This is a genomic window from Bradyrhizobium sp. 27S5, assembly GCF_037217225.1.
In the GTDB taxonomy this organism is placed as follows: domain Bacteria; phylum Pseudomonadota; class Alphaproteobacteria; order Rhizobiales; family Xanthobacteraceae; genus Bradyrhizobium; species Bradyrhizobium septentrionale.
In genome coordinates, this window is record NZ_CP147714.1 from 9,065,840 (window position 1) to 9,122,411 (window position 56,572).

Consider the following 56,572-nt stretch of genomic DNA (forward strand, 5'->3'; position numbering starts at 1 on the left):
AAAGAACTGGCCGGGCTCCAAAATGCCGACCACGGCTTCCTTGCCTTGCTCGGATATGACAACAACCTTGACCCGGCCTTTCTGGATATAAAAAACCGTATCTGCCACGTCGCCCTGCGCAAAGACGATCTCATCCTTGCGAAACACGAGGATGGTCTTCCCTTCGCCTACCTTGGCGAGAAACTCCTTAGGATCAAATATTGCGTGGTTGGTATTTTCTCGCATGTCCCGTTTCGTCCCAGCGCGGTGGGAGCTTACCATTCAGCCGCCGACGTTCGAAATAAAAGTGCCGCACAATGGCAGCTTTTCGCAGCCAGGATGGGAGCACCCGGCTGCCGATAAGCTGATGGAACGGTCAGCAGGCGAAGCCCGAGCCGGACCCAACAGGTCGCAAACACCGACTAGAGTGGCGGCTAGATCGCAACTGCAAAACTTCCAGTCGTCTCGCATTCCGGGCACTGGAAGGTGCGGACTTCATGGTAACCGGTATGAGCTCCCACGTCTGCGGAGATCAGCGGGCGCGTGGGTAGCGGATCGGCATCCAATATTGGCGCATGGCCTCGACGACCGCTGGAATATCGGCGTAGGCGTTACGCAGAAAGTCGGCAGTCTCGCGGCCGCTTCGGGGGGATCCGAGCATCGGCTGCCCCTGATCGTCGCGACAGTGCAACAGAATGGGCAGAAGCAGGCCGTGATTGACATTGCTGGTGTCCAGCATCGGCGCCCACGCCGACAGCCTGAGCCGCATCGCGGCATGGAAACCCTGGCACCAGGGACGCGGATCGACGTCGCCATTGGGGTTGCGCCGGTGTATCGGCTCGAACCGATCGGGGGCAGTCGAGAGGGTGTTGCTGATGTCGTTGTGGCGCAGCGCAACGGCGGAGATCGCGGCGAACTCCGGCGTGCCGCCATGGTTGAACGCGTCGGCATCGATCGCGAGCAGCGGGCAGATCCAATCGAGCGGGCTCATCGAGACCGGTCCGGCTACGATCGCGGCAGCATAGCCGTCGAGCATGGGAATGCTAGTGGCGGCAGGATGGCGATCGATGCGAGCCTGGAGCCATCGCTCGAGGTCCGCAAGCGGCATCGCGGCTGACGGCATCGACGATGCTGCTTTATGGCGACGTGGGCTCATGCCGCTGCCTGCGGTGTGCGCCGGCGCGCCGCCTTCCAGTTCCAGGCGAGCAGCTCGTGCAGCTGATGGCTCTTGGTTCGCCCGGACACGATGCGCTCCAGCACATCGGCCAGGTAGGCCTGCGGGTCGAGCTCATGGAGTTTTGCCGTGTTCACGAGCGACGCCAGGATCGCCCAGCTCTCGGCGCCGCCTTCGCTGCCGCTGAACAATGAGTTGCGTCTTCCCATCGCAATCGGGCGCATGGAACGCTCGACTGTGTTGCTGTCAACCTCGACACGGCCGTCGCGGAGAAACAGCGTCAACCCGTCCCAGTGATTGAGTGCGTAGTTGATGGCCTCCGCCAGCTTCGATTGGGAGAAGAGCTGGCCGACCATTGTGGTCAGGCGCGTCCTGAGCGCCTCCATCAATGGAGCGGACCTGGTGCGGCGGGTGGCCAGCCGCTGCTCGGCATTGCTGCCGCGGATCTCTGCTTCGATGGCATAGACCGCCTGCAGGCGCTCGATCACTTCGCGAGCGAACGGCGACTGGGTCGTCTTATACACGTCGACGAATTTGCGTCGGGCGTGGGCGAGACAAAAGGCGAGCTGGATCGCGTCGCCATGATCGCGGGCGAGCGCTTTGTAGGCTGCATAACCGTCGACCTGCAGAATGCCGGAAAAGCCCGTCAACTGTCTGGCGATCTCCGCCGTGCCGCGGCCGTCGGCGAACACGTAGGCCACCGCCGGCGGCGAGGGGCCGCCCCATGGCCGGTCATCCATCGCATGCGCCAAGAACTGGCAGATGCGCGGGCGATGTCGTCCGGGATCGAGCACCGGCATCGGCGTCTCGTCGCAGAACAGGCGCGGCGCAGCCTGGATGGTGCGCAGCTGGAGCTCATAGAGGCTCCTGAGCCACCAGGCCGCTCGCTTCACCCAGCCGGCGAGCGTCGCCCGGTCGAGATGGACACCCTGGCCGGCCAGAATTTGCACCTGTCGGTAAAGCGGCAGATACCAGGCGAACTTCGAGACTACCACGTGGCTCACGAGTGCCGTCGAGGCCATGCCGCTCTCGATTAGGCGCGGCAGCACCTTCGCCTGGATCACACCATCGGTGCAGCGGCGGCAGCCGTACTTGGGACGGACCGTCCGCAACACCCGCAGGATCGCCGGGATGATGTCCAGCACCTCGCTGACGTCCTCGCCGATCTTGTGAAGCTGGCCCTGACAACACGGGCATGCGGTCGCCTCCGGCTCCAGCACCTGCTCGCAGCGCGGCAGGTGCTTGGGCAGCGCGCCGATGTTGCGGCGCGCCTTCTTCCGCAGTGGTTTGCCGGGCGGCTTTGCCGCGGCTGCATCGTCGTTGGCAGCTGCAGGCGGCGTGACGCCGGTCTCAAGGTCGCCAAGCTCAAGTGCGAGCTGCTCGGCCACGAGCGCGGCAAGCCGCTCCGAGCGCTTCCCGAAGATCATGTCCTTGAACGTCTGCATTGCTACGCGCAGCTTCTCGTTCTCAGCGTCAAGCGCGAGCACCATCTCGGTCAGAGCTGCTGGATCGGCCGGAAGAGCGTCGGGGCGAATCGCCATGATCAGACGATACATCCGTGTGACCCACGCTCCAGCGAAATCCTCACTTCTCAGCCGACAATGACCGGCTGCTTCACAGGCTTGGGCGACACACGCGTCCACTCGAGGCCGTCGAGTAGCATCGCAAGCTGCGTCGCACTGAGATGCACAACGCCGTCGCGGATCGGTGGCCAGGTGAAACGCCCCTGGTGCAACCACTTCGTTACCAACACCATGCCGCTGCCGTCCCACGCCAGAAGCTTCACTCTGTCCATGCGCTTGCTGCGGAACACGAAGACGTCGCCGCAATATGGGTTCGCGCGCAGTGCTTCGCTCACCAGCGCCGACAGCGTATGCACCGACTTACGAAAGTCGACCGGCTGGGCCGCCAGCACCACCTTGAGGTCTGACCGTAGCGCAATCACCGGATCCCTCGAAGCGCCGATAGCACCATCGAAAGCGTCGCCAGCTCCACGCCCGGCTCGACGCGGATGCGCGCCCCGTTCACCTCGATCTCGACCGCTCCACAGACCTTGGCCGGCGGCGCGGCAATCTCCAAGGGCTTCATCTTACCCGGCGAAATACACTCGGACTCGCCAGCCCTCCCGCCATCGCTCTCGGCGCCAATTTGGATAGGCACGAAGTTCTGGGCTTTGCCGGCCATCGCCGCCGCTACCTGGCGTCGCCACACCGTGAGCAGTCCGCGGGAAACACCATTGCGCCGCGCCACCTCGGAGATGTTCGTCCCCTCCTCAAAGCTCTCCGCCGCGATCCGGGCCTTCTCCTCGCGCGTCCACCGTCGCCGCCGGCGCTCCCCAGTGATCACCTCAACGCGGCGATAAGAGTCACCTTCCTGCCTGGCATCAAGCATGGCATTTGCCATCGCTTCACCTCCACCCATCAGCTCATCCCAGGCTGTATCCCAAGCGAACCGCGCCATGACGAGGTGGAGGCCTCATGCCGGTTACACTTCATGACCGGGTTGAGCAGGTTCGATGCAAGCCAACCGCATAGGCTTGCCACACCTGGAGCACGGAAGAATTCCGATCTCCGCGCGGCTGTATAGCGGATTTGGCTGGACAGATGACATCATGCTTTCCCCTGCATTAGGCGGGAGCATTACCGATCTCTCTGTCGCCGATAACTGCCTATTCGGACGGCGATGGACCCAGTCTAGCCCGATACGCCAATGCGGGGCTGTTCAATATTGCTCACATCGGAAAAGTTAAACGAAGGCGCAGGAAATCAACTCCAACTCGCATATGAAATAAATCCAGTATCGCAGGAACCTCTTATCGCCTGGCTCTATTTGCACCCTGTCTCTAACCGGGAGGTAGACAAATGACGAAAGTTCTTTTGGCGACGGTTGCTGTTATCGCATTCACTGCGCCTTCATTCGCGCAGCAGGACAAAACTACCGGTCAAGCGCCACCATCAGGCGCTTCCTCGTTCTACGTGGCTCAAGACACCGCGACGATGAAGTGTCAAGTTGTCAATGTCCAGCCTGCCGCTGGCGGCAACATGAAGGCCATCGGTACGGCACATCCGACACAGGCGTCAGCACAAGCAGCCTTGATGGCTGATAAGACTTGCAAGGAATGAAGTGACGGCGCGAGTACAGGGGTGGGTCTATTGGTTCCACAAAACTACTGACCCGCCCCGCTAACTACGTTGCTCGACAGATGCATTTTCGGACTTGTGCGCGCAATTGCGAGGTCCGGGTGAGACCGATGAGCCGACATCATCAGACCGCTCCCGCAGGTCCGAAGAGGGCCAAGAGGCGACATGGCATCGCATCAATAAATGAAAGAGGCCGCCAACTTAGGCGGCCTCAATGCACGATGAAGGCACCCGTAAGCATCACCGCGATAAGCAGTGTGCCGCCGAAAATAGCAATGCCAAGACTGACGCGTGCTTGTATTGAATATGAATCGAAATGGGGTTGTTCGATCATGCCACGCTCCCTTGTCTCTGGGCGGGGAGCGCGAACGCTCTCAGACACCGGCAGACGCCGTTACAGGACGGTGATGGCCGAAGGTTGGAACAGCCGACGTTCCAAGGCTGGTCAATTTAGACCACCCTCGAAAAGAAATTAACGATTTGGGCGCGACTGCCGCCGCAACGGCTTTTCCGGTATTATGGCGCAAACGCCACAAGGCTGAATAAGAACGGCCCCAGCAACCCTTAGGGAAAGCGCCTGTGCATGGCTGGCTGCTGGAGCCGTCTACCGGCCCGATTGGTGCGTGCGGGCCAGAGCTGATTTACTGCCCGTACATTGCGATGCCGATGACAACGAGTGGACTCAGCCCCAACAATACAATGCAAATACTTCCAAGGAGACTGTCACTGCCCATGACACAACCTCCACGCCGTAGCTGAAATCCTAATCTGCCGGAACAAAATCGTGATCGATTAAAAAGACGGCCTCAGGGCGGTACACGCCGAGGCCGGGAGGTATCCCGTGTCTAAACCTAACCGCTCTAGCTGACATCAGCCTTACAGGCCACTCAAACAAGAAGCCGCCCCGTTGGAGGCGGCTTCGGATCGTAGGCGCGAGTTAGTACTTAAACTCCGGCATGGCCTTCAATTCATCCTTAGTGGCGTTAAGCACTGCGTGATCGGGGTACCAACTCTTACTGGCGCTGGTGGTGGTGGTTGTCGTGGTCGTAGTTGCGGCACCGGTGGTGGTTCGCGTGGTGCTGTCTGGAGCGGAAGTCGCTGCAGGAGCATTCGCTGGGGCGGACGTTGTCGACGCAGTTGTCGAGGTCGCCGGTTGATCAACCCACTTCAACTTATCGAAGGCGACTGCCACATAGTGCTCGCCCAGGCCGAGAAAGCCGCCAACACCTAGAACGACATTGGCCACCTTGCCTGACCTATCCAAGATCACCTCTTTGATATCGCCGATCTTCTCGTTTGCTTCATTGTACACATTCACGCCGGCGAGCTTAGACGCCCGCCATTCACCCACCTTGTGCGTGGTGGCAGTGGTAGTCGAATCCACCTGGTTCGTGGCTTGCGCCGACGCCGCGCCGGTCATCGACGCAATAGCCAGGAATGCGATTGCAAGGCATTTCGAAATCATGATGTTCCTCCATAGTTTAGGGAAACAACAGGGCGAGGAAAGTTTGGTTCCAGAGACGGAACAGGAAATCATTTCCGTCCTGGCAGGTCTCTGGGAAGCGGCTGACCCTGTCCCGTGCCACAATCGCCTCGACTCAAGGAGGCGCGGCTGCGGACACGGGCGGTGGATCCCGTTAGACCGGACACCCGCCCGTTCTGCACAAACCGGAGGAGCAGAGACCACCGTTCGGGCGTGACTGGCTTCAGTGACGAATCGGTGCGGACGCGGTCTAACTTCTTAGCGAGGGGCTTGGAACACTTGCCGCTTTTTCCCGTTTTCACGCAACCAACAGCTAACTGTTCGTGACATGCACGACTTTGAGGATACATCTTCTCCGAAAACTATCCAGCTGATGTCGCTTGCCATCAGAATGCAGTCAATTCGCCTCCGGAGCCTGTGAGTGCACATGTCATCCGTCGGTTGGCTGAAAACAATCCTTCGACTAACGCACGAAGGCGAGAGCGATCCTCGCGCTCTGCAGAGGCTAGCTCTGGTCGAGCTTTTAATTACTCCGGAGAGCTAATGCTCTAAAGCAGTTACTATGCACCATCTTTGGGACAAGGTAAGGAACGAGATCGCCGACGACCGCCGTCGAACGATAATCTTAAGCCACGATCGCTTCTTTTCTCGCATGGATTCTCAGGGCGTTGCTCAGAGCGACCTTTGGCTGACCCCCGCGGCCGGTGACGAACGTTGTTTGCTCGAACTGTTCGAATGGAGACACGGGATATGCCAAGGCGCTGGTTTGCGGCGTTGTTCTTCAGCCTAATTCCAGCGGTCGCCTGTGCGGGCAGCATGGAATGGCGAAATTACGTTGTTCCAAGCACAGGGGCTCATGTGGATATTCCGGTGAATATTTTTACCGAGGATGTGGGTCAACCTGAGGGCGGAATCGGCCGGCGGTTCTTCACATCGGATCACCGTGCAGATTTGACGGTGCAGTCGCTGCCTAATCCGGACCATGACACACCTGCCATCTTTCTGAAGAAGAGGAGGCCCCCTGCAGACATCCAGTACAAGCGAGTAACGCCTCGCTTCTTTGCCGTGTCTAGCGTTCGCAACGGGCGTACCTGGTATAATCGCTGTAATCTTGCGAAGGAATACATGAACTGCGTTCTGATTAATTACCCCGCCGCGGAAGAGCGTCAGTGGGACGCAGTGGTAACGCGGATCAGCCTTTCACTGGCAAACTAGCACCGCAGTAAATGCTGATCTGTTGATGTCCGAGTTGATGTAGGGGTCTCTGTTATCATCCGATAGCAAGGGTACTCTTGAGGCGCGCAGGTAGCCAAGGAGCGATAGGGCTGGTTTCAGACTTTGCGGTGGTAGCAGCGGACTTCTCGGGCCGTGCCGAATGGGCATCCCTTTGAACAAGCCATTCCCGCGCAGATCGCTGCTTCTGTGACTCAGCTTCTTAATGCTACCCCTCGAATGTCCTTCATGGTGCCACCTAACGCGGACACCGTACAAACGCCGCTGCGGATAGCCAAGTCCACCGAGAAGAATTAGTCGCTAGTTGCCGAAGAATCCGGCCGTCTTAGGTTGTTCATCGCCGCCGAAGGCCATGATAGGTGCCTGCTCTTGCGGGTGTGCATCCTGTTGCAGCTGATCTCGACGCTGCTTCGCGAGGCGAACGGCCTCCCGTTTCGCTCTGCGCTCTGCCAGGCGCCGATGTTGATCACGCTCAGCTAGAATCGCCTTGTGCTTCTCAGCGCGCCCGGTAGCATTATCCTTCTCACCTCGCGCTGACGCATCCGTAGCGGGAATGATGTGGGCCTGAGGCTGCTGCTGTGGCACAGCCACCGGAACCGCGATCGTGGGCGGCAAAGCCGATTCAGATGATGCGGGTAGGATAACTCTTGCAGGTGGCAGCCGATCGGCAGCCGTCGCTCTCGTTTGCTGCGTTGGTTCTGTGACTGTCTTTGCCATCATCAACCCGCCGCCAAACCCTGTACCAATGAGCAGGATGGTCGCTCCCACCCCAGCGAAAAAAATGCGCGTGTTTGGCATCGTCAGGTCTCCAAAGACTGACGAACGAACGCGTGAATGTGTGTTTAGTTGCTGTGGGGAAAATCAGGTAGCTGCCATCAAGCAACTCAGTGCCTCGTCGCGAGGCTAGCTTCAGCCGCTTTTTGACGCAAACGGCATTTGAAGCGAGGGCGCTGCGCTTCGAAATCTCGCCTTTGCGGGTGGCTTGAAGACGAAGTTATCGAACATGCTGGTTTTTTGCATGTTGCCCATCGGCGACACAGTGCGCCTCGCGGCGGAGGTCTAAGTGCAGTGCGGAGGCCCGTTCGACGCGACTGTCGGCGCCCTGCTTGCGAAGGCCGTCAAACGTAAACGCTGGTTTACCTTTTAAGCGAAGCACCAACTCGGTTATTCAGCCGCGACGAGAGGCTATTCCATCATCGGTTCGATTTTTAATTCATGGTCTGCTAGATGGAGGCATTTCGCTTGCTCGATGGCCGATCGGCCGAACCATCTAGTGTTTATCATAGTGAGTAATGCGAACCAAAAAGTACGTCACTTCTTTCTGGATTTCACTGAGCGCCCTCTTCACTACGTCTCCTACAACATCTTTCAGTTTTTTCAGGTATTTCTGCTCTTCATTATTTTCTCCCCTCAACCTCCAGCGCAACGAGCTGTGGCGGAACAGTATGAGCAAGTTTGGGATGTCGCCACGGCTTATAAAGTCCTTCCACAACGCATCGTGCAGGCGGTCGAAGAGACGGGGCATGTGCTCGTTGAACGTATAGTGGTAGGCCCTGACGAGCTGACTTCTATCGGAATCCGTGAGTGCCATTCCGCTCTTAAGCGTTGCCTCTGCCAAATCGACTGCCGCACGCGCCCGATTGTAGTGATCTGAAGTGCGTTTGGAATTGATGAGCGGGGCAAGAATACTACGGATCTCTTCCGGCGTCTTATTGCCATGCTGTGCTCGACTTATTGCGATATTCCCTGCGACCACAGTGGCGTCTTCTCGCCGCGCCCGCTCTTCAAGAGCCTCGAGCTTCTCCATCCGTCGCGGATCGCTTAAGTCAAGTTCGATCAGCGTAGCTTCTGCTTGCATTGCAGAATGTGAGTGTGGGTCAATTTCAATGACTTGTTTAGCCACCTCTCGCGCATCCAACACATCGCCAGCTCTTTCGTGACAAAAAGTTAGGTCTACCAGTATCCTTTGACGCTTCGCTGCGGGGAAATCGTGTTCAAGGATGCCCTCCAGCACGCTCTTCGCTTTTTCATGGTCGCCGCACATCCTCAGAGCACCACCGTACTCCGCAGAAAGTTGCGCGGTCTGGTCATCAAAATCTCCACTCGGGATGAGCGATAGCATATCTCCCGCCAACTCGGCGGCACTCGTGTAATGATCGCCACGCTGAAGCGCTCTGATGTATGTAATCGAAAGTCCAAGAACACGCTCGACGCTCGCTACCGTGCCGATTGCTGAAGCCTCTCTCAGCAAACGCACTAGGATTGTATTTGCATTCACAATATCGGCCGGCAGGCAGCCAGGAAGGTCGAATCGATAAGATCGTGGTGGCTTAAATTGCCCACTATGCCATGATGCTCCAAAAAAAAGCTCTGCGGCTCGCCGGTTTAGTTCGTACGGCTCATCTTTCCTCAGCAGCTCCCATATGCATTCTCGCGCAGGAAGTCCGATCTTAAGCTTCTTCTCGGAATCGCCATCAAGAAATGTTCCTCCTAGGCCCTGCGCCTGCTCTGTGATTACCTCGATGAGACCCTTAGCTCGAAGGTCGGCCGCTAGCGCTCTATGAAATTTATTAGTGGGATAGAATCGCTCAATTCGCTTCAACCTTTCCCCTTGCGGAAAGAGTGAAAGAACTTTCAGCAGTGCAAACGCTCGCTGATCTGCCGTATCCGAACTTCCGGCAAGTTGAGAAATAACTGATCTAAGGCCATCGTGAACCTTTGGCAGAATGTAATCGGGCTCGGCAAAATCGACATCCGAGCTTACAAGATCGGACAGCGAAACAACCCGCAGTTCTCGCAAGGCCTGGTCAATTCGGGCCGGAATTCCGTCGGTATGTCGATGCATCTGATCGACGGCTGCCGGAGTAGCGCGGAACTCCGTACCTTCCGGATGGTCTTCGATGTAGTTACGTACATCTGCAGCGTCTAAGGGGCTGAGCTGGACGACATTAAAGGCAATGCTTGTTGGCGTTCGATAGCTTCTGAGCAAGACACGGATGTCCGTGCAGTACTCAAGGATCACATCGACCATTCCTTCGATTTCGGATGCGACTTCCTCCTGCTGCTTGCTATCAATCTGCAGGATGTTGTCTAACAGTATTAACGCGGCCCCGCTTTCGGATAAAAGCTGTACGAAGCGTTCAAAGTTGAACCCGAAAGTGTGGCGGAGAGCCTCCGAAAATTGCCCGCGGTTCTGGAACGCGCTCATGTCGAGACGATAAGCAGCGCCAGACAAATCAGACTTAATTTTCGCTATGAATGCTTCCTCGCCGAGTCCCCATTCAGCAACCACCCAACAGGCGCGCTTAGTATAAATGGCATCCATCGTGAGCTTGTGTTCGACAGTGCGAACCTTTGCATACGCGGGCGCAACGGCCGGCGAATATTCGAGCTCGATGAGTGATGCTTTGACCGTGCCGACGCTTGGTATTACTTGAAGTGAATCTGACTCGTTAGGACGGGATGTGCTGCGCTCTTTAGGTGCTAACAGGATGCTAAACGACTGATCAGGGTCAAGGTTGAAGCCATTTTCGGACCCGATATTGTAGCCGCCACCTATGGCTGGATACGATCGTCGGGGCCATACCTTGAATGCGCGGGAATCGCCGTGAAGGTAACGAAGAGCGGAATAGCCGTGAGCACGGTCTAGCTTGTTGTCAATTTTTGCTAATCCGAAAGTCGAGATTCCCTGCAGCTCGATGCGAGGAATATTGCCCCCGTAGGCCCCTTGTTGCGCTGACGCCTCGTGAACATGGCCAAATATGTGCGCGTCAAACCGTCCCGGGGGATTGATCTCGCTGTTCCAGTAGTCGCGGCTTTGTTCGTGCAGCCAATTTGTCGGATGATGTGTGACCAGAAGATTTAGGTCGTTGTGTGAACACCACTGATCTGCGTCGCCATTGGTGACGTTTAGAAGTTGTCGTGCATCGACGTGCAGCTTCCCTTCATAGTTTTCTCCCGTCAATTGAAGCCATGTAGAGTTGAGCGCAACCACACCTATTTTCAGTCCATTAGCTTCAAAACTCAGCGACTGATCACCGGGCAATAGCCCGGACGCACCTGACTTCAATCTGATGCCCGATCCCGTCGCTCGCGCGCACCATTCTGTATAGTTACGAAGAGATTTCTCGATAGCAGCGCGATACTCGTTTTTTGAAGTCTTGAAGAATTCTGTCTGCAACTCAGGATCATCCCACCAATGCAGCAAGCTTCGAATGGAGCCTGTTACCGGCGGCCGTTTGATATCGTGGTTGCCGGGCAGGACTACGAGGTCAGGTGAAAAGTCGAGCTTATCGAATTCGGACCAAAGCTCTTGCATAACAGTAGTTAGCTTATCGAATTCGGCCTTTTCGCCGCTTTGAACAAGGTCGCCTGAAAAAATAACGAGATCCCACTTGCCTGCGAGTTTGAAGACTTTGGACAGATCTTGAAACAACGCGTGTTTGAGCGTTGGCCATAACCAATCCTGATTGGCCATGCCAACATGTAGGTCAGTGATATGAAGCCAGCTAAAGGACGATGGTGTTGTGTTGACAAAGGCTGGCATGCTTCCCTCAGAGCTATTTGTACTCATTTTGCTCTACCCCAACGGGAAAGGAAACCTCTACCTATTGCCCATGTGGAGTGCATAGCGCAGTGTTGCGCGGAACGACCAATGGATCTGTCTGAAGAAATAGAAAGTGCATCTTTATCCCTTGAAGTAGCGGAATCTACAGGCTCTTAAGCGCCGGATCCGCCCCATTCAAAGGATGAAATGAATGCTGGTCTTGGCCTGTGTCCTACTGCGACGACCGCTACATGGAAAGGACACCGTGACGAAATTGATCGCCTACTCTCGTGTACGCGAGCTACGATACCGTCAACCACGGCGTGGATCAGTACGTTCGCTATTGGAACGAGGTCATCGAGAAGAAGCGGCCTGATGGCACGCCAGTGGTCGAAACCACCGTGATCGCGAACACGGTTGAAGGCTACTACAGCATTTTGAGGCGCGGCGTGGAGGCTCTATCAGTACTGTGCCGAGAAGCCACCTGTACCGCTATCTGGCGGAGTTTGACTTTCGCTATAGCAACCGCGTTGCGCTTGGCGTGGACGATCAGGACCGTGCTGAGAAAGCCATTCTCGGTGCAACCCCGGTAAGCGACTTACCTATAGAACACCTGACTCGAATGGTGCTCAATCGGCGTAGGACTAAAAAGTGATTCGCGATCAATAGGTTAGCAAGGTATTGAAATAATTAACGGATTCGCTATATTGGGTATACGAAGCCCCAAGAGATGTCTTGGAGCGCATCCGCGCAGCGGATGCTTAGCGCTTAGGGCCGTCGCTTTTTTTCCACATTGGGCGCACGTTCCAGACGTTGATCTTCTTTGCCGTCAACGGAGAGCTGCGGTCTAGAGCATTTTCCGACCGGAAAGAATCGGGTGGGGATTCCCAAAACGGCGCGAGTCAGATTCAAGCTGCATGCTGGCGAGGGAGGCCAGCATGTATGGCCAGGGCGCTTTCGGTTGATCTTCGCCAAAGGGTGGTAGCCGCGATTGACGGTGGCATGTCCTGTCGACAGGCTGCTGAGCGCTTTGGTGTCAGCGCGGCCAGTGCGATCCGCTGGCGCGGTCGCCTCAAGAAAGTTGGCGACATCGTTCCTAAACGCCAGGGCGGTGACCGCAAATCGCAGCGCATCGAAGCGCATTCGCAATTGATTCTGGAGGCGGTGACAGCGAGGCCGGATATCACGCTTGCCGAGTTGCGAGAACTGTTGAAACGTCGTGGAATATCGACTGGCATCGCGTCGCTCTGGCGTTTTTTCCAGCGCAGAAAGATCACACTTAAAAAAAGACAGCGCACGCCGCCGAGCAACGGCGCGGCGATATAAATGCCGCACGTGAGGAGTGGTTCGAAGGGCAAATCGACCTTGACCCTGAGCGTCTCGTCTTCATCGACGAAACCAGCGCCAACACCAAAATGGCGCGGCGTTACGGGCGCTCGCCACGCGGCGAGCGATGTCGTGCAGCTATCCCACACGGACATTGGAAGACGACGACGTTCACCGCTGGATTGCGCTCCGACGGTCTGATCGCGCCGCTTGTTCTGGACGGTCCAATGGATGGCGACGCTTTCCTGGCCTACGTCGAGCAATTGCTCGCCCCATCGCTGCGGCCGGGCGATACCGTTATCATGGACAACTTGCCCGCTCACAAGGTCCATGGCGTTCGAGAGGCCATCCAGGCGGTCGGAGCTAGCCTGCTCTATCTTCCGCCCTACAGTCCAGACTTCAACCCGATTGAAATGGCCTTCTCCAAACTGAAAGCGCTGTTGCGGGCCGCCGCAGCGCGCACCATGCCCGATCTCTGGCAAGCAATCGCCAACGCTCTCAAACGCTTCTCACCCGAGGAATGTCAAAATTATCTCGTCGCGGCTGGTTACGACGCAACGTGATCGGAAAACGCTCTAGCGAGAGCAATTCCGTCTTGCCAAAGGTGTACTCGGCAAGCTCCTTTTTCACCTCGCTGGTGATTGGATTTTTGTGTCGCTCATTTCGATGAGCAGTCAGAGCGCCGAGCGTGACATCGAGCAATTGAAGCATCGGCTCGAATTCCGAATTGCGACATTCGATTAGCTTGATCGGTGCTCTATCGAATCCATGCTTGTTGCGCCCGTCGAAATTGAGTGCCCCAACCAGGTTCGGCAGCTCAGCGGTACAGTCTCCGTTGTCGGGATGAATTATTAGATCTGATGATGAGCCGTAGAAGCGAAGGGCGCGGTGCAACAGCAGCTGGTAATGCATTTTACCCACGGTGGCGATGCGCCTCAGTGTGCCGCTGCGAGAATGGTCATACTCGTTAAAGGGCGCGAATCTGATATGGAAATGAGCCCTCCCTTCTTTGATTAGGCGGAACAATAGGTCGATATAATACATGTGCGTATTGGCTCGTCGCTTTTTTGCATTCTCCCATTTTACCTCGTTGATGACGTTGCAATCGCCGTTGATTTTCTCGATCTCACCGAGGATGTATGGAATAGCGTCCTCATGGACGGCCAAGCCGCCGACCGCCATATGCGTGTCATGGAAGCTGGACTCATCGCAGTAGTAAAAGATGGTGCCCATGGCGAAAAAGCAGACGCTTACTCAACGAGAGAAGTTTGCGCGGGCCGCCCGCGATCTCGGCACGGACGACAACGAAAAGCGGTTCAATGAGCGGCTGGGCAAGATCGCCAAGCAGAAGCCCACACCGACGCCGCAGAAAAACGGACGGCCAAATAAGTGGGCTTAGTTTGGTTTTCCTCCACCGTGCGAAACGGCGGTGGCGGGCGTACCCTCACTGGTGATCGCCTCGTTAGCAAAGTTCGCAGGGCCGCCAGATTCTCCAATGGCATTACAATTCGAGCCCTTACGATTGTTCCCTCATCGAGAAGCGGCCCGGCTGCCGGCCGAGGATGGGTGAAGGTGAGCGTAGCCAGTCCACTGGACAAAAACGTGAGATTGAATTTCCCGCCGCAAAGCGTCTCAGGGATATTGTCCGGGTCTACGCCCGGCGGCTGTGTCGGCGCTGACATTGCGAATCTCCGGTTGAATGAATCAGGGTGCAACAACCCTAGATTCCCATGCTCCTTTGCCCGGAGATTCGCAAAGTTGAAACGACTCAAGCCGCTACAAAATCGACGTTATTCACCATTTGGGTGTGCGAAGTGCACAATCCGGGCGGAGGCGCAAGAACGAAGCATGAATCTCGATCAGAAGGCTGACCGTTGTCTAGTCGAAACCCAACCAGGACTCTTGTGCAACAGGAACCCGGTTGAGGCGTCATGGCTAAATTCATCGCATACTTTCGAGTGTCTACCGAACGTCAAGGCAAGTCCGGTTTAGGGTTAGCCGCGCAACGCCGGACAATCTCCGACTTCGTAGCCAACGCCGGCACCCTGATTGCCGCATTCTGCGACGTACAATCAGGCAAGGACGATTCACGCGTTGAGCTGCAGCGAGCGATCCAGTTAGCCAAGCGCGAAAACGCAAAGATCGTCATTGCCCGACTTGATCGGTTCTCCCGCCGAGTCAGCTTCATCGCCAATATCCTGGAACAAGGAATCGGCTTAGTCTGCGCTGAAATGCCCAACGCCACGGATTTTCAGCTTCATATTTTTGCAGCGCTTGCCCAGGAGGAGCGCCGGCTGATTTCCGAACGAACAAAGGCGGCGTTGGCTGAAGCTAAACGTCGGGGCAAAGTTCTCGGTTCGAATGGTCGGTCTTTGGCCGCAAAGAATCGCAAGGCGGCTGACGAATTTGCATCTCAACTCAGGGCGAAATTGGATACGGATGTATTGCGGCGTTCTTACAGTGAGATTGCACGGCATTTGAACGGTGCGGGAATTTCGACAGTGACAGGCGGGAAGTTCTATCCGCAGACGGTCAAGAATTATCTTTTGCGATGGGCTCACCTTCGAACTTCGATCGAGCCTGCCACCGATCCCAACGCCAGCTAAGAGCTTTGATGTGCGGTTTTTTCAGAAGATGTGCCAGCGAGTTGGAATTTATCCCCAAATCCTCGAGGGACACATCGCTAGCGGCCAAGATCTCATAGGTATTGGGGTGAATTGCTATCAGCTGAGCATCGTAAGCACGGTGATGGCTAGCACAAAGGATCAGGCCGTTTCTCTTGTGATCGCTGCCGCCAGCACTAACATCCACGATATGCGCAGCATCTAATAGTTGGCTGGCTCGGATACTGCACATAGAGCACCGCGACTCACCATAATACTGCAGCACGTCATATTTGAATCGAGCCGCGCGCTTGGGTCGATTGACTCGCCTCTCCTCGGAGGAGCGATGGATCGTTAGGACGAAATCATCCTCGCCTATCTCATCGTCTGTTTCAGGCTGTTCTGGCTGATCGCCGAAGCTAACAAAGAAAAGCCCCAGATAATCGTCCCATTTTTCCACCCAGGCTCGCTTAACAATCCGGTTTTGTCCTCGTTGCGGAACGATTGTGAAGAACAGCGGCAAACGATGACGCCCAGCAGCCTTTGTTGCTTCTACTTCTGAACGGTCACGACCCGGCGTTCTTGTTTTCGGATAATGATAAATTGCGCCATCATCAAACAGGTCGTCGGCATACGCTGCTCCAGAGTGTAGTAGGCCCACTGTAACTCCATACTCGCTGTTACCCACCCCTTGAGTAGTTGCCTTGTCGACCCAGATGCCTCGACCCCCATAGAATATCTTTAACTCGTTTAGCACGGATGCTGGCGCTGATGATGCTTCCGCTTTCTTCGCAAGCTCCGCCCAAAGCTGATTGCGCCGATCCTTCTCCTGTTCAACAGATGCCAACTCTTCGTACAAAATCCTCTCCTCCAATACGTTTTTAGTCGCGTCCTCTTGCAGTGCTCTCGACTATTAGCAGTTGCGATCTCTAGTTGCGCAAGTCATTCTAGTGTTTCGCGAGGGTCGGACAAGATGTCTGAGAATGAATGGGCCTCGGAGAGGGCTCGACGTACTACGATCGTAAAGGAGGCGGGAGGTATCCTGCCGTTCTATAGCGTGTTTTATGAGCGCTCGGTTTTGTACTCGGCTTCACGATCTCACGACGCATTCATGCGATATGAGCGTAGTCTAGTCTCGGGTGCGACTGCGGATGAAATTGTATCCTCGGTCCACGAAGCTTTGACGCATGCGGCCTCGTTATCTCGGTTTTTCTGGCCCGCACGTTCACAAGGAGTTGCTCCTGCCCGCGGAGAACGGTTGCGGCATTGCTTCGGAATTGATCATAGCTCACCATTATATGGGCGCGAACTGAGAAACGCCCTTGAGCATTTTGATGAGCGTTTAGATGAGTACTTGTTATGGAACGATGCTGGTTCCTTCTTTCCAGACGCTAAAGTGGATAGCCATGAGTTGGCAGATGAAGCCATTGGACACATTTTCAAGCTTGTTGACCCGTCTCGCCAAATCTTCGTTGTGCTAGGGCAGAAGTTTTACTTCGACCCTATCCGAAGAGAAGTGGAGCGAATCCTGGAGTTCGCTAGAAACAGATAAGCGGTCAGAGTGACGTGACCCGATCCCGCTATATTCCCAACGGGGGAAGATAAGATCTCTGAGTGACCTGTTTGAGTATCTTTATTTCTCGTCCAAAGCAGGCTCGTCGGCCGGCAGTTGGACCACGGTACCATCGACGGAAAGCACGTCGAAATCCGGCGCACTTCCGCTGACCTTTTGGACGAATTTCGCCGGGTCTTCAGGATCGACGAACAGTATCATGCCTTGGCCAAACACCACCTCAAAGCGCTGAGTGTCAGGGTCCACGGTTAGGCGCAGCTCGCTGATCAACGACTGCAGCATCGATGCTATCTGTGCACGGATTTTGTACGCGTTCCCCCCTCTGGCCGACCGCACACGCTTGATCAGCCCGTTGCTCACGCGTCGTGGGTAGCGCCTGGCCACTCGACGGACGGGTGTACCAAGCCGGCTTTGGCGACAATCTGCTGTTCGTACTTGAAAGGATCTTTTGCGTCCGGGAAAACGATCCGCACACGCCCATCGCGGAAGCCGACTGAAAAATAGCGAAGCGATTGCTGAGGCGACAACGCACGGCGAGCAATATGAGCCGCGACATCAGTCGCTTCAGTCCCGAACATCCGTCGCGTCTCGTCAGCGATTTCCGTCAGTCGCGGCTGGCCACCTTGAGGGGCGACGGTCAGTGTTTCGATCATCGATTTGAGATGAGACGAGATTTTCGACCGCAACTCGAACAGGTCCGGCTGGTTCGCGTTCTGAAGGTGCTGCAGGAGACTTTTGATTTCGTCCCTGCTTTGCGACAGCCTTTGCCTTTCAGACTCGACTTCCTCCAATACTTTGCGCGATTCCGCTATCTGTGCGGCCAATTCGTCTTTGCGCGCTTGCAGTTCGCGCAATTTCGTCAAGATGAACTCCTCGGGTGCGCCAGACTCCAGGAGGTGATAGGTTTTGTCCATGAGCGCACTCACGCTGCCAATCTCTCCTTCGAGAGATGTGACCTTTAGCACTGCTTGCTTCTGCTCTCTCTGACTATCTTCGGGATCGATCAAAGAGGCCAAATCAATCTCACTGACGAACGCAAGAAACGAGGTCTCAAAGTCATTGTAACGCCACCGCTTACCGCGGCATCCGAAATGCCTCGTAGACTTTGAGCACACGAGATACCGATTGCCCTTCGGACCACTGCCCTTGTTGTCGTACTTCATTGACGCCCCGCAATAGGCGCACGTTGCAAGTCCAGAAAACAAGTTGCTGAATTGCACGCCTTTCCTACCGGCGCCTTTGCCTTGATACTCTCTTTGAGACTTGGCGTGGCGTGCTACATAAAATAGCTCCTCGTCAATAATCGCCGGGAAGTAATTTCGAATGGGCTCCCCTTCTAGTTCGCGTTTATTGTCTCGACGAACTCCCGCCTGAAACTCGCCAAGTACGGCTCGGTTCGCCAGAATCTTAGCAACATACGATTGATGCCAGCCGTCGGATTCGTTGAAGGTCGGTGTTTTAGACTGATTGAGGCGATGGGCGATCTTGTAGTTGCCAATCCCATTGGCACTATCGACGAAAATCTGGCGGACCACCTCAACGCGGTCAGGAATGAGGACATAGCTACTTCGGTCGGCAGCTAGTTGCAGCCATGCGGGGCACCATTTTGTCATTGGCTTCAGCGTAGACGCAGCCGAGCGTTTATTTTTCCATGCTGCCGCTAGCCTGACGCTCTTTTTGTGTGATTCCTCGTGACCTTGACTCTGGATGACGAGGGACACGATCAAGTCACCCAGGTCGGTCATCCCTGCCCGGTAAACTCGATTATCAATCAATGTAACGAGGTTGATGCCGGATTGGATGATGCTCAGAAACAGTGATTGCGCGGTCAGAATCTGCTCCCGACTGAGTCGATCGAGCGATTCGACGATCAGATAGGACCCAGGCTTCACTTGACCGGACCGGACTGCCTCTAAAAAGCGGCCCAGCGCTCCTTCTCGGACATTGGCCCCCTTAAATGCTGAGACACCGATATCCTCGAGTTCGCCGCCTTCCGCGAGCTCAAGGCCGTTGGCTTCCGCATATGCGCGGGAGGCGTCGAGCTGTCGCTTTCGGCCATGGCCTTTTCGCTGCAGGTCCGTTGATATTCGCAGGTAAGAATATGCGAGTGGTTTCAATGGCTTGCCCGTCGCCCGAATCTTTCGAGGCAGGTGCTGATAAAAGAATTGGGTTAAAAGTCAACACCTTCGCGATCGTGGGCCTGCCCGACAAGGCGGTGTCGGAGGCGCGGGAGCGGGTGCGCTCGGCGCTGATCGCCTCTGGCCTCGCGCTGCCTGCCCGCCGCATCACCGTCAACCTCGCGCCCGCCGACCTGCCCAAGGAAGGCAGCCATTACGACCTGCCGATTGCGCTCGGCCTGATGGCGGCGATCGGGGCGATCCCGCCGGATGCGCTGGGCGGCTTCACGGTGCTCGGCGAGCTCGGGCTCGACGGTTCGATCGCGCCGGTGGCGGGCGTGCTGCCTGCGGCGATCGGCGCCAATTCGCGCGACGAGGGATTGATCTGCCCGGCCGCCTGCGGCTCGGAAGCCGCCTGGGCGAGCCCTGACATCCAGATCATCGCAGCCCACTCGCTGATCCAGATCGCCAACCACTTCAAGGGCACGCAGCTGCTGTCGCGCCCGCAGCCGAAGGTGCATGAGCGCGAGGAGACGCTTCTGGACCTGCGCGACATCAAGGGCCAGGAGAGTGCCAAGCGTGCGCTCGAGATCGCGGCCGCCGGCGGGCATCATCTGCTGATGATCGGCTCGCCCGGCGCCGGCAAGTCGATGCTGGCGGCGCGACTGCCCTCGATCCTGCCGCCGCTGTCGCCCTCGGAGCTGCTCGAAGTCTCGATGATCGCCTCCGTCGCCGGCGAGATCCGCGACGGCGCCCTGACCGCGCGGCGCCCGTTCCGCAGCCCGCATCATTCCGCCAGTATGGCCGCGCTGACCGGCGGCGGCATGCGTGCCAAGCCCGGCGAGATCTCACTCGCGCATCAGGGCGTGCTGTTCCTCGACGAGTTGCCGGAGTTCGATCCGCGCGTGCTGGATTCGCTGCGCCAGCCGCTGGAGAACGGCGAGGTCTCGGTGAGCCGGGCCAACCATCGCGTCACCTATCCGGCGCGCTTCATGCTGGTCGCGGCGATGAACCCGTGCCGCTGCGGCCATGCCTATGAGCCCGGCTATTCCTGCAAGCGCGGCCGGCTCGACCGCTGCACTGCCGACTACCAGATGCGGATCTCCGGCCCGCTGATGGATCGCATTGATCTGCGGATCGAGGTGCCGGCGGTGACCGCGGCCGATCTGATCCTGCCGCCGCCGGCGGAGGGCTCGGCCGAGGTCGCCCGCCGCGTCGCGGCCGCGCGCGACATCCAGCTCGCGCGTTACGCGGCGGCCGGCATGCCGCAGGTCCGCACCAACGCGGAAGCGCCGAGCTCGCTGCTCGAGACCATCGCGCAGCCCGACGCGCATGGACAGAAGCTGCTCCGCGAGGCGGCCGACACCATGCATCTCACCGCCCGCGGCTATCACCGCGTGCTGCGGGTGGCGCGCACGCTGGCCGATCTCGACGGCGCCGAGACGATCGGCCGGCTGCACCTCGCCGAAGCGTTGTCCTATCGTGCATTGGCCGACGACCTGCGCCGCGCGGCGTAGCGTTTTCCAGCGAAGCCTGTCCCGCACTTGATGCGGGATGGGCACCGGTTCGCGTGAAGAAAACGCGTCAGAACCGAAGCGCTCTCCCGTTCTCCGCCCGATGCCCGCCGCGTCAACGCGACGGTAACCACTCTCATTTACGCTCCGCAAACCATAAGCACCGCGATCCGCGGAAAGCTTGGGTCGAGCGAGTTGTGTCATGTTGCGTTTGAAGATTCTGGCCTCGGTGGTCCCGCTTGCCGTGGCCGCGGTATTTGCCCGCGCCGAATTGCTGCCGGGTCCGCGACCCTGCATCGAGGTTGGCGGCGCCACGATGCAGATCGCATCGATCTCCTGGCTGGCCCAGCTTCACGTCAGCTTCACCGACGATCCCGGCCTTGCCACGGTCCGGGTCCAGATCGCCGACAGCGCCGAGGCCGCCGACTTCACCGTCATCGACGACATCGACGATGCCGAGGCCGGCGCCTGCGAAAGCAACGCCGTTCCGCAGCTGATCGGGATTTCCGGCAATCCTTCGGCGAGCGATCCGGTGATCTACCTTTCGCATGACGGTCCGTCGGACTATCGCGTCTTCGTGCAGTCGAAGACGTTCTCGGCCCGCGATGCCGCGGCCCTGATCGTCAGCGCCCGCGGTGAACACCGCCGCCTCGAATCAGCGTCGCTTGCACCTCGCGCGCCCTCCGCCGCTCGGGTCCTGGCAGAGTTAACCCTTCGCTAACCCTGTTCCGAGGGCAACGCGAAACGGCCACCAACTTCAAGCACTTTGCAAGGTGACCGACGCATCGTCATCGGCAGATCAAGCACTCTCAGGGCCACCATTGATGGGGCGTTTCTTCCGGATCAAGTTGCGCCTTCGCCGCTTCCTGCGGCGCCATTCCTGGGTCGCGACGATCGTCCGGTCCTTCACGATCTTCTCCATCGCATTCGGCAGCGCCTTCGGGTTCATTTCGGGCGCCCTCTCGCAGCAAAGCGGCTACGACCCCAATGCATTCGCGATCGGGGTCAGCTTCCTGTTTGCGCTGGCCTGCCTCTGGATCGTGACGCTCGGCATCCGCCTGCGGCTGATGCGCAGGAGGTTGCGCACCATCGCCATGCACAATGAGGCGATGGCCGACCGTAACTGGGAACTGCAGGAAGCCGAACAGCGCGCCTCTACCCTGTTCGAGGCGCAGGACGATTTGATCGTGCTGCGCGACCTCGACGGCCTCATCACCTACGCCAACGATGCCTATTGCGAGCTGGCGCAGTCCTCCCGCAGCGAATTGATCGGCAGCAGCGCCACGCTCAAGGTGCTCGAACAGGGCGACACCGCGCTCGAAGCCAACGGTACGCGGGTCTACGACCAGAAGATCGAAGGCCCGCTCGGGCCGCGCTGGATCGCCTGGCGCGAGGGCCTCGTGCGCAACGATGCCGGCGCGCCTGCCGAGATGCAGAGCGTCGGTCGCGACGTCACCGACCGCACCGAGAGCGAACGGGCACTGGCCGAAGCGCGCGATCAGGCCGATGCCGCCAACCGCGCCAAGTCGCGCTTCCTGGCGATGGCGAGCCACGAGATCCGCACCCCGCTGAACGGCATCATCGGCATGAGCGGACTGTTGATGGACACCCAGTTGACGCCGGAGCAGACGACCTACGTCAAGGCGGTCAAGACCTCCGGCGACGCGCTGCTGGCTCTGATCGAGGAGCTGCTCGACTATTCCAAGATCGAAGCCGGCAAGATCGATCTCGAGCACCGCGCCTTTGCGCTGTCCGGCCTGATCGAGGACATCACCGAGCTGCTCGCGCCGCGCGCGCAGGCCAAGGGCATCGAGATCGCCGCCTATGTCGACGAGCGGCTGCCGATGCAGGTGGCCGGCGACGCCGCGCGGCTGCGTCAGGTGCTGCTCAACCTCGCCGGCAACGCCATCAAGTTCACCGCGAGCGGCGGCGTCGCGCTGATCGTCGAGCCCGGCATCTGGCCGAACGAGATCAGCTTCCTGGTCCGCGACACCGGCATCGGCATCGCACCGGAAGCGCAGCAGCGCATCTTCCGGGAGTTCGAGCAGGCCGACGACCGCATCGCGCGCAGCTATGGCGGCACCGGCCTCGGACTTTCGATCAGCGACCGCATCGTCAAGCGAATGGGCGGCCGCATCACGCTCGCGAGCACGCCGGGCTCCGGCTCGACCTTCGAAGTATCGATCCCGCTCGCCGCCGCCGACACCGGCGAGGCCAACAGCTTCGCCGCGCCCGACCTCACCAGCCAGTCGATCATGCTGGTTGCACCGCACAGCATCGAGGTCTCGCTGATCTCGCGGCGCCTGCAGCGCTGGGGTGCACAGACCTGCATCGTGTCGGACACCGGCGTCGCCGAGGCGCTGTTGCCGGAACGAAGCTGGCACGCCGTCCTGATCGACCACACGCTCGGCGCGCCGGCGATGGAGGCGTTTGCCAGCGCGGCGCGCCTTCATGCGACCCATCGCATCGTGATGTTCACGCCGGCGACGCGGCAGGAGCTGTCGGCCTCCGAGACAGCCATGTTCACCGGCTATCTGGTCAAGCCGCTGCGTGCGGCCTCGCTTGCCGCACGCCTGATCGCGTCGCCCGAGATCGCGGCACCGAGCCTTGTCGGAGATCAAAGCCTTGCGATCGAGGCGATGGCCGAGCCCACGGCGGCCGCGGCCCCGGACAAGGGGCTCTCGATCCTGGTCGCCGAGGACAATGAGATCAACGCGCTCTTGATGCGCTCGCTTCTCACGAGGCTCGGCCACAACGTGGTCATCACCACCAATGGCGAGCAAGCGATGGAATCCTGGCTGTCGGCGACGTCAGCCGGCACGCCCTATGATCTCGTGCTGATGGACATCCAGATGCCGCGCCTCAACGGCATCGAGACCACCAAGCAGATCCGCGCGCATGAAGCCGGCCAGTCCGGACGCCGGACCCCGATCCTGGCGCTGACCGCCAACACGCTGGTGGAGGACCGCTACGCCTGCTTCGAAGCCGGCATGGACGGTTTTCTGATCAAGCCGCTCGACCGCGAGAAGCTGGAAGAAGCGCTCGCCGGCCTCGCCGCCGCGCGGCATATCGCGGCGTAGTCCACAAACTCCGCGTCGTCCCTGCGAAAGCAGGGACGACGGCTGTGATGTGGTCTGCTTACTCCGGAAACACTACAGCCGGCGCAGCGCGACCGACTGCACCACGTGGTCGGCGCCCTTCTTGAGGATCAGCGTCGCGCGGGGGCGGGTCGGCAGGATGTTGTCCTCGAGATTGGCGAGGTTGGTGCGCTCCCAGATCGCGATCGCGGTCGCGGTCGCTTCCTCGTCCGACAGCAGCGCATAGCGGTGGAAGTAGGATCTTGGATCGGTGAACGCGGTGTCGCGCAGCGCCAGGAAGCGCTTGATGTACCACTGCCGCAGCGCGGCCTCGTCGGCGTCGATATAGACCGAGAAGTCGAAGAAGTCGGAGACGAACGGCACTGCCTTGCCGTCGCGCGGCAGCCGCCCGGTCTGCAGCACGTTGACGCCCTCGACGATCAGGATATCAGGCTGGTCGATCTCGACCCATTTGTTCGGCACGATGTCGTAGGTCAGATGCGAATAGACCGGCGCGCGCACGCGACGCCGTCCTGCCTTGATGTCGCTGAGGAACGACAGCAGCGTCGGCAGGTCGTAGCTTTCCGGAAAGCCCTTCTTCTGCATGATGCCCTGCCGCTCGAGCACGGCATTCGGAAACAGGAAACCGTCTGTCGTGATCAGGTCGACCTTCGGCCGCGGCGACCAGCGCGCCAGCAGCGCCTGCAGCACGCGGGCCGTGGTCGACTTGCCAACGGCGACCGATCCGGCGACGCCGACGATGTAGGGCATCTTGCGGTCGCGGATGTTGAGGAACTGGCGCTGCGAATAATATAGCCGCTGGGTCGCGTCGACATAGATCGAGAGCAGCCGTGACAGCGGAAGGTAGATGTCCTCAACCTCCTGCAAATCGAGGCGGTCGTGCATCGAACGCAGGCGGTCGAATTCGCCCGGCTCGAGCGTCATCGGCGTATCGTCGCGCAAATGCGACCATTGCTGGCGCGTGAAGGTGCGATAGGGGTTGTATTGCTGATCTGGTGCCCGGATGTCCATGAGGCTGCCCCTCTCAATGCGCTCGGTCATGTGCGCTAGTCGCGCTTGCGCGACGCTTTCTCTTCCAGTCCCGACATCGAGGTGCGCTTCTCCAGCGCGGCCTCGACATCCTCCAGCTTCACGCCGCGTGATTTCAATAGAACCAGCAAGTGAAACACGAGATCGGCACTTTCCGCGATGAGGTGATCGCGGTCATTCTCGACCGCGGCGATCACGGTCTCGACCGCTTCCTCGCCCAACTTCTTGGCGCAGTGCTCCGCGCCCTTGTCGAGCAGCTTGCGGGTATAGGACGCCTCGCCGCCCGCTGCAGCGCGGGCGTCGATGGTGGCGGCCAGATCGTGGACCGTGAAACGCGACATCAACTCAACTCAAACATGCGCACTGGCACCGCTCTTGTGCCATCCCTAAGTGGGGACTTAGCATTTTTGTGACAAGGAGTCCCAGATCACTCTGTTTCCGAACCACGCTCTACGGATCGAGCCGCATCGGCAGGCCGGCGCGCACCATGTGATCCTTGGCCTGGCGGATGGTAAATTCCCCGAAGTGGAAGATCGACGCGGCCAGCACGCCGGTGGCATGACCCTCGCGGACGCCAGCGACCAGGTGATCGAGATTACCGACGCCGCCAGACGCGATGACCGGTACGGGAACACTGTCCGCGATCGCCCGGGTCAGCGGCAGGTCAAAGCCCTGCCTGGTGCCGTCGCGGTCCATCGAGGTCAGCAGGATTTCGCCGGCGCCGAGCGAGACGACCTCCTGGGCATATTCGATGGCCTCGATCCCGGTGGCATTACGCCCACCATGGGTGAAGATCTCCCAGCGGTCGGAGCCGCCCGCGCGCTTGACCCGCTTGGCGTCGATCGCGACCACGATGCATTGCTCGCCGTACTTCTCGGCCGCTTCCTTGACGAATTCGCGCCGGCTGACCGCCGCCGAATTGATCGAGACCTTGTCGGCGCCCGAGCGCAGCAGGGTCTTGATGTCGTCGACGGTGCGGACGCCGCCGCCCACGGTCAGCGGCATGAAGCAGGCCTCCGCCGTCCGCCGCACCACATCCAGCATGATGCCGCGGTTCTCATGGGTGGCGGTGATGTCGAGGAAGGTGAGCTCGTCGGCGCCTGCGGCGTCATAGGCGATCGCTGCCTCGACCGGATCGCCGGCGTCGCGCAGATCGACGAAGTTGACGCCCTTGACCACGCGCCCGTCCTTGACGTCGAGGCAGGGGATCACGCGAACCTTGAACATATCTCTGTCTCCTAGGCCGCGCTGCGGATCAGTTGAAGCGCGGCGGCCGGATCAAGCCGTCCGTCATAGAGCGCGCGGCCGACGATGGCGCCGGCGAGCTTTCTGGCACGCGGCTCCAGCAATGCCTTGACGTCATCGATCGAGGCAAAGCCGCCGGAGGCGATCACCGGAATGGAAATGCGATCGGCGAGCGCGATGGTCGCATCGAGGTTGAGGCCCTTGAGCAGGCCGTCGCGGGCGATGTCGGTGAAGATGATCGCAGCGACCCCGGCATCCTCGAAACGCTGCGCGATCTCGAGCGCCGTCACATGCGAGGTCTCGGCCCAGCCCTCGACCGCGACCTTGCCGTCGCGCGCATCGAGGCCCACCGCGACGCGGCCGGGGAATGTCTTCGCCGCGCCCTTCACGAGCTCGGGATCGCGCACCGCCGCGGTGCCGATGATGACGCGCGTGATGCCCTTGTCGAGCCAGGCCTCGATGGTCTTGAGGTCGCGGATGCCGCCGCCGAGCTGCACCGGCATGGTGACGGCCTTCAGCATCGCCTCCACCGCGTGCGCGTTCATCGGCTTGCCGGCGAAGGCGCCATCGAGATCGACGACGTGGAGATATTCGAAGCCCTGCGCCGCGAAGCTCGCCGCCTGCGCCGCCGGATCGAGATTGAACACGGTGGCGCGCGCCATGTCGCCCTGCTCCAGGCGCACGCACTGGCCGTTCTTCAGATCAACCGCTGGAAAGAGAATCACGGCTTCCACTTCAAGAAATTCGAGATCAAAGCGAGGCCGAAGCGCTGGCTCTTCTCGGGGTGAAACTGGGTACCGATCGCGGTGTCCTTGCCGACGATCGCGGTCACCGGCCCGCCATAGTCGGCACGCGCCAGCACGTCCGCCTCGTTGGCGGCGTTGAGGTGATAGGAGTGCACGAAATAGGCGTGACGCCCCTTCGGCCCGAGCGGCAGCCGCTCCAGCACCGGGTGCTCGCGCACCATATCGAGCGTATTCCAACCCATATGCGGGACCTTCAGGCTCTCGTCGCGCGGCGCGATCTTCTCGACATCGCCGCCGATCCAGTTGAAGCCCTCGGTGATCACGTGCTCCTTGCCGCGTGTCGCCATCAGCTGCATGCCGACGCAGATGCCGAAGAACGGCCGCGCCTTGACCCGCACCGCTTCGGTGAGCGCTTCCAGCATGCCGTCGACCGCGTCGACGCCGCGGCGGCAATCGGCGAACGCGCCGACACCGGGTAGCACGATGCGATCGGCGCGATACACCGCATCGGGATCGCGCGTCACCTTGATGGCTTGCGGATCCTCCATGCTGCGCGCGGCGCGCTCAAACGCCTTGGCCGCCGAATGCAGATTGCCGGAGCCGTAATCGATGATTGCAACCGTCATCGCGATCCTCCTGGCTCTGGAAACAATCCGATAATGCCGCCCTGCGGCATCGGCGGCGGTTTTGAGAATGACTGGCCCGGAACGTCCCGGGTCGGCGGCGGCCCGCCGCGATCCACCGACCGCTGATCATTGACGACGCCGCGATGCCGCGCGCTCCAGCGCTCGAAGAAGCGGTGCTCGGCAGCTAACACATTGTCGGCCACGACGATGTCGAGCTGGCGCCATTTGCGCCGCGACAGGGTCCAGCGCTGCAGGGTCGCGGCCTCCAGCCCGAGCAACAGCATCAGCACCAGGTCGACCAGGAAGATCGCTCCGCGGCCGACGCCGAGCTTGGCCAGGGCGAAATCGATCGCAAGGGTCAGCACGAGCCAGCCGATCAGTGCCAGCCAGAGCCTGTTCCAGGCCAGCCAGATCACGCCCGCAACCGCGGCCCAGAAATGGAAGCCGTCGCGCACGAAGACGATTTTGTCGGCCGCCGAAAGATCGGCGCCGTTGGCCACGGGGGCATGCACTGTATAGACCGGCATCGAACGCTCCGCCGAGGATGGACTCTACTTAAGGCATGATCTTCCGGAAAACCGGCACCACCTTTTCCGGATCATGCACCCGGAGATCAGCCGCCGAGCTGACCCTTGGTCGAGGGCACTTCGCCCTGGGCCCGCGGATCGATCGCGACCGCCGTCCGGAGCGCCCTCGCCAAACCCTTGAAACAGGATTCGGCGATATGATGGCTGTTCTCGCCATATAGGGTCTCGACGTGGAGAGTCACGCCGGCGTTCATCGCGAAGGCATTGAACCATTCGCGCACCAGCTCGGTGTCGAACTCGCCGATCTTGTCGCGGGGGAATTCGGCCTTGAACACCAGCACCGGACGGCCGGAAATGTCGATCACGACGCGCGACAGCGTCTCGTCCATCGGCATGTGGATCGAGGCGTAGCGGGTGATGCCGGCCATGTTGCCGAGCGCCTGCTTCACCGCCTGGCCGAGCGCGATTCCGACGTCTTCGGTGGTGTGGTGGTAATCGACATGGAGATCGCCATCCGCCTTCACCGTGATGTCGATGCGCGAATGGCGGGCCAGGAGGTCGAGCATATGGTCGAAGAAGCCGATCCCGGTCGAAACCGTGGATACGCCTGCTCCGTCGAGGTTGACCGTCACCTCGATGTCGGTCTCCTTGGTCTTGCGCTTGATGGTTGCGGTGCGCATGAAGATTAAGCTTTCCCGTGCCGAAAACGCCGGTCTTTTAACAGGCTGATGTCACCTTCGCTACTGCGGGATGACCTCGAAACGCCTCAACTTCGGACCATGGTGACCCAAATTCCTTGTCGATTTAGCTCTGACGCGTTTTCTTCACGCGAACCGGTGCCCACTTCGCTCGAAAACGCTCCGATTTCGCCGATTGTAACCCCCTGCCCGACCGCCTAAATCTGCCCGGAAGAGAGGTAACCTATGCAAGCATCCCAAAATGAGCTGCCGGTCTGGCATGGCACCACGATCTGCACGGTCCGCAAGGGCGGCAAGGTGGTGATCGGTGGCGACGGGCAGGTCTCGATCGGCCAGACCGTGATCAAGGCCAACGCCAAGAAGGTCCGCCGGATCGGCAAGGGCGACGTGATCGGCGGCTTTGCCGGCGCCACCGCCGATGCCTTTACCCTGTTCGAGCGGCTGGAAAACAAGCTGGAGCAATATCCGGGGCAGCTGACCCGGGCGGCCGTCGAGCTGGCCAAGGACTGGCGGACCGACCGCTATCTGCGCCGGCTGGAGGCGATGATGATCGTGGCCGACAAGGACGTCTCCCTGGTGCTGACCGGCACCGGCGACGTGCTGGAGCCCGAGTCGGGCGTGATGGCGATCGGTTCCGGCGGCAATTATGCCCTCGCCGCCGCCCGCGCCCTGGTCGACACCGACAAGGATGCCGAGACCATCGTCCGCCGCGCGCTCGATATCGCCGCCGATATCTGCGTCTACACCAACCGCAATGTGACGATCGAGACGATCGGCGGCTGAGCATGGCCGGCCCTTATCATTTCCGACCAATGACGCGGGACGACCTGCCGCAGATCAAGCGGTGGCTGGCGTTGCCGCATGTCCGGGAGTGGTGGGGCGAGCCGGCCGAGCAATATGCGCTGGTCAGCGGCGACCTCGACGAGCCGGCAATGGACCAGTTCATCGTCGCGACCGATGAGGGCGATATCGGCTATATCCAGTGCTACGACCTGACGGCGTGGAACGCCGGCTTCGGCACGCATCCGGCCGGCACGCGCGGCATCGACCTCTTCATCGGCGAGCCGACGATGATGGTGGGCGGCCACGGCTCGGCGCTGATCCGCGCCTTTGTCGACGAGCGCCTGGCGCAAGGCGCGCCGCGGATCGTCACCGATCCCGATCCGGCCAACCCGCGCGCGATCCGTGCCTATGCGAAGGCCGGCTTTCAGAAGCTGCGCATGGTCGAGACGCCTGACGGTCCGGCGCTTCTGATGGCTCGCGACGCATGACGCTCGCGCGCAGGCCCGTCACCAGCGTTTCAGCGTGGCAATGGCTGGCGATCGCGGCCGCGCTGCTCGCGCTGCAGGCGGCGCTGCTCTATGCGATGGGCCGTTTGCCGATCTGCGCCTGCGGCTATGTCAAACTCTGGCATGGCACGGTGCAGAGCTCGGAGAATTCGCAGCACATCGCCGATTGGTACACGCTGTCGCATGTGCTGCACGGCCTGCTGTTCTACGGTCTGACCTTCCTCCTGCTGCCGCGCCTCGCCTGGCCGGGGCGGCTGATTGTCGCGATGCTGATCGAGGGCAGCTGGGAGCTCGTCGAAAACTCCAACTGGATCATCGAGCGCTACCGCGCTGGCACGATCTCGCTGGACTATTATGGCGATACCATCGTCAATTCGGTATCGGATACGCTTGCGATGGTTTTAGGCTTCCTGCTGGCACGCAAGCTGCCGATCGCCGTAACCGTCGCGCTCGGCGTCCTGTTCGAACTCGTGATGCTGCTCCACATTCGCGACAATTTGACACTGAACATCATCATGCTGATCCACCCGTTCGAGGCGATCAGGCAGTGGCAGGCAGGGCCGCCCATCATTTAGCGGATCATGCCTTGGAAGACCGCCGCTTGCCGAGACCGCCATTTCAACCTAGCTAGAGCCAATGACCGACTTCTCCCCCCGTGAAATCGTTTCCGAACTAGACCGCTTCATCGTCGGCCAGACCGACGCCAAGCGCGCAGTGTCGATTGCGCTGCGTAACCGCTGGCGGCGGCTGCAGCTTGCCGGTTCCTTGCGTGAGGAGGTTCTGCCCAAGAACATCCTGATGATCGGGCCGACCGGCGTCGGCAAGACCGAGATCGCGCGGCGGCTGGCCAAGCTTGCCGGCGCGCCGTTCCTCAAGGTCGAGGCAACCAAATTCACCGAGGTCGGCTATGTCGGCCGCGATGTCGAGCAGATCGTCCGCGACCTCGTCGAGGTCGCGATCGCGCAGACCCGCGAACGCAAGCGCAAGGACGTCCAGGCCCGTGCCCAGCTGGCCGCCGAGGAGCGCGTGCTGGATGCGCTGGTCGGCCCGGGATCGAGCCCGGCGACGCGGGAGTCGTTCCGCAAGAAGCTGCGCGCCGGCGAGCTCAACGACAAGGAAATCGAGATCGAGACGCAGTCGGGTGGCAGCGGCATGCCGATGTTCGAGATCCCCGGCATGCCCGGCGCCCAGATGGGTGCGATCTCGCTCGGCGACATCTTCGGCAAGATGGGCGGCCGCAGCAAGACCCGCCGCCTGACGGTGGAAGGTTCGCACGAAATCCTCGTCAACGAAGAATCCGACAAGCTGCTCGACACCGATCAGCTGGTGCAGGAGGCGATCAGCGCGGTCGAGAACAATGGCATCGTCTTCCTCGACGAGATCGACAAGATCTGCGTGCGCGAGAACCGCCAGGGCGGCGACGTCTCGCGCGAAGGCGTGCAGCGCGACCTGCTGCCGCTGATCGAGGGCACCACGGTCTCGACCAAGCACGGTGCGGTCAAGACCGACCACATCCTGTTCATCGCCTCGGGCGCCTTCCATATCGCCAAGCCGTCGGACCTGCTGCCGGAGCTGCAGGGCCGCCTGCCGATCCGCGTCGAGCTGCAGGCGCTGTCGCGCGACGACATGCGCCGGATCCTGACCGAGCCGGAAGCGTCGCTGATCAAGCAATATGTCGCGCTGTTGAAGACCGAGGGCGTCACGCTCGACATCACCGACGGCGCGATCGACGCGCTGGCCGACGTTGCGGTCGCGGTCAATTCCACGGTCGAGAACATCGGGGCGCGGCGGCTGCAGACCGTGATGGAACGGGTGCTGGACGAGATCTCCTTCACCGCGCCCGATCGCCACGGCGAGACCATCCAGGTCGACGCCGACTACGTCACCAAGCATGTCGGCGACCTCGCCAAGAACGCCGATCTGAGCCGGTTTATTTTGTAGGCAGTCGAGTTAGAATCGTCGTCCCTGCGAAAGCAGGGACCCATAACCACCGGCGCCCATTGTTGAAGCAAGCTGCAGCCCCAGCGTTGGTCAAACGCAGGCCTGTGGTTATGGGTCCCGGCTCGCGCTTCGCTTGGCCGGGACGACAATGAGTTTGAAGCAAGGATGGTGGCAAAACCCCTGGCGCCTGATGCTGGCCGTCAACGCGGCCGTGCTGGTCGGGGTGTTCCTGCACAAGATCGCGCTGCCGCCCTTCGTCCCCTACATCCATCTGCTGGTCGATTATCATTACGGCTTCACCAAGCGCGCGCTGATCGGCGCGATCGTCTCGCTGTTCACCGACAAGGTGCCGGTGTGGCTGGTGTTCGCGCTGGCCGGGGCGATCTGGCTGATCACGCTTGGCCTGTTCATCAGGCTGTTTCAGCGGACATTCGGCTTCGACGACGCGCATTGGCCGCTGTTCGTCTTCATCGCGGGATCGCCGTTCTTCCTGAAGAATTTCATGCACACGCTCGGCCATTTCGACATCTATGGCTGTGCGCTCGCGATCGTGCTGCTGCTGATCCCGGCGCGCTCGGTCATGTACGTAGTGATTGCGGCGTTGGTCTCGATCCTGCTGATCCTGGTCCACCACATCTTCGTCCTGATGTATGTGCCGACAATTGCGGCAATCGTGGTGGTGCGCTTCTACCTGGTGCAGGGCGCGACGCCGCGAAACATCGCTACTGGGCTGGCGACGCTTGCCGCAGTCGGCATCCTGTTCCTGGTTGCGCAATTCGCCGGCACGGTCGACGTGCCGTATGACGAGTTCATCCGCCACCTGCAAAGCCGGATGGCCGATCCATCGCGCACCGACCTGCTTGAGTTCGGCTACATCTGGTACCAGCCGCTGTCGAAGGAGTTCGCCGATACCTGGGCGCGCATGCCCTCGAACATCCTCGGCGTCCCGGTCTTCGCGCTCTTGATCTGGCTGCACACGCCGTTGTGGCGCTATTTCGCGCGGCTGATCGAAGCGCTCGCCAGCGAACTGCACCGCCGGATCGTGATGTCAGCGCTCGCCGTGATCAGCGCCGGCTATTTCGTGATGTTCGTGACCGTGTTCGACTATTCGCGCTGGATCTCGAACTGGGCGGTCTGCATGTTCCTGATGCTGCACGCCGTGAAGATGCTGCCGGCGTCGAAGGACGTGCCGCTGATCCCGGCAGACGATCGCAAGACGACGATCTTCGGCTGGATCGTCACGCTGATCCCGCGCGTCGGGATCGTCCGCCCGTTCTAATATTTTTCAGCGCGCGCGCCGGACGCGCACATAAAGCGCACCTTCGCCGCCATGGCCGATATGCGCTTCCTCGAAGCCGACCACCAGCGAGCGGAATTCCGGCAGGCTGAGCCATTCCGGCACCTGGCGACGCAGCACGCCGCGCTCGGAATCCAGGCCGCCGACCTTGCCCTTGCCGGTGATGACCAGCACGAAGGTGAGCCCGTCGCTGTGCGCGCGTTGCAGGAAGGTGAACAGCACGCGATGCGCGCGGATCTGCGTCATGCCGTGCAGATCGAGCCGGGCATCGATCTCCTGCCGGCCTCGCGACAGCTTTGCCCGCTCGCGGCGGCCGATCGGTGCCAGCGGCGGCGCTTGCGGGCGCGGCGGCGGCGCAGCCTTGAGTGAATTAACCGGCTTGACCGGGACGGGTTTCGCCGCGGCGTGATGGCTGGCCGGATCAGAGGCCGCGGCATGTGCCTTGGCGGCGGCCGGTCGCTTGCGCAGCGGCTTGACCTGTTTCGCCACGCTCTCCCAGAGCGCACGCTCCTCTTCGCTCAGCGCACGCTTGCGCCGCGACGGAGCGGACAGATCGGGGATCGGCGCGGGTCGTTTCATTGATCGCGGTGATGGCGAGTGCGCCGATATCGCCGCTTCTCCGGTTGCGGAATGTCCGGCCGGGCTACCGGCAACGGCACCGGTTCTGCCACAGGCGCCGCCTGTGCAACAGAGGTCGTTGCAGTCGGCGCCGGGGGCACGGCGTCCTTCGTGGCCGGGGTCTGGGCGGCGTGATTGGCCGCGTCTTTCGTCGCACCCTTGGCGAGGCCTGCCGTCGGCACATCCGCGGCCTTCGCCGCCGGTTGGTCCTTCTGCGGATCGGTCTGCGGAAACAGTTTTGCGATCCTGGCCGAGGGCCGCTCGTCCGGGACGGGCAGCTTGTGGCCGCGCACGACGGGGTCGAGACCCCTGGGCACCAGCATGACGAACTGCATGTTGTGCCGCAGCCGGCCCGAGACCTTTCCGGCGTCGGCGCCGGCGCCGAAATAGAGATCGGCGCGCGCCGGGCCGACGATCGCCGATCCGGTGTCCTGCGCGATCATCAGCCGGTGGAACGGCGTCTTCGATTGCTCGGAATCGATCGGCAGCTCGCCGGCGATGAAGAACGGCGTGCCGTAGACATGCAGCGCCTTGTCGACCGCGATCGAGCGGCCCGGCGTCAGCGGCACGCCCTGCGCGCCGACGGCCTCGTCCTTGTCGGACAGCGGGACCTGCCGGAAGAACACGTAGGAGCGGTTCGATCGCCGCAGCTCGTTGGCGCCGTCAGGGTTCTGCTCCATCCATTCCCTGATCTTCTGCATCGACATCTGGTCCTTCGGGATGATGCCGCGATCGATCAGGGCGCGGCCGACCGCCGTATAGGGATAGCCGTTATGCGCGTCGTAATTGATGCGCAGCGTGGTGCCGTCCTCGAACTTGATCCGCGCCGAGCCCTGGATCTGCGCGAATAGGAGATCGGTCTGGCTCTTCAGCCAGGCGAGCTCGAGCCCGCGGCCGGCGATCGCGCCATCCTCGATCTGGGCGCGGTCGTAATAGGGCACGAGCTTGCGCCGGCCGATCTTGCGATACACCGCGCCGCCATTGGGCAGGCCAGTCGAAGCCTGCGTCTTGCCGCGCACGAACAGGTTGGAGGGACGGCGATAGACCGGAACGTTGTAGACGTCGGTCTGGGTCCGCGATCCCTCGAGCACCGGCTCGTAGTAACCGGTGACGAAGCCGGCGTCCTCGCCGAGCCGCGAGATGCGCAGCGGGACGAAATTCTGCTCGAAGAACTCCTTGGCCTTGACGCCGTCGCCGAGCTCGAGCCCCTTGGCGATCCGGCACGGATCGCGCAGCGAGCTGCCGAGCGCCCTGGAGTCCGCCGGCGCGCCCTGCTGGGCCGCGATCCGCTTGCAGCTGGTGCGAAACGCCTTGTAGGCGGCGAGATGGTCGTCGTCGCTCCAGCCGGAGACGTTGGCCCAGGCGAGCGGCTCATACTGGCTGCCGCCGACCTGCAGCGGCAACTCCAGATTGGGATAGGGGATCGGGTGAGAATGCTCGTGCCGCGGCGGCGGGTGCCGGCTCGACCGGTAACGCGCGGCGATCGCCGCAGTGGAGCACAGCACCGCGAGCGCGCAGCACGCGACCGCGAGGCGCCCGTAGCTGAGATGTTTAGTGAGCGCTTCCAGTTCCAACCAGCTTCCAATTCGGATCGCGGGAAGTCGAGTCGCGGGCGAATGTCCAGATGTCGGTGATGTCGGCGACCTTGTCCGGGCTGCCGTCGACGATGGTGCCCGCCTTGTCGCGCGTCACCGAGATCATCTGCGACACGAAGCGGACAGTGAGCTGGGTCGAGCGATCGCGCGCCTCGGCGCTGACGATCTCGGCCTTGTCGATCGAAACGAACCGCGTCTCGGTCTTCTGCTCGTGCTTCTCGCGATCCTTGATCGCGGTCTCGAAGCTTTCATAGACCTCGGTCGACAGCAGGTCGCGCAGCGCGCGGCGATCGCCATTGGCGAAGGCCAGCACGATCATTTCATAGGCCGAGCGGGCGCCTGAGAGGAAATGCTGCGGATCGAACGAGGGGTCCTGGACAGCGACAGCGTCGAGACCCTGCGCGAGCGGCGTGCCCGGTTCGGCAGTGCCCTTCCAGCGGTCGGAAGGTTCCGCCGGCTCGGCTGACGGCACCGGCGGCGGCTGGTCGATGACCGATCCCGGCATCGGCACGACGTTGTTATCCTGGCCACGCTGCAAGACGTTGGGAGCGGCGCGATCATAGGGCGGCCGCTCGCTTCCCGTGCGCTGTCCGAGAACGCTGCGCAGGCGCAGGAAGATGAACACGGCCAGCGCCAGGAAGATGATGGTGTAGATATCCACGTCGAATTCGCTTTCTGGTCTCTGCCGGCAACCGGCCGGGCGTCAAAGCGTTCCCGGTCGGGAACGGCAGAGATTACATCACCGTTTGAGTCCGCAGCATGTAGGCACGAAACTAAGCCCGGCCAATGGCGCTTTTTGGCACGGGCAAGTGTAGCGCGTTTTAACCCCGGGGGGAAACCCGTTCCTTTCAGGAAATCACGCATCTTCAATAATTTAGGAAGCTGTTAAGAGATTGGGCGGAGTTGCGCCAGCAGCGCTTTGCCAAGGAATTTGGCCGCACCCCCGCCCCGGCGCGCTCGCTCGTCCTGCTTGTGGACCGAGCCGGGCCTATGATAGCCACTCGCCCGGCATCGGCATTCCCAACACCTTAACGCGTGCCGTCGGACACTCTGTCCATCGAGCGCTGCTCCAGGAGACATTTCATGACCAATGGCAACGGCGCCCCCGTCGAACAGGCCCCTCCCCAGCTCAACGTGCTGGCGCAGTACACCAAGGACCTGTCGTTCGAGAACCCTAATGCGCCGGCCTCGCTCGGCCAGCAGCAGCAGCAGCCGGCGATCAACATCCAGATCAACGTCTCCGCCAACAACCTGTCGGAAAATGAGTACGAGGTCATCCTCTCGGTCGAGGGCAAGGCCGAGACGGCAGGCAAGGTGATGTTCAGCTTCGATCTCGCGTATGCCGGCGTGTTCCGGATCGTGAATGTGCCGAAGGAGAACCTGCACCCGCTGGTCATGATCGAGTGCCCGCGGCTGCTTTTCCCGTTCGCCCGCGAGATCGTCGCGACCTCGGTCCGCGACGGCGGCTTCCCGCCCCTGTTGCTCGACCCCGTCGACTTCCTCGGCCTCTACCGCCAGAACATGGAGCGGCAGGCCGCCGCCCAGGCCGCCTCCGGCGTCAAGCCGAGCTGAGTCACGGTTCGAGAAGTATAACGCCCGGGGAAGTGTAATCCGTCATCCTGAGGAGCCCGCACTTGCGGGCGTCTCGAAGGATCGACGGCGACCAGCCGGGCCGTGCATCCTTCGAGGCTCGCCCAGCGGCGCAAGTGCGCCGCAAGGCTCGCACCTCAGGATGACGGAACTAAGAGTTCAAGCCGCCGGGGCTTCAGCCGGCACTGGCGGCGGCAAATAATCATTCCAGATCGGCTTGTCGCCGAGCGTGGCAACGAAGGCCCGGTGGGCTTCTCGATCCGCGTCGCTGACCCGCGCCAGCAGCGGCGTCTCGCGCTGCCGCCGCGGCGAATCACCATGGCTGCCCGCACGCGCATCCGAAGTTTCCGACGCCAGGATGAGTTGCGACTGCCGCGCCCCGATCAGGTCGATATAGACCTCGGCCAGCAACTCGGCGTCGAGCAGAGCGCCGTGCTTGGTGCGACGGGAATTGTCGATCTGATAGCGCGAGCAGAGATCGTCGAGCCGGTTCGACACGCCGGGATGCTTGCGGCGCGCCAGCAGCAGCGTATCGACCAGCCGGTCCTTCGGGATTGCCCGGCGCTTGATACGGTCGAGCTCGGCGTTGATGAAGCTGATGTCGAATGACGCGTTGTGGATCACCAGCGGCGTATCGCCGATGAAGGCCAGGAACTCGTCGACCACTTCATTGAACAGCGGCTTGGAGGCCAGGAACTCGGTCGACAGCCCGTGCACAGCGAACGCTTCCGCCGGCATGTCGCGCTCGGGATTGATGTAGACGTGGTAGGTCTGACCCGTCGGCATGCGATTGAAGATCTCGACGCAACCGATCTCGACCAGCCGGTCGCCGCGCAGCGGATCGAGGCCAGTGGTTTCGGTATCGAGAACGATTTCGCGCATGACGTGAAGCAATCCGAAAAGCGGCGAATCAGGCGCGCCGCTTCGGCATCTTAGCAACCTCGGCCAGAATGTCGCGGATGCGCGCCCGCACCGGATCAAGTCCGTGCGAGGTATCCACGACGAAATCCGCGCGCTTGCGCTTCTCGGCGTCCGGCATCTGCTTGGCGATGATGGCGTCGAGTTTCGCGGCATCCATCGTGCCGCGCGCCAGCACGCGCTCGCGCTGCAGTTCCGGCGAGGTCGTCACGACCACAACGGCATCGACGCGCTTCTCGCCGCCGGTCTCGAACAGCAGCGGTATATCGACGACGACGATCGGGGCGCCGGCGGCTTCCGCATCGGCAAAGAATTTCTGCCGCGACGCGCCGAGCATCGGATGCACGACCTGCTCGAGCTGCTTTATCGCCGCAGCGTCGTGCACCACGCGTGCCGACAGCTTGGCGCGGTCGACCTTGCCATTGGCGGTGGTGCCGGGAAAAGCGGCTTCGATCGCCGGCGCGGCTTCGCCTTCGTAGAGTTGATGCACGGCCGCATCGGCGTCGTAGACCGGCACGCCGGCCTCCATGAATAATTTGGCCGTGGTGGATTTCCCCATCCCGATCGAGCCGGTCAGTCCAAGAATCAGCATCGGATCAACATCGCGTCAACATCGGTTCAGCATCTCTCCGTTACCATACGCCTCATACCGCGAGCAGCTTCTCGCGGCGCAGGAACGCAAGCAGCGACAATAGCGGCAGGCCGAGAATGGTGAAATGGTCGCCTTCGATCCGCTCGAACAGATGCACGCCCAGACCCTCGAGCTGGTAGGCGCCGACGCTGGTCGTCACCGCCGCCCCGGCCTGGTCGAGATAGGCCTCGATCTCGCCGGCAGCGAGCCGCCGCATCGTCATGCGAGCCACGCTCACATCGCCGAACAGAGCCCTTCCGTCACGCGCCACCGCGACGGCTGAATGCAGCTCATGGGTCTCTCCGGCGAGCAGACCGAGCTGCTCGGCGGCCTGCGCGCGGCCGGCAGGCTTGCTGAACATCCGCTGCCCCAGTGCCAGGGTCTGATCGGCGCCGACGACATATTGGCCCGGCTTCTGCCTTGAAATGAACAGCGCCTTCTCGCGCGCCAGCAGCGATGCGATCTCGCCCGGCGCCGAAAGTCCGGAATCCTTCTGCACCGCGCGCTCGTCGATATCGGCCGGCAACGCCTCGAAATCGAGCCCGGCGTTTTCGAGCAGCATCTTTCGCGCGCGGCTTTGCGATGCGAGGATCAGCTGCTGTGGGCCGCGCCAGATACTCATGACGTGAAGATCACTCCGACGGCCGTGCGCGCTGGCGATCGTTATAGAGCTTCATGATCGCGGCGGCCGTCTCCTCGATCGAACGCCGCGTCACGTCGAGCAGCGCCCAGTTGAACTTCGCGCTCAGGCGCCGCGCAAACGCGACCTCGTCGGCCACCGCCTGCTTGTCGATGTAGGTGTCGTTGTCGCGGTCGCCCATGGTGAGCAGGCGGTTCTGCCGGACCTGGATCAGGCGCTCCGGCGTCGCATGCAGGCTGACCACCAAGGGCTTCTTCAGGGTCTCGAGCTGATGCGGCAACGGGATGCCGGGCACCAGCGGCACATTCGCGGTGCGGATGCCGCGGTTGGCGAGATAGATCGAGGTCGGCGTCTTCGACGTACGGGACACGCCGACCAGGACGACGTCGGCGTCCTCGAGGCCTTCGACATGCTGACCGTCGTCATGGATCATCGTGTAGTTCAGCGCGTCGATCCGGGCGAAATACTCCGCGTTGAGCACATGCTGCGCGCCGACACGGCCGGTCGTCGCGGCGCCCAGATACGCCTCGAACAACTGCATCACCGGCCCGATGATCGACAGGCTCGGAACGTTGATTTCCTTGCACTTGCCCTCGAGCCGGCCGACCAGGTCCTTCTCCAGCAGCGTGAACAGGACGATGCCGGGTGATTCCTCGATCTCGTCAAGCACGCGATCGAGCTGCTTCTGGCTCCGCACCAGCGGATAGACATGCTCGACCGCGGTCACATTGGCGTATTGCGCGGCGACCGCGCGCGCCACCGTGATCAGCGTCTCGCCGGTCGAATCAGACACCAGATGCAGGTGGAAATAGTTGGAGGTCGTCGGCACCAAAGCCCCTGTCTATCCTGTGAATCCCTGTGGAGGTCGAGGAGAACAATCCGGGTCCGCCGGCCGGCCCCTGTATATCTCGCCCAGTTCTTCACAGCACTGCCGAAAAGGACAAGTCGACGTCATGGCAAGGATGATAGTGAACCGGTGTGGATTTGTCTCTTGATAAGCTGACCACAGACGTACGCAACCAATTGAGTCGAGGAACAGATTCCCGACATCCGTCTACGCCGGCCGTAATGTTGAGGGATGTGAACAAGACCGTGAGAGGCATTGGACCGCGTTGCATGAGTCAAATTCACCGCTACTTAGACTCAAACCTTAGATTCTAAACTTAATTAGTTTTAGGAAAGCCGTGTGAGCGGATATGTATCCGTCCCTCGCTTGCAGCGCTTGCTCGCAACGCTGAACCCGCCCGAGCTGTTCCCCGAAAGGCATCCCTGCGATGTACGACTGGATCAAGGCCCTGCACGTCGTTGCCGTGATCTCGTGGATGGCGGGAATGCTCTATCTGCCGCGGTTGTTCGTCTATCATTGCGATTCCGAAGCCGGCTCGAAGCAGTCCGAGACCTTCAAGGTCATGGAGCGGCGGCTTTTGAAGGCAATCATCAACCCGGCGATGATCGTGACCTGGCTGGCCGGGCTTTATTTGGCCTGGGCCGGACACTGGTACCTATCGGGCTGGTTTCACGTCAAATTTGCGCTGGTGCTCGTCATGTCGGGTATCCACGGCTTTTTGTCCCGCTGCGTGAAGGATTTCGCCGCCGACCGGAATCAACGTAGCCAGAAATTCTACCGCATTATCAACGAGGTGCCGACGCTTCTGATGGTCCTGATCGTGATCATGGTGGTTGTGAAGCCGTTCTAGACATTGCGATGCCTGGGAAGCATGCTTCAGTTCTTCTTGCGAAGGACGGATCGATTTTCTATATAGGTTTTATCCCACCCCACGCAGGCGGATGTGGTCGCGTTTCGGTTCTTTTCGGGCCGGCGCCGCATCAGGTTTGAAGCCCAAACGGCACTTTCCTGGCTGAGACCTGCGGACCTTCCTTTGGCGTCCGCTTTTTCCAAGCCACCTCGCACCCCTTCCCTACCTACTTCCTCACAGGACGACCCCAATGCGGGAAATCAAACTCCAGGACCTCAAATCGAAAACGCCGGCCGAGCTCGTCTCGTTTGCGGAAGAGAACGGGGTCGAGAATGCCAGCACCATGCGCAAGCAGGAGCTGATGTTCGCAATTCTCAAGCAGCTCGCGATCGCCGAGACCGACATCATCGGTGAAGGCGTTGTCGAGGTGCTGTCCGACGGCTTCGGCTTCCTTCGTTCGCCCGACGCGAACTATCTGCCCGGCCCCGACGACATCTACGTTTCACCGTCGCAGATCCGCCGTTTCGGCCTGCGCACCGGCGACACGATCGAAGGCCACATTCGCAGCCCGAAGGAAGGCGAACGCTATTTCGCGCTGCTGAAGGTCAACACGCTCAATTTCGAAGACCCGGAAAAGTCGAAGCACAAGGTCAATTTCGACAACCTCACGCCGCTGTTTCCCAATCAGCGTTTCCGCATGGAGCTTGAGGATTCCACCAAGAAAGACCTTTCAGCACGCGTGATCGATATCGTCGCGCCGATCGGCAAGGGCCAGCGCGCGCTGATCGTGGCGCCGCCGCGCACCGGCAAGACGGTGCTGATGCAGAACATCGCGCACTCCATCACCGCCAATCATCCCGACTGCTATCTGATCGTGCTGCTGATCGACGAACGTCCGGAAGAAGTCACGGACATGCAGCGCTCGGTGAAGGGCGAGGTGGTGTCGTCGACCTTCGACGAACCCGCCGTGCGTCACGTCCAGGTCGCGGAGATGGTGATCGAGAAGGCGAAGCGCCTCGTCGAGCACGGCCGCGACGTCGTGATCCTGCTCGATTCGATCACGCGCCTCGGCCGCGCCTACAACACCGTGGTGCCGTCATCCGGCAAGGTGCTGACCGGCGGTGTCGACGCCAACGCGTTGCAGCGCCCGAAGCGCTTCTTCGGCGCCGCGCGCAACATCGAGGAGGGCGGTTCGCTGACCATCATCGCGACCGCGCTGGTCGATACCGGCAGTCGCATGGACGAAGTCATCTTCGAAGAGTTCAAGGGCACCGGTAACTCCGAGCTGATTCTCGACCGCAAGGTCTCGGACAAGCGGACCTTCCCGGCGATCGATATTGCTCGCTCCGGCACCCGCAAGGAGGAGCTCATCACCGATCCTCAGGTGCTGAAGAAGATGTACGTCCTGCGCCGCATCCTCAATCCGATGGGCACCATGGATGCGATCGACTTCCTGCTCGACAAGCTCCGGAACACGAAGAGCAACTCGGAATTCTTCGATTCCATGAACACCTGAGGCCACGGCCGAAGAGGATAGGGCGCTCCGCACAAGCGGGGCGCCTTTTTTCATGCTGCGGATTTGCTGCAGCAGGGTGCAGCATAAACTGGGCCATCTGGCGTACCGAATATTTATACAACTGTCTGATATAATTTATATTTCTGTCGCATGGGTGTGCCCCGGGCAGCGTTGCTGCAGCAAAATTGCTGCGCGGTTGCTGCAACGAAACTCGATAATGCTGCAATGCAGCATTAAGCGGTATTGCCTGCGAAATGGAAGCGGCATTGCCTTTGCCGATTTGCTGGAAGAAATAGGCGATGCATCTGCGCGACCAAACCATCTTTGCGCTGTCCTCGGGACGGCCACCGAGCGCGATCGCCATCATCAGGCTGTCTGGCCCAATGGCCGAGTCGGTCATTGCCGGCTTGGCCGGCAAGACGCCGGTTCCGCGGATGGCGAGCCGGGTGCTGCTGCGTGATCCGAAACACCAACCGATCGATGACGCGGTGGTGTTGTGGTTTCCCGGCCCGGCAAGTGCCACCGGCGAGGATGTCGCCGAATTCCATGTCCATGGCGGACGCGCGGTTTTGTCGGCGATGTTCGACGCGATCGCGGCATTCGAGAATGTGCGGCCGGCGGAGCCCGGCGAGTTCACGCGGCGGGCGTTCGAGAACGGCAAGCTCGACCTCACCGAGGCCGAAGGCCTCGACGATCTGATCCACGCCGACACCGACCGTCAGCGGCGGCAGGCGCTGCGCCAGCTGAAAGGGCTGCTCGGCGATCGCGCGCGTGACTGGCGCGAGCGGATCATCGCGGCGTCGGCGTTGATCGAGGCCGGCATCGACTTCTCCGATGAAGGCGATGTGCCGGCGGAGCTGGTCGCGCCGGCGCTCGAGCGGGTCCGGGCGCTGCATGATGAGATCAAGCAAGTGCTTGCGGGGCAGGGGCAAAGCGAGCGGCTGCGCGACGGCCTGGTGGTCGCGATTGCAGGTCCGCCGAACGTTGGCAAGTCGACCCTGATCAATCAACTCGCCCGGCGCGAGGTCGCGATCGTCTCGCCGCATGCCGGCACGACGCGTGATGTGATCGAGGTGCAGCTCGATCTCGACGGCTATCCTGTCACGGTGATCGACACCGCGGGGATCCGCGAGACCAATGACCCGGTCGAGCAGGAGGGCGTCCGCCGCGCCCGCGCCCGCGCCGCCGAAGCGGACCTCGTGCTGTGGCTGGCCGACAGCGGCGGCGCCAAGGTCGGGCATGGCGGAACGACGCCAACCTGGCTGGTACGAAACAAAATTGACCTCGTCAGGGCTCCGTCGGGTGAGGGAGGCAATCACCCCGAATTCAGGATCTCGGCTGCTCGCGGCGACGGCCTCTCCGAGCTCATCGCCGCACTGGTGGGTTTCGCTCACGACTATTTTGCGACCAGCGAAGGCGGTTTGATCAGCCGGACCCGGCAGCGCGGATTGCTCCAGGAGACCGTCGAATCTCTCCAGCGCAGCATCGACGTGGTGGGGCAGGGCGAGGAACTCGCTGCCGAGGAACTTCGTAGGGCGGCCTATTCGCTGGGCCGCCTGCTCGGCCGGGTCGACGTCGAGGACATCCTGGACGTCATCTTCCGCGAATTCTGCATAGGGAAGTAGCGGACAACCCATTTGTTTCACGTGAAACATGGTTTCGATCTGGTTAACGAACCCTCGTCCCGTTCACGTGAAACAACCGCGTGGTGTGATCGTGCTGTTTCACGTGAAACACCACTGTCCGTTATTGAGCGCGAAGCGAGTTGTCCCGCGGAAGTCTAGCGAAGGTGGAAGCAGTCGATATCTGCTCCAGCCTGGGTCCTCAGCCTGACGACCCCAACTTCGTTCTTCCGGCTTTCGTCACTCCGCGATAGAAGTCCCGCCATGACTTCCAGGGCAGACTCATTCGACGTCATCGTCATCGGCGGCGGCCATGCCGGCTGCGAGGCCGCGAGCGCGTCTGCCCGGATGGGCGCGAAGACCGCCTTGGTGACCCATCGTTTTGCGACCATCGGCGCGATGTCCTGCAATCCGGCCATCGGCGGGCTCGGCAAGGGCCATCTGGTCCGCGAGGTCGATGCTTTGGACGGCCTGATGGGTCGGGTTGCCGACGCCGGCGGCATCCAGTTCCGCATGCTCAATCGCCGCAAGGGTCCGGCAGTCCGCGGCCCCCGGGCCCAGGCCGACCGCAAGCTCTATGCCGCCGCGATGCAGGCGGCGATCACCGAGACTGCGAACCTGAGCGTCATCGAAGGCGAGGCAGACGAGCTTATCGTCGTTGATGGCCGCGTCACCGGCATTCGCCTGGGCGACGGCCGTCAGCTTTCAGCGGGTGCGGTTGTCATCACGACCGGCACCTTCCTCCGTGGCCTGATTCATCTCGGCGAGAAGAACTGGCCGGCGGGCCGGGTCGGCGAAGCACCGGCCATGGGCCTGTCAGCCTCGTTCGAGCGGGCAGGATTTGTGCTCGGCCGGCTCAAGACCGGGACGCCTCCGCGCCTCGACGGCACCACGATCGACTGGTCGGCGGTCGAAATGCAGCCCGGGGACGACCCGCCGGAGCCGTTTTCGGTCATGACGGACCGGATCACGACGGCACAGATCCAGTGCGGCATCACCCGGACCACGCCGGCGACCCATGAGGTGATCCGGGCCAATGTGCATCGTTCGCCGATGTATTCCGGCCAGATCAAGAGCTCCGGACCGCGCTATTGCCCCTCGATCGAGGACAAGATCGTCCGGTTCGGCGATCGCGACGGCCATCAGATCTTCCTGGAGCCGGAGGGGCTCGACGACACCACGGTCTATCCCAACGGGATCTCGACCTCGCTGCCGGAAGAGGTCCAGCTCGCCATCCTCGCCAGCATCCCCGGCCTTGAGCGGGTAAAGATGGTCCGGCCGGGCTATGCGATCGAATACGACCACGTCGATCCCCGCGAGCTCGATCCGACCCTGCAGACCAAGCGTCTAGGTGGGCTTTTCCTGGCCGGCCAGATCAATGGCACCACAGGTTATGAGGAGGCGGCGGGGCAGGGCATCGTCGCCGGGCTCAATGCCGCCCTGGCGGCCGGCGGGGCCGACCCGATCGTGTTCGACCGCGCCGACGGCTATCTCGGGGTGATGATCGACGACCTCGTGACCCGCGGGATCACTGAACCCTATCGTATGTTCACCTCACGCGCCGAATATCGGCTGACACTGCGGGCCGATAATGCCGACCAGCGGCTGACCGACAAGGGTATCGCACTCGGATGCGTCGGTGCGGCGCGCGCGGGGCGTCACCGGACCAAGATGGCGGCGCTGGAGGGCGCCAAGACCTTGGCGAAGTCGCTCGCGATCACCCCCAACGAAGCTGCGAAGCACGGGCTGTCGCTCAACCGCGACGGGCACCGTCGCACGGCGTTTGAGCTGCTGGCTTATCCCGAGATTGAGTGGCCTGCGGTCCAGGCGATCTGGCCGGAGCTGTCGGCCATTGACCCTGCTATCGCGGTGCATCTCGAGATCGATGCCAAATACGATGTCTATCTGAAGCGCCAGACCGCTGACGTCGACGCCTTCCGGCGCGATGAGGGCCTGGTCCTGACCGATGTCGACTATGCCGACGTGCCGGGTCTCTCGAATGAAGCGCGCGCCAAGCTGCAGATGGCGCAGCCGCGCACGGTCGGGCAGGCGGGCCGGATCGACGGCATGACGCCGGCGGCGCTGGGTATTTTGGCCGCCTATCTGCGGCGCGAAGCGCGACGGAAATCAGCCAAGGCCATCGCCTGACGTTTCACGTGAAACGTACGAGCTGAGCGCTTATCTTTTGCGGGGCGGAGGCGATTCCATCGCCTCCTAGACCCGAGATCTACCTCCCTTTCGTTCAGATAGCCGACCTCCGCCCAGAATGGCTCCAGCCTCGCAACCCGCAGAACTCACCGTCTCCGCCAAGGACAAGGCGGCAGCGCTCGCGCTCACCCCCGTTTCACGTGAAACGGAAGCGCGGCTCGACCGCTACATCGCCCTCCTCCTGGAATGGCAAGCCAAGACCAATCTCGTCGCGCCATCGACCCTGCCGAATCTCTGGACGCGTCATGTCTCCGATTCGCTGCAGCTCCTGAGCCTCGCGCCCTCTGCCAAATCCTGGGTCGATCTCGGCAGCGGCGGCGGGTTTCCCGGCGTCGTGCTGGCCTGTGCTTTGGCCGAGACATCAGGCGCTTCGATCCATCTGGTTGAGCGAATCGCCAAGAAGGCCGCATTCTTGCGCGAGGCTGTACGGGTGACGTCGTCTCCGGGGACGGTGCATTTGGCTGATATCGGGGATACTGTGGATAGAATCGCAGGCCCGATCGATTGCGTCACCGCACGAGCGCTGGCTCCGTTACATCAACTGATCGGCTTTGCGGAGCCGTGGGTCAAAAAGGGCGCCAAGGCGCTGTTTTTGAAGGGTCAAGATGTAGAGGCCGAATTGACCGAGGCCACTAAATATTGGAATATTGAGCCAAAGCTACACGCCAGCCGTACCGGCGGACAGGGCTGGATCGTCGAACTCGGGTCAATCGAGCGGCGCTAGGGGACTCCGCGAGAAATGGTATTTTGGTATGACTGTGATGGACGAGGTTTATCAAGAGGATAGGGCGACCCAGCCGCCCGGCCATCCGCGCATCCTGTCGCTCGCGAACCAGAAGGGCGGCGTTGGCAAGACAACCACAGCGATCAATCTTGGAACGGCACTCGCCGCGATTGGCGAACGGGTCCTGATCGTCGATCTCGATCCCCAGGGCAACGCCTCGACCGGCCTGGGTATCGATCGTCGCAACCGCAGCTGCTCGACCTACGACGTCTTGATCGGCGAGGCACCGCTGCGCGATGCCGTGGTCGCGACCGCGGTGCCGCGGCTGCATATCGCCGCCTCCACCATGGATCTTTCCGGCCTCGAGCTTGAGCTCGGCACCACGCCGGGCCGCGCCTTCCGGCTGCGCGATGCGATCGCCGGGCTGAACAACAACGTCTCGCCGGAAGCCGACTACACCTACGTGTTGATCGACTGCCCGCCCTCGCTCAACCTGCTCACGGTGAATGCGATGGCGGCGTCGGATGCGATCCTGGTGCCGCTGCAATGCGAGTTCTTCGCGCTCGAAGGTCTGTCGCAATTGCTGCAGACCGTGGAGCAGGTGCGCTCGACGCTCAATCCGAGCTTGTCGATCCACGGCATCGTGCTGACCATGTTCGACTCGCGCAACAACCTCTCCAACCAGGTCGTTGCCGACGTGCGCCAGTTCATGGGCGACAAGGTCTACGACACCATGATCCCGCGCAACGTGCGCATCTCGGAGGCGCCGTCCTACGGCAAGCCCGTGCTGGTCTACGATCTCAAATGCGCCGGCAGCGACGCGTATCTCAAGCTCGCCACCGAAGTGATCCAGCGCGAGCGCGAGCTGCGCGCGCATTGACGATGCGCATGATGGGTTTCGCTCCACGCGGCCCATCCACCGATTCTGAAATTCAAGTCTGGAGTACTGCGCGTGAATCCAAGGGAGCTCGTAACAATGGCCGATGAAGCGCGTTCGCGACTGGGGCGCGGGCTGGCAAGCCTGATCGGAGATGTCGGCGGCGAGGCCGCACATGTCGAGCGGCCGCGCAACCAGCGCAAGGTGCCGATCGAATTCCTCAAGGCCAACCCGCGCAACCCGCGGCGCAGCTTCGCCGACGCCGAGCTCGGCGAGCTTGCCGATTCGATCAAGGCGCGCGGCGTGATCCAGCCGATCGTGGTGCGCGCCATCAAGGGCGTGCAGGACCGCTACGAGATCATCGCCGGCGAGCGCCGCTGGCGCGCCTCGCAGCTCGCCGGCCTGCACGAAGTGCCGATCGTGCCGGTCGAGGTCTCTGATTCCGACGCGCTCGAGATCATGATCATCGAGAACGTCCAGCGCGAAGACCTGAATGCGATGGAAGAGGCGCAGGGCTATCACGCGCTTGCCGACGAGTTCAAACGCGGCCAGGAAGACATCGCCAAGATCGTTGGCAAGAGCCGCAGCCACGTCGCCAACATGATGCGGCTGACCAAGCTGCCCGCCGAGGTGCAGGCGCTGATCTCCAAGGGCGATCTGTCCGCCGGCCACGCCCGCGCGCTGATCGGCGTGCCGGATCCGCTCGCTGCCGCGAAGCGTATCGTCGCCGAGGGCCTCAACGTCCGCCAGGCCGAGGCGCTGGCGCATGAGGAGGGCGTCCCTGAGCGCAAGCCGCAGAAGGCGCGCGCTGGCGCCGCGGCCAAGGTCGACAAGGATGCCGATACGCTGGCGCTGGAGAAGCGCGTCAGCGATGCGCTCGGCCTTGCCGTCACCGTCAGCCATCGCGATCCCGGCGGCACCGTCCAGATCAGCTACCGCAATCTCGAGCAGCTCGACGAGGTGGTGCGGCGGCTCGAGGGCGGCTAGCTCCAACGTTCTCTCCCCGTCATTGCTTCGTCGCTTCCACTCCTCGCAATGACGTCTCTCCAATACCGCGCCTCACCCCCGCCGCTTTGCATTCGCCGCGATCGACAGCAGCGCGCGTTGCGCGATCACGGCGGCGAGCGAGGCCTGCTTGCGCATGTCGAGTGCCGCGGTCGCGAGCTGATCGATCACATTCACCAGCCGCGGCGGCGTGAAATTGCGCAGCGCGATCTCGACCATGGGCTTGCGCGAGAAGTGCAGCCGCGGAAATCCGCCTTCGAGCACGGTTGACGCCGGCGTGCCTTCTGCGATGGCCAGCGCCGATTTGTGCAGCCACGCCGCCTGGCGCTGCGCGGCCGAGATGATCACGCCGGGATAGGTGCCGGCGACCATTGCCTTGGTGAACTCGGTCTCCACCAGCGCGGCATTGCCAGCGAAGGCGCCATCGACGATCGGATCGAGCTTCAGCTCGGAGGCGTCGGAGACCACGGTCATGACGTCGTCGAGTGTGATCTCGCCCTTGCCATGCGCGAACAGCGCGAGCTTGCGCAGCTCGTTGCGCGAGGCCATGCGATCGCCACCGAGCAGCGACATCAGCACCGCGCGCGCATCGCCCGCGAGCCGCAGATTGGAGACGCGCAGCTCGTCCTCGATCAGCTTGGTCAGGTCGCGTTCGGTGTCGGGATAGCAGCCGATCGCAACCGCATTCTTGGCGCGCTCGCAGATCTTGCGCAGCGGCGATTCCGGCCGCAGTTCGCCGGCCTCGATCACGATGCGGCAATCCTTCAGCGCGGGGGTCTCGGTCAGCGTCTCGACGCCGCTCGAAAAATTGCGCGAACCGGCGCGGACGCGGATGGCGCGGCGGCCGCCGAACAGCGGCACGGTCATGGCTTCATCGACCAACCGCGACGGTTCGGCGGCGAGCTCGTCGCCATCGAGCCGCACCAGCGAGAACGGATCGTTGGGATCGTCGACGGCGGAGGCCATCAGCGCGTCGGCGCGCTCGCGCACCAGGCCTAAGTCCGGACCGTAAAGCAGGATGATCGGACGGCCGGCGTCAGGCCGGGCGAGGAAGCTGTCGATCTCTTTTCCGCGAAGTGCGACCATCTTGCCTTACTGTCATTCCGGGGCGCCTCGTCAGAGGCGAACCCGGAATCTCGATCCATCATCTCCAGATTCCGGGTTCGTGCTTTGCACGCCCCGGAATGACGTCCGTGCCTCAGGTTCCGGTGGCGAAGAAGGAGGCGAGCCGGGTCTGGATGTTGTCGGCGATCTCCTGCGCGGCGCGGTCCTCGGCGTCGCGGAAGGCGCGGGCGCGGGCGTAGCGCTGGTAGGAGCCCGGCATGTCATAGGACACGCGCGAGAACGTGGTGCCGGTCATGACCGACTTGTTCGACGCGATCTCGACCAGGTTGAACTGGGCGTCGATGCCGTAGTTCTCGCTGGTCGGCAGCGCGGTGGTCGGATCGAGCATCAGCGAGGAGCGGCTGGTGGTGAAACGCAACACCAGCCGGTGCGTCGGCGGCACGCCGGTGGCGGTGCCATAGAGCTTGAAGGCGAGCGCGTTGCGGACTTCGACGCCGACCCGGGCCTCGCGCGATGCGTTCGGCTTGTCGACCGGCGGAACCTCGACGGCCAACAGCTTTTCGCGCAGCGCGGACGACGACCCGTCGAGGGTGCGCTCGGCATACATCGGCTGGAAGCATCCGGCCGTCAGCGCGGCCAAGGCGGCCACGGCCACGAGCCGGGCGGCGATCCCAATCCTAGCCGACAACATTGACGATCCTCATGGGCACCACGATCACCTTGCGGACGGGTTTGCCGCCCAGAGCGGCTTTTACCGCATCGAGCGCCAAAACGGCAGCCTCTATATCCGCATTTTGCGCCGCCCGTGGCACGGTAACATCACCTCGTTTTTTACCGTTGACCTGGACGACCAGGGTCACGCTGTCTTCGACCAGCAAATCGCGTTCGATTTGCGGCCAATCGGCCTCGGAAACCAGCCCTTGCTGGCCCAGAACCACCCAGCACTCCTCGGCCAGATGCGGCATCATCGGCGAAAACAGCTGGACCAGGATGGTCGCGGCCTCTTTCACCGCCCAGGCGACGTCTGCCGCCGGCTTGTCGCCTTTGGCCAGCACATCGGCCAGCGCGTTGGCGAACTCGCGGATATGGGCGAGACACACATTGAAATGCAGCCGCTCGATCCCGGACGACACCTTGTCGAGCGCGCCATGGGCCGCCTTGCGCAGCGCAAGCGCCTCCGGTCCGAACGTCGCCGGCCGGCTCGCCGGCGCCGTCTTGGCGATCTCGGCCGATTCGTTGACCAGCCGCCACAGCCGCTGCACGAAGCGGGCGGCGCCCTGCACGCGCTCGTCGCTCCAGATCACGTCGCGATCCGGCGGCGAGTCCGACAGCATGAACCAGCGCGCCACGTCGGCGCCGTAGCTCGCGATGATGTCGTCGGGGTCGACGGTGTTCTTCTTCGACTTCGACATCTTCTCGATCGGGCCGATCTCGACGTCTTCGCCGGTCGCCAGCAGCACCGCGCGGCGGCCGTTGCCGCCCACCTCGATCTTCACCTCGGCCGGCGTGACCCAGTTGCCGTCGGCCTTCTGGTAGGTCTCGTGCACCACCATGCCCTGGGTGAACATGCCGGCGAACGGCTCGGTCATGTCGATATGGCCGGTCGCCTTCATCGCGCGGGTGAAGAAGCGGCTGTAGAGCAGATGCAGGATCGCGTGCTCGACGCCGCCGATATACTGGTCGACCGGCATCATCCGGTTGGCGACCGCCGGCGTGGTCGGGGCCGTCTCGTTCCAGGGATCGGTGAAGCGCGCGAAGTACCAGGACGAGTCCACGAAGGTGTCCATCGTGTCGGTCTCGCGCACCGCCTTGCCGCCGCACCTGGGACAAGTGACGTGCTTCCAGGTCGGATGATGGTCGAGCGCGTTGCCGGGCTTGTCGAAGCTGACATCCTCCGGCAGCGTCACCGGCAGCTGGTCGTCCGGCACCGGCACCACGTCGCAAGTCGGGCAGTGGATCACCGGGATCGGGCAGCCCCAATAGCGCTGGCGTGAAATGCCCCAGTCGCGCAGGCGGAAATTGACCTGCCGCTCGCCGACCGGCGCATTGCCGCGCAATTCGCTCTCCAGACGCTTGGCGACCTCTTCCTTGGCCTGGTCGATGGTCATGCCGTCGAGGAAGCGGGAATTGATCATGCGGCCGTCACCGTCATAGGCGGTGTCGGTGATGAAAAACGTCTTCGGGTCCTGGCCCTCGGGGCAGACCACGGGCACATTGCCGAGGCCGTATTTATTGACGAAGTCGAGGTCGCGCTGGTCATGCGCCGGGCAGCCGAAGATCGCGCCGGTGCCGTATTCCATCAGCACGAAGTTCGCGACATAGACCGGCAGCTTCCAGTTCGGATCGAACGGATGCACCGCCTTGATGCCGGTATCGAAACCCTGCTTCTCGGCGGTGTCGATAATCGACTGCGCGGTGCCGATCTTCTTGATGTCGGCGATGAACTCGGCGAGCTTCGGATTCTTCGCGGCAGCGGCGACCGCCAGCGGATGATCCGCCGAGATCGCCATGAATTTTGCGCCGAACAGCGTGTCCGGCCGCGTGGTGAAGATCTTCAGCTCGCTCTCGCCGGCCGGCGTCGTCGCCGCATCCAGCGCGAAGCGGATCAAGAGGCCCTCGGAGCGGCCGATCCAGTTGCGCTGCATCAGCCGCACCTTGTCGGGCCAGCGGTCCAGACCGTCCAGCGCCTCCAGCAGCTCCTGCGAGTACTTCGTGATCTTGAAGACCCACTGGCTCATTTCCCGTTGTTCGACAACGGCGCCCGAGCGCCAGCCGCGGCCGTCGATCACCTGCTCGTTGGCGAGCACGGTCATGTCGACCGGATCCCAGTTCAGCTTGCGCTTCTCGCGTTCGGCGAGGCCTGTGCGCAGCATGTCCAGGAACATCTTCTGCTGATGCTTGTAGTAGCTAGGGTCGCAGGTCGCGAATTCGCGTGACCAGTCGAGCGACAGCCCGATCGAGCGCAGCTGTTTCTTCATCGCGGCGATGTTGTCGTAGGTCCAGGCCTTCGGCGCCACCTTGCGCTCGATCGCGGCATTCTCCGCCGGCAGGCCGAACGCGTCCCAGCCCATCGGGTGCAGCACGTTGAAGCCCTTGGCACGCATGAAGCGCGCCAGCACGTCGCCGAGCGTGTAGTTGCGGACATGGCCGATATGGATGCGCCCCGACGGGTAGGGGAACATCTCGAGCACGTAGTATTTCGGCCGTTTATCGTCGTTCCTGGAGGCGAAGATCGCCTTTTCGTCCCACAGGCGCTGCCAGCGGGGTTCGGATTCACGGGCGTTGTAGCGTTCGGCGGTCATGAAATCGCAAGGATTTTGGGTGGCTTTTGGGTGATTTTCGGGTCCCGTTCGGGGACGGCGGACTAGGCCATAAAATCGCCCATGGGGTCAACGGCTTGAGCTCCGCCAAATGCTCATTGTGAGGGGTGCGGAATGCGCGTCTTGATGATGCCGGCCTGGGCGGGTGAGGGAGCTCCCGGATCCCCATCCGGTGTCGTCACCCGGCTTGACCGGGTGACCCAGTACGCCGCGGCCCATCGGCTCAGTAACGGCTGCCTCTGGAATACTGGATCGCCCGGTCAAGCCTGGCGATGACAGCGTGATATGGGGCGCAATTTTGCATCCTCGCGACATGTTTTGTCCGAGTTCTGCCGTTCGTTCCGCCCTCCTCCGATCAGAGGGCGCAGGGAAAGCCGGGCGCCGATCGCACCCATGGATCCGGTGCAACAAAAAGCACCGGGGTAGGACCACAGGTGAAACCGGAAGCATCCCGGCTTTCCCTGCGCGATGGGTTACGGCTTATACGTGCTCTCCCCGGTGAGACTGGGCTTGCTTGTCACCGCCTTCGCAATAGCGCTACGCGCTTTTGCGAGAGGACACCTGCCACTAGGGCGTCAGGACCACACGATTTCACCGTCCGCCTCGGCTCACGTTCGTCGCGTGCACTTCGGCGTCCACCGCATCCCCACCGCAACGTTCGTGACGATCGCGAGCGCCCCTCAATCGGGTGAGACGGGTAATTCATACACTGAGTTGGGTATTCCGATAAACCGAAATATTTTTGGTACGGGGGCTTGCGCCGTCGGGCAACTCAGCGCTAGGGGGCTGTCCCATCCATCCGCATTCCGGGGCGTGCGAGGCACGAAGCTGGCATCCGTTGGGCCGCAGAACTAGGACACGTACTCGCAAATGAGGCGTCTGCTTTACCCATCAAGAGGCGACACAGAACCGATCTGGATGCGTGTCGGCCTTGGGTCAATAGCGATCATTGACGCGCGCGTGGAATGTCCACTCACGCCTCACAGGCAAACATTAATTTGCGCGGCCGCCATGACCCTTTGACCTAGGTCAATACTCTCCCCCCGGGTTTACCTTGGAGGTAGCAACAAACTGTCGGAGCGACTGCACTCTTAGCCTTGTGCGCAACACCGATGAGGGAGCTGTAGATGGGTATCCTTGACGAGCTAATTGGTGGTGGGCAACGCCAGAAGGAGTACCGGGACTTCGTTGATCGATACGAACAAGGAGACCCGTCCCAGGGCTACTCCGATCAAGAGGTTCTCAAGCGGTATGGTGATGTGTCACACGCCGTGCCGCCTGACCAGTACGCGCAGGCAGCGGTAGAAGCGTTGGGCAAGCTTTCGCCGGAAGAGCGCGCGGCGTTCGTGAAGATGCTGCAGGAGCGAGCCACGGCGCGCGGCGTGGCGCTACCGGGACAAGTGGCGCCCGGACCGAAGGAACTGGGCGAGGTGCTCACCGATCTGCATGGGAAGCCCGGTCAGCTCCGGGATATTCTCGTCAGTGGCGACGCCCAGCCTCAAGAGCAAGCGCAACCGTCGAACCCGATCATCGACATGCTTGCGTCCCCGCAGGCAAAGGCCGTGCTCGCGGGCATCGCAGCCATGGTGGTCAAGCGTGTCATGCAAGGTTCATCTCGAACCGCGTAGCGCACGCGTGAGGCCCACAAGAGACCCGCAGCATCTGCGTTGGGCAGAGAGCAGGCCAAGGTCCGGTTGGGGTCAAGAGCCGCCCTTGGTACTAAACCGGACAGCGTTCGCTCTTCTCCAATGAGCCGACGTCACGATGGCTAATGGGACCTTCGGCTATGGGCCATCAACGGGAGTGCACATGGGTAAGCCATACCGTCCTGCTTTCTCGCCCTGTTCCTGCTCTGGGGCCGCCAGGCCGCGATCCGTTGGTCGTGTATTCACGGCGGACAGGTTCCATTGATTTAGATCAATCGTGGCCGACACCCTCAGGGTGCACATGCGCCCCGGGGCCGGACACGGAGATGATGGTGCTGCAGCGACGCTAATCAATCTGGTGTCGACGTCCTGGTGACGACGTTCGACCCAGGTTCGCTCCTGCGCAATCTGCCTGACGCAAGAGGTGCGGAGGAACGACCGGAGATTAAGCCACAGTCCCGACTCACTTCACAACACACCTCACAATCAAAATGGAGAGAATGCCATGGCCGCAAATCTCGTTTCTGTTGTGATGCAATTCCTGACCCCTGACATGATCGCAAAGATCGCTTCTGTCTTGGGCATCGACCGCAATGTCGCGCAAAAGGCGATTGGCGGCGCCATCCCCGCACTGCTTGCCGGCTTGGCGGACGTTACCGCCACTCCCCAGGGAGCCCGCCAACTCAGCAGCTCGTTGGCCCAGCAACAACCCGGATCGCTCGACATTCTCAAAAGCCTGATCGGTGGTTCGGGCCAGAACAACCTCGCGGAAACCGGATCCAACATGCTCTCCGGTCTATTCGGCGGAGGAGCGCTGGACACAATCGCACAATCGATTGGCAAGTTCGCGGGAATCGACGGCCAAGCCAGCAAGTCATTGCTCGGCATGCTTGGCCCGGTGGTCCTCGGGACGTTGGGCCAGCAGCAGCGCAGCGCCGGCCTGAATACGGACGGTCTCGCCTCGCTTCTCGGCTCGCAAAAAGATCAGATCGTCGCGGCGATTCCGTCCGGCCTCGCCGACCATCTGACCTCTGCCGGCCTCATCGACAGAGCAGCGGGAGTTGCGCGTAGCGGTGCTGCGGCAGCTTCAGCCGCCGGGAGCCGAATTGCGGGAGCCTCGGAGCGGACCATTGCCGAGGCCAGCCGGGCAGCTCAGGCCACAACAAGCGCAGCGTCGTCGCAATTGCCGTACTGGTTAGTGGCGGTGGCCATACTGGGTGCTCTCGCCTGGTATGTCTTCCAGCCAAGAACTGAAACGGTTGCCGAGTTGCCGCGTCCCGCCGCAGTGCAGCCTGGGACTGCAACCGTGGGCCTCGCTCCATCAGACCTGACGATTGGAGGCGTGAGTCTGACGAACAAGGTCAACTCGTCCGTCGGCACCTTGAGATCCGTGCTGCCAACGATCACGGACGTTGCTTCCGCCCAGGCGGCCATCCCCAAGCTCCGGGAAGCAACAGCCCAATTGAATGAAGTCAGCGACCTTGCGGGAAAGCTCAGCCCGGAAGGAAAAAGTGCTCTTGCCAAGTTGATTGCAACGGCAAAGCCGACCATCAACCAGATGTGTGACAACGTGCTGGCAATGCCGGGTGTTGGTGACGTTGCCAAACCCACGATCGACGAGCTTCGCCGAAAGATCGAAACACTGTCGCGATCCTGATTTCGCTGATGTTGAGCCGTGCGCCCAGAAGCGTGCGCTCAACGGCGAAGGATGATTCA

At 61.5% G+C, this 56,572-nt stretch carries 53 protein-coding genes and 1 pseudogene (1 of these 54 only partly in view); 24 read left to right on the plus strand and 30 right to left on the minus strand.

The features are described 5' to 3' along the window. The 5 genes from WDM24_RS42585 to tnpA all read right to left on the minus strand — a co-directional run. Positions 1 to 225 carry the 5' end (the start) of a Crp/Fnr family transcriptional regulator gene (locus WDM24_RS42585; protein ID WP_338829943.1) on the minus strand. Its footprint begins 456 nt before the window's first position, so 225 of the gene's 681 nt are visible here — the first part of the coding sequence; it begins with the start codon at positions 223 to 225; its stop codon lies off the left edge, out of view. Positions 226 to 511: 286 nt separating this feature from the next. Continuing rightward, positions 512 to 1,102: a YecA family protein gene (locus WDM24_RS42590; protein WP_166213761.1), complete on the minus strand. Its 591-nt coding sequence runs from the start codon at positions 1,100 to 1,102 to the stop codon at positions 512 to 514. 29 nt (positions 1,103 to 1,131) lie between these two features. Beyond that, entirely contained in the window at positions 1,132 to 2,694 is a 1,563-nt protein-coding gene (gene tnpC / locus WDM24_RS42595; RefSeq protein ID WP_166213760.1) for an IS66 family transposase, read from the minus strand. Between the two features lie 50 nt (positions 2,695 to 2,744). Further along, positions 2,745 to 3,098: an IS66 family insertion sequence element accessory protein TnpB gene (gene tnpB, locus WDM24_RS42600; protein WP_166208697.1), complete on the minus strand. Its 354-nt coding sequence runs from the start codon at positions 3,096 to 3,098 to the stop codon at positions 2,745 to 2,747. Continuing rightward, a complete protein-coding gene (tnpA, locus tag WDM24_RS44605; protein ID WP_166208700.1) occupies positions 3,095 to 3,556 on the minus strand; it encodes an IS66-like element accessory protein TnpA in 462 nt (153 codons plus the stop codon). The genes tnpB and tnpA overlap by 4 nt, the downstream gene beginning before the upstream one ends. A 458-nt stretch (positions 3,557 to 4,014) precedes the next feature. Between tnpA and WDM24_RS42610 the strand changes: the two genes are divergently transcribed. After that, the gene (locus tag WDM24_RS42610; RefSeq protein WP_338829944.1) at positions 4,015 to 4,275 is read left to right on the plus strand and encodes a hypothetical protein; all 261 of its coding nucleotides are present in this window, start codon (positions 4,015 to 4,017) and stop codon (positions 4,273 to 4,275) included. A 229-nt stretch (positions 4,276 to 4,504) separates the two neighbouring features. Here WDM24_RS42610 and WDM24_RS42615 read toward each other — a convergent pair whose 3' ends face one another. Further along, a complete protein-coding gene (locus WDM24_RS42615) occupies positions 4,505 to 4,627 on the minus strand; it encodes a hypothetical protein (RefSeq protein WP_338829945.1) in 123 nt (40 codons plus the stop codon). A gap of 603 nt (positions 4,628 to 5,230) precedes the next feature. Beyond that, positions 5,231 to 5,758, minus strand: coding sequence for a PRC-barrel domain-containing protein (locus tag WDM24_RS42620; RefSeq protein WP_338829946.1), 528 nt, complete (start codon positions 5,756 to 5,758; stop codon positions 5,231 to 5,233). Positions 5,759 to 6,526: 768 nt separating this feature from the next. On the opposite strand from WDM24_RS42620, the gene WDM24_RS42625 reads away from it, so the two are divergent. After that, entirely contained in the window at positions 6,527 to 6,991 is a 465-nt protein-coding gene (locus WDM24_RS42625; protein ID WP_338829947.1) for a hypothetical protein, read from the plus strand. A gap of 318 nt (positions 6,992 to 7,309) precedes the next feature. On the opposite strand, the gene WDM24_RS42630 is transcribed toward WDM24_RS42625, so the two are convergent. Then, positions 7,310 to 7,807 (minus strand): hypothetical protein, encoded by a 498-nt coding sequence (locus WDM24_RS42630; RefSeq protein WP_338829948.1) that lies wholly within the window; start codon positions 7,805 to 7,807, stop codon positions 7,310 to 7,312. Positions 7,808 to 8,279: 472 nt separating this feature from the next. Then, positions 8,280 to 11,555, minus strand: coding sequence for a metallophosphoesterase (locus WDM24_RS42635; protein ID WP_338829949.1), 3,276 nt, complete (start codon positions 11,553 to 11,555; stop codon positions 8,280 to 8,282). 293 nt (positions 11,556 to 11,848) lie between these two features. On the opposite strand from WDM24_RS42635, the pseudogene WDM24_RS42640 reads away from it, so the two are divergent. Continuing rightward, positions 11,849 to 12,197: pseudogene (locus WDM24_RS42640) on the plus strand (transposase); the annotation flags it as partial. A 300-nt stretch (positions 12,198 to 12,497) separates the two neighbouring features. Further along, positions 12,498 to 13,444 (plus strand): IS630 family transposase gene (locus WDM24_RS42645; RefSeq protein WP_166081867.1). Its coding sequence is split into 2 segments (ribosomal slippage): positions 12,498 to 12,837 and positions 12,837 to 13,444, totalling 948 coding nucleotides; the frame shifts between segments, so codons are not numbered across the junction. On the opposite strand, the gene WDM24_RS42650 is transcribed toward WDM24_RS42645, so the two are convergent. After that, the gene (locus tag WDM24_RS42650; RefSeq protein ID WP_338829950.1) at positions 13,380 to 14,114 is read right to left on the minus strand and encodes a DUF3800 domain-containing protein; all 735 of its coding nucleotides are present in this window, start codon (positions 14,112 to 14,114) and stop codon (positions 13,380 to 13,382) included. The two genes, WDM24_RS42645 and WDM24_RS42650, sit on opposite strands and share 65 nt — an antisense overlap. Here WDM24_RS42650 and WDM24_RS42655 point away from each other — a divergent pair. Together WDM24_RS42655 and WDM24_RS42660 are read left to right on the plus strand one after the other, a co-directional pair. Continuing rightward, a complete protein-coding gene (locus tag WDM24_RS42655) occupies positions 14,113 to 14,280 on the plus strand; it encodes a hypothetical protein (protein WP_338829951.1) in 168 nt (55 codons plus the stop codon). The two genes, WDM24_RS42650 and WDM24_RS42655, sit on opposite strands and share 2 nt — an antisense overlap. A gap of 532 nt (positions 14,281 to 14,812) precedes the next feature. Further along, complete coding sequence (locus WDM24_RS42660) at positions 14,813 to 15,487, plus strand: recombinase family protein (protein WP_338829952.1); 675 nt, start codon at positions 14,813 to 14,815, stop codon at positions 15,485 to 15,487. Here the strand turns inward: WDM24_RS42660 and WDM24_RS42665 are convergent. The 3 genes from WDM24_RS42665 to WDM24_RS42675 all read right to left on the minus strand — a co-directional run bounded on the left by WDM24_RS42665 (position 15,414) and on the right by WDM24_RS42675 (position 19,174). Further along, entirely contained in the window at positions 15,414 to 16,343 is a 930-nt protein-coding gene (locus WDM24_RS42665) for an HNH endonuclease (RefSeq protein ID WP_338829953.1), read from the minus strand. The genes WDM24_RS42660 and WDM24_RS42665 overlap by 74 nt on opposite strands. A gap of 774 nt (positions 16,344 to 17,117) precedes the next feature. After that, positions 17,118 to 17,339, minus strand: coding sequence for a hypothetical protein (locus tag WDM24_RS42670; RefSeq protein ID WP_338829954.1), 222 nt, complete (start codon positions 17,337 to 17,339; stop codon positions 17,118 to 17,120). Positions 17,340 to 17,413: 74 nt separating this feature from the next. Continuing rightward, positions 17,414 to 19,174: a recombinase family protein gene (locus tag WDM24_RS42675; protein ID WP_176539596.1), complete on the minus strand. Its 1,761-nt coding sequence runs from the start codon at positions 19,172 to 19,174 to the stop codon at positions 17,414 to 17,416. Between WDM24_RS42675 and WDM24_RS42680 the strand changes: the two genes are divergently transcribed. The 3 genes from WDM24_RS42680 (at position 19,159) to WDM24_RS42690 (ending at position 23,768) form a co-directional block, all read left to right on the plus strand. Further along, entirely contained in the window at positions 19,159 to 20,691 is a 1,533-nt protein-coding gene (locus WDM24_RS42680) for a YifB family Mg chelatase-like AAA ATPase (RefSeq protein WP_414645660.1), read from the plus strand. The genes WDM24_RS42675 and WDM24_RS42680 overlap by 16 nt on opposite strands. A 199-nt stretch (positions 20,692 to 20,890) precedes the next feature. Continuing rightward, positions 20,891 to 21,409, plus strand: coding sequence for a hypothetical protein (locus WDM24_RS42685; RefSeq protein ID WP_338829955.1), 519 nt, complete (start codon positions 20,891 to 20,893; stop codon positions 21,407 to 21,409). 103 nt (positions 21,410 to 21,512) lie between these two features. Beyond that, positions 21,513 to 23,768: a PAS domain-containing hybrid sensor histidine kinase/response regulator gene (locus tag WDM24_RS42690; RefSeq protein ID WP_338829956.1), complete on the plus strand. Its 2,256-nt coding sequence runs from the start codon at positions 21,513 to 21,515 to the stop codon at positions 23,766 to 23,768. A gap of 72 nt (positions 23,769 to 23,840) precedes the next feature. Here WDM24_RS42690 and coaA read toward each other — a convergent pair whose 3' ends face one another. The 7 genes from coaA to hisB form a co-directional block, all read right to left on the minus strand. Then, positions 23,841 to 24,797 carry a type I pantothenate kinase gene (gene coaA / locus WDM24_RS42695; protein WP_338832546.1) on the minus strand — a complete coding sequence of 319 codons (957 nt, stop codon included), beginning with the start codon at positions 24,795 to 24,797 and terminating at the stop codon, positions 23,841 to 23,843. 35 nt (positions 24,798 to 24,832) lie between these two features. Continuing rightward, the gene (locus tag WDM24_RS42700; RefSeq protein WP_029080990.1) at positions 24,833 to 25,156 is read right to left on the minus strand and encodes a phosphoribosyl-ATP diphosphatase; all 324 of its coding nucleotides are present in this window, start codon (positions 25,154 to 25,156) and stop codon (positions 24,833 to 24,835) included. A gap of 109 nt (positions 25,157 to 25,265) precedes the next feature. Beyond that, positions 25,266 to 26,042, minus strand: a complete 777-nt coding sequence (gene hisF, locus WDM24_RS42705) for an imidazole glycerol phosphate synthase subunit HisF (protein ID WP_166300149.1) — start codon at positions 26,040 to 26,042, stop codon at positions 25,266 to 25,268. An 11-nt stretch (positions 26,043 to 26,053) separates the two neighbouring features. Beyond that, positions 26,054 to 26,785 carry a 1-(5-phosphoribosyl)-5-[(5-phosphoribosylamino)methylideneamino]imidazole-4-carboxamide isomerase gene (gene hisA, locus WDM24_RS42710; protein WP_338829957.1) on the minus strand — a complete coding sequence of 244 codons (732 nt, stop codon included), beginning with the start codon at positions 26,783 to 26,785 and terminating at the stop codon, positions 26,054 to 26,056. Beyond that, positions 26,782 to 27,432: an imidazole glycerol phosphate synthase subunit HisH gene (gene hisH / locus WDM24_RS42715; protein ID WP_338694060.1), complete on the minus strand. Its 651-nt coding sequence runs from the start codon at positions 27,430 to 27,432 to the stop codon at positions 26,782 to 26,784. The genes hisA and hisH overlap by 4 nt, the downstream gene beginning before the upstream one ends. Continuing rightward, complete coding sequence (locus WDM24_RS42720) at positions 27,429 to 27,959, minus strand: DUF2628 domain-containing protein (RefSeq protein ID WP_338694058.1); 531 nt, start codon at positions 27,957 to 27,959, stop codon at positions 27,429 to 27,431. The genes hisH and WDM24_RS42720 overlap by 4 nt, the downstream gene beginning before the upstream one ends. 86 nt (positions 27,960 to 28,045) lie before the next feature. Beyond that, positions 28,046 to 28,639, minus strand: coding sequence for an imidazoleglycerol-phosphate dehydratase HisB (gene hisB, locus WDM24_RS42725; protein ID WP_029080985.1), 594 nt, complete (start codon positions 28,637 to 28,639; stop codon positions 28,046 to 28,048). Positions 28,640 to 28,882: 243 nt separating this feature from the next. On the opposite strand from hisB, the gene hslV reads away from it, so the two are divergent. The 5 genes from hslV (at position 28,883) to WDM24_RS42750 (ending at position 33,166) form a co-directional block, all read left to right on the plus strand. Further along, positions 28,883 to 29,440 carry an ATP-dependent protease subunit HslV gene (gene hslV / locus WDM24_RS42730; RefSeq protein WP_166300139.1) on the plus strand — a complete coding sequence of 186 codons (558 nt, stop codon included), beginning with the start codon at positions 28,883 to 28,885 and terminating at the stop codon, positions 29,438 to 29,440. A 2-nt stretch (positions 29,441 to 29,442) separates the two neighbouring features. After that, the gene (locus WDM24_RS42735; RefSeq protein WP_338829959.1) at positions 29,443 to 29,928 is read left to right on the plus strand and encodes a GNAT family N-acetyltransferase; all 486 of its coding nucleotides are present in this window, start codon (positions 29,443 to 29,445) and stop codon (positions 29,926 to 29,928) included. Continuing rightward, positions 29,925 to 30,521 carry a DUF2585 domain-containing protein gene (locus tag WDM24_RS42740; protein WP_166300137.1) on the plus strand — a complete coding sequence of 199 codons (597 nt, stop codon included), beginning with the start codon at positions 29,925 to 29,927 and terminating at the stop codon, positions 30,519 to 30,521. The genes WDM24_RS42735 and WDM24_RS42740 overlap by 4 nt, the downstream gene beginning before the upstream one ends. 61 nt (positions 30,522 to 30,582) lie before the next feature. Beyond that, positions 30,583 to 31,887, plus strand: coding sequence for an ATP-dependent protease ATPase subunit HslU (hslU, locus tag WDM24_RS42745; RefSeq protein WP_338694046.1), 1,305 nt, complete (start codon positions 30,583 to 30,585; stop codon positions 31,885 to 31,887). 148 nt (positions 31,888 to 32,035) lie between these two features. Beyond that, positions 32,036 to 33,166, plus strand: a complete 1,131-nt coding sequence (locus WDM24_RS42750; RefSeq protein WP_338829961.1) for a hypothetical protein — start codon at positions 32,036 to 32,038, stop codon at positions 33,164 to 33,166. Between the two features lie 6 nt (positions 33,167 to 33,172). Here the strand turns inward: WDM24_RS42750 and WDM24_RS42755 are convergent, their stop codons facing one another. Genes WDM24_RS42755 through WDM24_RS42765 form a run of 3 tightly spaced genes read right to left on the minus strand, consistent with a single transcriptional unit; the run spans position 33,173 to position 36,058 of the window. Further along, positions 33,173 to 33,763, minus strand: coding sequence for a Smr/MutS family protein (locus WDM24_RS42755; protein ID WP_338829962.1), 591 nt, complete (start codon positions 33,761 to 33,763; stop codon positions 33,173 to 33,175). Continuing rightward, positions 33,760 to 35,376 (minus strand): murein transglycosylase A, encoded by a 1,617-nt coding sequence (locus WDM24_RS42760; RefSeq protein ID WP_414645661.1) that lies wholly within the window; start codon positions 35,374 to 35,376, stop codon positions 33,760 to 33,762. The genes WDM24_RS42755 and WDM24_RS42760 overlap by 4 nt, the downstream gene beginning before the upstream one ends. Next, entirely contained in the window at positions 35,354 to 36,058 is a 705-nt protein-coding gene (locus WDM24_RS42765; protein ID WP_029080979.1) for a Tim44/TimA family putative adaptor protein, read from the minus strand. The genes WDM24_RS42760 and WDM24_RS42765 overlap by 23 nt, the downstream gene beginning before the upstream one ends. 422 nt (positions 36,059 to 36,480) lie before the next feature. On the opposite strand from WDM24_RS42765, the gene secB reads away from it, so the two are divergent. Next, positions 36,481 to 36,969: a protein-export chaperone SecB gene (gene secB / locus WDM24_RS42770; protein ID WP_029080978.1), complete on the plus strand. Its 489-nt coding sequence runs from the start codon at positions 36,481 to 36,483 to the stop codon at positions 36,967 to 36,969. Positions 36,970 to 37,146: 177 nt separating this feature from the next. Here secB and dnaQ read toward each other — a convergent pair whose 3' ends face one another. Genes dnaQ through WDM24_RS42790 form a run of 4 tightly spaced genes read right to left on the minus strand, consistent with a single transcriptional unit; the run spans position 37,147 to position 40,005 of the window. Next, positions 37,147 to 37,869 (minus strand): DNA polymerase III subunit epsilon, encoded by a 723-nt coding sequence (dnaQ, locus tag WDM24_RS42775; protein ID WP_338829963.1) that lies wholly within the window; start codon positions 37,867 to 37,869, stop codon positions 37,147 to 37,149. A gap of 28 nt (positions 37,870 to 37,897) precedes the next feature. Then, complete coding sequence (coaE, locus tag WDM24_RS42780) at positions 37,898 to 38,497, minus strand: dephospho-CoA kinase (RefSeq protein WP_338829964.1); 600 nt, start codon at positions 38,495 to 38,497, stop codon at positions 37,898 to 37,900. Between the two features lie 52 nt (positions 38,498 to 38,549). Then, positions 38,550 to 39,158: a Maf family protein gene (locus WDM24_RS42785; RefSeq protein ID WP_338829965.1), complete on the minus strand. Its 609-nt coding sequence runs from the start codon at positions 39,156 to 39,158 to the stop codon at positions 38,550 to 38,552. Between the two features lie 10 nt (positions 39,159 to 39,168). Continuing rightward, positions 39,169 to 40,005: a pyruvate, water dikinase regulatory protein gene (locus WDM24_RS42790; RefSeq protein ID WP_029080974.1), complete on the minus strand. Its 837-nt coding sequence runs from the start codon at positions 40,003 to 40,005 to the stop codon at positions 39,169 to 39,171. Positions 40,006 to 40,450: 445 nt separating this feature from the next. Between WDM24_RS42790 and hemJ the strand changes: the two genes are divergently transcribed. The 7 genes from hemJ (at position 40,451) to WDM24_RS42825 (ending at position 48,807) form a co-directional block, all read left to right on the plus strand. Next, a complete protein-coding gene (hemJ, locus tag WDM24_RS42795) occupies positions 40,451 to 40,873 on the plus strand; it encodes a protoporphyrinogen oxidase HemJ (RefSeq protein ID WP_338829966.1) in 423 nt (140 codons plus the stop codon). A gap of 250 nt (positions 40,874 to 41,123) precedes the next feature. Next, positions 41,124 to 42,389, plus strand: coding sequence for a transcription termination factor Rho (gene rho, locus WDM24_RS42800; protein WP_021078151.1), 1,266 nt, complete (start codon positions 41,124 to 41,126; stop codon positions 42,387 to 42,389). 299 nt (positions 42,390 to 42,688) lie between these two features. Next, complete coding sequence (gene mnmE / locus WDM24_RS42805; protein WP_338694023.1) at positions 42,689 to 44,014, plus strand: tRNA uridine-5-carboxymethylaminomethyl(34) synthesis GTPase MnmE; 1,326 nt, start codon at positions 42,689 to 42,691, stop codon at positions 44,012 to 44,014. A 261-nt stretch (positions 44,015 to 44,275) separates the two neighbouring features. Beyond that, a complete protein-coding gene (gene mnmG / locus WDM24_RS42810) occupies positions 44,276 to 46,159 on the plus strand; it encodes a tRNA uridine-5-carboxymethylaminomethyl(34) synthesis enzyme MnmG (RefSeq protein ID WP_338694021.1) in 1,884 nt (627 codons plus the stop codon). 118 nt (positions 46,160 to 46,277) lie between these two features. Continuing rightward, the gene (gene rsmG, locus WDM24_RS42815; RefSeq protein ID WP_338694019.1) at positions 46,278 to 46,943 is read left to right on the plus strand and encodes a 16S rRNA (guanine(527)-N(7))-methyltransferase RsmG; all 666 of its coding nucleotides are present in this window, start codon (positions 46,278 to 46,280) and stop codon (positions 46,941 to 46,943) included. A gap of 28 nt (positions 46,944 to 46,971) precedes the next feature. Beyond that, positions 46,972 to 47,823 (plus strand): ParA family protein, encoded by an 852-nt coding sequence (locus tag WDM24_RS42820; protein WP_166300117.1) that lies wholly within the window; start codon positions 46,972 to 46,974, stop codon positions 47,821 to 47,823. Between the two features lie 96 nt (positions 47,824 to 47,919). Continuing rightward, entirely contained in the window at positions 47,920 to 48,807 is an 888-nt protein-coding gene (locus tag WDM24_RS42825; RefSeq protein ID WP_166300115.1) for a ParB/RepB/Spo0J family partition protein, read from the plus strand. Between the two features lie 72 nt (positions 48,808 to 48,879). Here the strand turns inward: WDM24_RS42825 and holA are convergent, their stop codons facing one another. The 3 genes from holA to leuS form a co-directional block, all read right to left on the minus strand. Continuing rightward, a complete protein-coding gene (holA, locus tag WDM24_RS42830) occupies positions 48,880 to 49,911 on the minus strand; it encodes a DNA polymerase III subunit delta (RefSeq protein WP_338829967.1) in 1,032 nt (343 codons plus the stop codon). 112 nt (positions 49,912 to 50,023) lie between these two features. Next, positions 50,024 to 50,581 (minus strand): LPS assembly lipoprotein LptE, encoded by a 558-nt coding sequence (gene lptE, locus WDM24_RS42835; RefSeq protein WP_166300111.1) that lies wholly within the window; start codon positions 50,579 to 50,581, stop codon positions 50,024 to 50,026. Continuing rightward, entirely contained in the window at positions 50,568 to 53,192 is a 2,625-nt protein-coding gene (gene leuS, locus WDM24_RS42840; protein WP_338829968.1) for a leucine--tRNA ligase, read from the minus strand. The genes lptE and leuS overlap by 14 nt, the downstream gene beginning before the upstream one ends. Positions 53,193 to 54,337: 1,145 nt before the next feature. Here leuS and WDM24_RS42845 point away from each other — a divergent pair. Next, entirely contained in the window at positions 54,338 to 54,838 is a 501-nt protein-coding gene (locus WDM24_RS42845) for a hypothetical protein (RefSeq protein WP_338829969.1), read from the plus strand. 523 nt (positions 54,839 to 55,361) lie between these two features. Beyond that, positions 55,362 to 56,513 carry a DUF937 domain-containing protein gene (locus WDM24_RS42850; protein WP_338829970.1) on the plus strand — a complete coding sequence of 384 codons (1,152 nt, stop codon included), beginning with the start codon at positions 55,362 to 55,364 and terminating at the stop codon, positions 56,511 to 56,513. The last annotated feature ends 59 nt before the right edge of the window (positions 56,514 to 56,572 follow it).

Coding starts and splice junctions, on each gene's coding strand:
- WDM24_RS42590 (WP_166213761.1), bottom strand. CDS start 1,102: ATGCCGTCAGCCGCGATGCCGCTTGCGGACCTCGAGCGATGGCTCCAG.
- tnpC (WP_166213760.1), bottom strand. CDS start 2,694: ATGGCGATTCGCCCCGACGCTCTTCCGGCCGATCCAGCAGCTCTGACC.
- tnpA (WP_166208700.1), bottom strand. CDS start 3,556: ATGGCAAATGCCATGCTTGATGCCAGGCAGGAAGGTGACTCTTATCGC.
- WDM24_RS42610 (WP_338829944.1), top strand. CDS start 4,015: ATGACGAAAGTTCTTTTGGCGACGGTTGCTGTTATCGCATTCACTGCG.
- WDM24_RS42615 (WP_338829945.1), bottom strand. CDS start 4,627: ATGATCGAACAACCCCATTTCGATTCATATTCAATACAAGCACGCGTC.
- WDM24_RS42620 (WP_338829946.1), bottom strand. CDS start 5,758: ATGATTTCGAAATGCCTTGCAATCGCATTCCTGGCTATTGCGTCGATG.
- WDM24_RS42625 (WP_338829947.1), top strand. CDS start 6,527: ATGCCAAGGCGCTGGTTTGCGGCGTTGTTCTTCAGCCTAATTCCAGCG.
- WDM24_RS42630 (WP_338829948.1), bottom strand. CDS start 7,807: ATGCCAAACACGCGCATTTTTTTCGCTGGGGTGGGAGCGACCATCCTG.
- WDM24_RS42635 (WP_338829949.1), bottom strand. CDS start 11,555: ATGCCAGCCTTTGTCAACACAACACCATCGTCCTTTAGCTGGCTTCAT.
- WDM24_RS42655 (WP_338829951.1), top strand. CDS start 14,113: ATGGCGAAAAAGCAGACGCTTACTCAACGAGAGAAGTTTGCGCGGGCC.
- WDM24_RS42650 (WP_338829950.1), bottom strand. CDS start 14,114: ATGGGCACCATCTTTTACTACTGCGATGAGTCCAGCTTCCATGACACG.
- WDM24_RS42660 (WP_338829952.1), top strand. CDS start 14,813: ATGGCTAAATTCATCGCATACTTTCGAGTGTCTACCGAACGTCAAGGC.
- WDM24_RS42670 (WP_338829954.1), bottom strand. CDS start 17,339: ATGCTGCAGTCGTTGATCAGCGAGCTGCGCCTAACCGTGGACCCTGAC.
- WDM24_RS42680 (WP_414645660.1), top strand. CDS start 19,159: ATGCGAGTGGTTTCAATGGCTTGCCCGTCGCCCGAATCTTTCGAGGCA.
- WDM24_RS42685 (WP_338829955.1), top strand. CDS start 20,891: ATGTTGCGTTTGAAGATTCTGGCCTCGGTGGTCCCGCTTGCCGTGGCC.
- WDM24_RS42690 (WP_338829956.1), top strand. CDS start 21,513: ATGGGGCGTTTCTTCCGGATCAAGTTGCGCCTTCGCCGCTTCCTGCGG.
- coaA (WP_338832546.1), bottom strand. CDS start 24,797: ATGGACATCCGGGCACCAGATCAGCAATACAACCCCTATCGCACCTTC.
- WDM24_RS42700 (WP_029080990.1), bottom strand. CDS start 25,156: ATGTCGCGTTTCACGGTCCACGATCTGGCCGCCACCATCGACGCCCGC.
- hisF (WP_166300149.1), bottom strand. CDS start 26,042: ATGTTCAAGGTTCGCGTGATCCCCTGCCTCGACGTCAAGGACGGGCGC.
- hisH (WP_338694060.1), bottom strand. CDS start 27,432: ATGACGGTTGCAATCATCGATTACGGCTCCGGCAATCTGCATTCGGCG.
- WDM24_RS42720 (WP_338694058.1), bottom strand. CDS start 27,959: ATGCCGGTCTATACAGTGCATGCCCCCGTGGCCAACGGCGCCGATCTT.
- hisB (WP_029080985.1), bottom strand. CDS start 28,639: ATGCGCACCGCAACCATCAAGCGCAAGACCAAGGAGACCGACATCGAG.
- hslV (WP_166300139.1), top strand. CDS start 28,883: ATGCAAGCATCCCAAAATGAGCTGCCGGTCTGGCATGGCACCACGATC.
- WDM24_RS42735 (WP_338829959.1), top strand. CDS start 29,443: ATGGCCGGCCCTTATCATTTCCGACCAATGACGCGGGACGACCTGCCG.
- WDM24_RS42740 (WP_166300137.1), top strand. CDS start 29,925: ATGACGCTCGCGCGCAGGCCCGTCACCAGCGTTTCAGCGTGGCAATGG.
- hslU (WP_338694046.1), top strand. CDS start 30,583: ATGACCGACTTCTCCCCCCGTGAAATCGTTTCCGAACTAGACCGCTTC.
- WDM24_RS42750 (WP_338829961.1), top strand. CDS start 32,036: ATGAGTTTGAAGCAAGGATGGTGGCAAAACCCCTGGCGCCTGATGCTG.
- WDM24_RS42755 (WP_338829962.1), bottom strand. CDS start 33,763: ATGAAACGACCCGCGCCGATCCCCGATCTGTCCGCTCCGTCGCGGCGC.
- secB (WP_029080978.1), top strand. CDS start 36,481: ATGACCAATGGCAACGGCGCCCCCGTCGAACAGGCCCCTCCCCAGCTC.
- dnaQ (WP_338829963.1), bottom strand. CDS start 37,869: ATGCGCGAAATCGTTCTCGATACCGAAACCACTGGCCTCGATCCGCTG.
- coaE (WP_338829964.1), bottom strand. CDS start 38,497: ATGCTGATTCTTGGACTGACCGGCTCGATCGGGATGGGGAAATCCACC.
- WDM24_RS42785 (WP_338829965.1), bottom strand. CDS start 39,158: ATGAGTATCTGGCGCGGCCCACAGCAGCTGATCCTCGCATCGCAAAGC.
- hemJ (WP_338829966.1), top strand. CDS start 40,451: ATGTACGACTGGATCAAGGCCCTGCACGTCGTTGCCGTGATCTCGTGG.
- rho (WP_021078151.1), top strand. CDS start 41,124: ATGCGGGAAATCAAACTCCAGGACCTCAAATCGAAAACGCCGGCCGAG.
- mnmE (WP_338694023.1), top strand. CDS start 42,689: ATGCATCTGCGCGACCAAACCATCTTTGCGCTGTCCTCGGGACGGCCA.
- mnmG (WP_338694021.1), top strand. CDS start 44,276: ATGACTTCCAGGGCAGACTCATTCGACGTCATCGTCATCGGCGGCGGC.
- rsmG (WP_338694019.1), top strand. CDS start 46,278: ATGGCTCCAGCCTCGCAACCCGCAGAACTCACCGTCTCCGCCAAGGAC.
- WDM24_RS42820 (WP_166300117.1), top strand. CDS start 46,972: ATGACTGTGATGGACGAGGTTTATCAAGAGGATAGGGCGACCCAGCCG.
- WDM24_RS42825 (WP_166300115.1), top strand. CDS start 47,920: ATGGCCGATGAAGCGCGTTCGCGACTGGGGCGCGGGCTGGCAAGCCTG.
- holA (WP_338829967.1), bottom strand. CDS start 49,911: ATGGTCGCACTTCGCGGAAAAGAGATCGACAGCTTCCTCGCCCGGCCT.
- lptE (WP_166300111.1), bottom strand. CDS start 50,581: ATGTTGTCGGCTAGGATTGGGATCGCCGCCCGGCTCGTGGCCGTGGCC.
- leuS (WP_338829968.1), bottom strand. CDS start 53,192: ATGACCGCCGAACGCTACAACGCCCGTGAATCCGAACCCCGCTGGCAG.
- WDM24_RS42845 (WP_338829969.1), top strand. CDS start 54,338: ATGGGTATCCTTGACGAGCTAATTGGTGGTGGGCAACGCCAGAAGGAG.
- WDM24_RS42850 (WP_338829970.1), top strand. CDS start 55,362: ATGGCCGCAAATCTCGTTTCTGTTGTGATGCAATTCCTGACCCCTGAC.